Source organism: Bradyrhizobium sp. CCBAU 45384 (assembly GCF_028128665.1).
GTDB lineage: Bacteria > Pseudomonadota > Alphaproteobacteria > Rhizobiales > Xanthobacteraceae > Bradyrhizobium > Bradyrhizobium manausense.
The window spans coordinates 1-57,671 of the sequence record NZ_LBIZ01000109.1; the positions used below are offsets into that span (position 1 = coordinate 1).

Sequence of the window (57,671 nt, forward strand, 5' to 3'; positions counted from 1 at the left end):
AGGGTCTCCCACCCTGCGGGGGCATTGAGTGCGCGTGCCGGATCCCACCCGGCACTCCTGGCGCACGAGAAGTGACATGGCTAACATCGGTTCTTTCAAGAAGGTCGGTAACGATTTCCAGGGCGAGATTGTCACCTTGAGCCTGCAAGCTAAGGGCGTCCGTATCGTCGCCGAGACGAACCGCTCAAACGACAACGCCCCCAGCTACCGCATCTACGTGGGCCGGGCCGAGATCGGGGCCGCTTGGTCGAAGCGCTCCGAGGAGGGCCGGGATTACCTCTCGCTTAAGCTTGACGATCCCTCGTTCAACGCTCCGATCTATGCCAACCTCTTCGAGGACGAAAGCGGCGAAGGCTACACGCTCCTCTGGTCGCGGCCGCGTAAGAACGGGGAGTAAGCTCGCTCAATCAAGCCCCGCCCGGTTCGCCGGGCGGGGCACTTCGCGGCCGGGCTGAGGTGCGGATTACGATTTGCTAAGCCGCGCAGCCCTTTTGAGCGGGTCTCCCGGATCGCCCCCTAATGCTTCAGCAATCTGCCGAGCACGGTAACGCTCGCTGATGCGTCGCCGCGCTCGATGGCGCCGACATAATGGCGATTAAACCCGCACGCTCGGCCAGCTCATCTTGCGGCATTTGTAGATCGTGGCGTTTCCGACGCAGAGTCACAGCCATGATCTCTTAAGATACATGGCGGTAGGGGAAACCGACCGGAACGATCGTTCTTGGAACGATCGTTTCTATTCCTTCCGAACATGCTATAGGATGTGACGACGCTACGTGCGCGACCGAACTCGGCCGTCGTGTCTACCGAAGGAATATCCAGGATTCCAACGGGCAACGGAGACCATGGCGTAGCTTATAGGCGTTCTAAAAGCGGGTATGATGCAGAAGCCATCCCCAAATCCAGACGTAGCTGACAGTGCGCCGAACGAGCCGACATTGACGGCCTATGACGAAGAGCATGTCGCCACGTACGTTCGCCTTCTGCACGGCCGACGGTGAGGGGGCGAGTAGGGCGAAGTGGCTCAAGTGGTCTTGCATCTGGAGCCCGACCGAGAGCCGGACCGTGCGTGGCGCGAATATCAGAGTCATCTTGCTCGTGCCAGATGGGTGGCTGAGCAAGGGCGGCTCTTACGCGGCGCCTGCTCAATAGAAGAACATCGTCGGCTGACGACTTGCAGGAAGAACTATTTCCTTTTGTTAGTCGGTGGTCATTCCGGAGCACCACGTGCTGCCAAAGTGGCGACTTCCTACAACCGCCTCGTTCACTAGCTGCGTGCAATGGGGCGGAAGCAATGCCTGAATTCGACTGGCGGTCGCCGGATTCCTACAAGAGCCTACAAGACGCGGAAGGGCACGACATCGCCTGGGAATGTCTTCGTCGCAAAGCGGACTATCGACGCGACCTTGAGGCGATGATCGCCAACAGTCCCGATGGGAAGGCGACACCAGAATCCAGGCGGAGGTGGCCTCTGCTTCCGCCCATGACCCGCGGAGGTCCTTCGACGAGCAGACGATCTTTGGGCGCCGGAGGTTTAGCGGCGGTCGTTCCGGTCAAAGTCGCAACGGGAAGGACAGCAGGTCGCCGGCTCAGCCACTGCTCGACCTTACAGCTGGCCAAATGCGCCGCGCTGTCAACGGCTGGCATGCCCTGCTTCGCATCGCCGCGGTAGATCACCGTGTCTGGTCCAAAGAGACGCCGATGCTCGGCGGGTCATATGCGGCCGAGCTGCCATTTGACGGCGATATAGAACCGCGCGCCTATGCAGCCCGGCGGCTGTGGCGCTCGATTAATGGACGCGCGCCAGCCTTTCATCAACTATCGAAACGACCGCTTGAGGGCTGCGATCTGCGCTCGAGGCGCACGGCGCGGACGCAAGCTATCGCGTTATCGCCGAAGTACTGTCCGGCAATAGTCGCGTCCCCGATCGCGCTTGGAAGACCCACGATGTGCGCAATCGGACGATCCGCCTGGTGCAAGCCGGCATCGCGTTGATGCGCGGTGGTTACCGCAAAATTCTGCGGCCCGGGCGCAGGGACGAATAGCGCAGTCCCCAAGGGGTGCCGAAAACCGCTCCCTCCATATTCAGCATCCCTCTCCGAAGACTTTCTCCTCCATGATGACCGCACCCACGCCGGCCTAGCCAAGCGTGGTGTGCTGTCCACTTGGAGTTCTCAAATGCCCGATTCGATGGCCGATCTTCCCCCGCGATTCCTGCGTACACCTGAGGCCGCGCGCTATCTTGGCCTGTCCGGTCGCACGCTCGAGAAGCACCGGACCTACGGTACTGGACCGACGTATCGGAAGATTGGCGGCCGTGTTGTCTACGCCGCCGATGACCTGAAAGCTTGGGCTGACCGTGGCGCCAAGACGTCGACGTCAGATCCCGGCAAAGGGACCGTGCTGCCCGCCAAGAAGCATCCGGCCCTGCGTCCCTACGCAGGTCAGGAACGTCGCTGATGTCAGCGTGAGATCAGTGACTATGCGGCGCAAACACCATTCCGAGCGCGACCAGCTTGAGCTCTTCCGGGCGCTGCCCGGCGATCTCGCGCCGCGCGATGCGCAGGATCTAATGGCCTATCCGTTCTTCTCGCTCGCAAAAACGAAGCGGATCGTGCCGATCGATTTCCGCGCCGGCGCGATCTCAATTCGGGTCGAAGCTGTTCCGGAACGCGGCATGGCGACCATTTGGGATGCAGACGTTTTGATTTGGGCTGCGTCCCAGATCGTCGAAGCCCGTGACGCCGGCTTGAAGACGTCGCGTCTGATGGCTGCAACGCCTTACGAGATTCTAACGTTCGTCGGCCGCGGCACCAGCGCGCGCGACTATGACAGGTTGAAGGCGGGTCTCGACAGACTGCAGTCGACGACGGTGCTGACGTCGATCCGCCAGCCAGCAGAACGGCGGCGGCATCGCTTCTCCTGGATCAACGAATGGAAGGAGACGGCCGATGCAAATGGTCGCCCATTTGGGCTCGAGCTGATCTTGCCGGATTGGTTCTACGCCGGCGTCATCGATGACGCGCTCGTGCTGACGATCGATCGCGCCTATTTCGACCTGATGGGCGGGCTCGAGCGCTGGCTTTATCGTCTTGTGCGCAAGCATGGCGGTCGGCAGGACTGTGGCTGGAGTTTTGATCTTGTACACCTTCATGCCAAGTCCGGCATCCTCTCGCCGCTCAAGCATTTTGCGTACGACGTCCGTCAGATCGTCCAGCGCCAGGCATTGCCCGGCTATCAGCTCGTGCTCACGCGCGATCCTCACGGCGCCGAGCGGCTGAACTTCGCGCCTACGCCTGTCGATCTGTCAACGGCACGCCTGCGCCGACGGGGTCTCGTTCCGAATTCGGAGGACAACCTGTGAATCAGCTCGTGCTATCGGGGACCGCAACCCTCGTGCTATCAGGGACCCGATCCTCGTGCTATCAGGGACCGGAGTCGAGCTTAAGAGCTTGTTTCTCCGCGCTTTCCGGCTGCTTTAACTTTACTAACATACTGACACTAACTTCTTGTTGTGAATCAGCACGTTGTGAACAAGTCGGCTGCGCGTGCAACGAGAACGCCTCATGCATCCACTCTCGCACGCGCAAAGCTTCGCTGCAATGCGATTCTTGTCGCCAAGGCACGCGCGCAAACGTGATCGCGCGCAAGTCTTCGCGATCACCAGCACCGGCATCACCGCATCACGTTCGTCGCTTTCCCTTGCGGCCGCTCGCTCGTCGAGGAGAACTCGCTAACATCCGTGGTTGGCACGACGGCCACCACAAGCCGGAATTTGAGGAATGGGCGGTCAGGCTAACCAGCGCCGTGCTTGTTGGCTTCAAACGTCTGCATGAAGCCGCCGGCAAGAAAAGTTGCGATCTCACCCAAATCCCTGTCTCCCCGGGAGACGCCGCTCCGCCGTGGCGGAAGGAAAAGGCGCGCGTGGAAGCGGCCGGGTCGCGGAGGCCCTTACATCGCCGCAGCGACCCGGCCGCGCTTGCCGCCGGCGCCAAACCGGAACGCGGTGCCGTCGGTCCAGATCTTGTGCAGCAGCACGGCGAGCGCGCGCGCCACCGCGGTCGCCGCGCCCTTCAGACCCTTCTTCTTGGCCAGCCGCAGGCCCCACAGCCGCAGCTTAAAGTTCTTATGGATCCGCGTCAGGATCGCGATCGCCGCCTCGTACAGCATCGCCCGCGTCAGCTCGTCGCCGCATTTGGAGATGCTGCCGATGCGAGCGGTTTGTCCCGACTGGTAGCGCCGTGGCGTCAGGCCAAAATGGGCGCCGACATTGGTCGACTTCTTGAAGCGCGCCGGGTCGTCGACCGTTGCGCGGAATGTCAGCGCCACGAGCGCGCCAACACCGGGCACGGTCATCATCCGCCGCACAGCGTTGTCGCTGCGCGCCGCCGCCAGCGCCAGGCGCTGCAGCTTTGCCAGCTGCAGCCGCATTGCGCCGCGGGCGTCCAGGAGCGGCGTGACGATGGCCTCCAAATCCTTCGTCCCGGCCATGATCTCGCGCACCCGCGCGTCGAAGCGGCCCATCGAGATCTCACCGACCTTGAGGCCAAACGGGCGCAACAGGCCGCGGATCATGTTCTCCATATCCAGCACCTTACCGAGCAGCGCCTTGCGTCCGACCAGCAGCGCCCGCAGCGTCTGCGCGCCCTCCGATTTGACATGGACCGCACGGAACCAGCCGGTTCGCATCATTTGCGCGATGCCCTTGGCGTCGTTGCGATCGGTCTTGTTCAGCATCGCGTTCAGTGCCGCCTTGGCATGCCGGGTCTCGATGCAGGTCACAGGGAGGCCCTTTTCGGCGAGCGCCGTGAACAGCCAGGCAGAGTAGGAGAACGCTTCCAGCCCGACGCGCTTCAGGTGGATGCCCCACTCGGCCAGGAACAGCTCGATTGCGTCCGGATCGGTGTTGAGTTTCGCTTCCCGCGCGACCTTGCCGTCGCCGTCCACCACGCAAATATTCGTTGCCTCCAGCGACATGTCGAGCCCTGCATAGAAGTCCATCGTTCGCCTCCACCGCCGACCCCCGGGCCGCACCGCGCTCTCCGTTCGCGAATCGTTGCGAAGCATCATCGCCGCAACGCCGCCGGCGAGGGGACACCGGTCAGTACCCCGGCTAACCAGAAATCCTTCGGATTTCTTCTAACGCACCAAGCCGAAAGCTGCGTTGGAGGCGACCGGCCGCAGGTCGCCAGTCCTGTTTGGCTTTGCAAGCCGCACACGCTCCTCGCCGAATGCCAAGTTCACGGATCCCAGTTCGGGCTTCGGGGAGCGGCGGCATGAGCGACCTGACCGAAGTGGAGGTCCTGTGGCTCGAGAAGCGCATCGAAAACCGCATTCGGTTCGGTCACGTTGTCAAGGAACGGAAGCTAGATAGCCATCGGCGCGTCTTGTCATTCGCACCAGGCAGCATCTTTGCCTTCGTCCGTTGGACGTCCGACGACTTTGGCACGATCATCTCGCGGATCGACATCTTGCGCGCGGTCGCACCGGGACAGCGCTGCTCGACCGTTCCTTATGTGACACCCGGCGGTGAGATTCTGTTGCGGCTGTCAGGCTGGCCGAAGGTCGAGCGAGTGCTGCAAATGACCGATGCCGTTGAGGCACTCGGCATCGATCCGGCGGATGTTGCGCCCGATCATTGGCATCACGTTCATAACCGCCTGTCCGTCAACGAAAACCCACGTTCCTACACGAAGGCACGCCATCAGGCTTGGCTCTATCGCCAAAGGGTGATGCGATGACAGGCCGCTTGAAGATAGTGGCCGCGACGTCTGGGACTGCTGCTGCGCTCATCGCGACGATCGTCCTTGAGCCGCTTCCGCTTTACATTTGGAATGCATCGGCGAGCGTGCCAATCGGTCTCTACAGCTTACGGGCGACGAAGCGGTTCCACGTGACCGAGCTGGTCGCCATTCAGCCTCCAGAGCCGCTCGCGACCTTTCTCGACTTGAACGGTTATCTGCCGGGCGGCGTCCCCATGCTCAAGCGGGTCCTGGCGCTGCCCGGGCAGACGGTCTGCAGAACCGGCCTCACGATTTCGGTCGACGACGTCGCGGTGGGCGAGGCGAAGGATCGCGACAGACGAGGCAGGCCGCTGCCGAAATGGCAAGGCTGCCGCGTCGTCGGTGACGGCGAGTTGTTTCTGATGAACTGGCAGTCGGACGACTCTCTTGATGGCCGGTATTTTGGATTTCTTCCGGCGTCTAGCGTGATCGGGCGTGCGATGCCGGTATGGACTTGGGAGGAGTGATCGTGCGTATTCGACGTGTTCTCCTCGGCATTCCCTTGTTCGATCGGTTGCGGGATCATTCCTCCGTCGCGAGCAATTTTTGCAAGGCTGGCGCGAGCCCGACAGCGTGCTGGGGTCGATTAGGCACGCGCGTTTGTGCTGTGGCGCCCCTGATGTTTCTTCTGATCACGTCCGACACTGCTGCTTCGGCCCAGAGCGCATCAGCTGGACGTCCGGCGATCGGTCAGACCGTTAAATCGTTTGAGGGCTTCATCACTGAAGCCTCACAACGGTTTGCGATTGCGCCGAACTGGATCCGATCAGTCCAAAGCATCGAGAGTGCTGGTGACGTGCACGCCAGATCGCCAAAAGGCGCAATGGGCCTGATGCAAATCATGCCGGCGACTTGGGCGGAACTTCGCGAGCGCTACAATCTCGACAACGACCCCTACGACCCGCACGACAACATTCTGGCCGGCACGGCGTACTTGCGCGAACTGCTCGATCGGTATGGCTCGCCTGGCGTGTTTGCCGCGTACAACGCGGGACCATCTCGCTATGAAGAGCATCTCGCAGGCGGTTCCCTGCCAGACGAGACGCGAGCATACGTCGCAAAGCTTGCAAATCTGCTTGCCATCGAACTGCCGCCGAGATGGACGTCCAGCGGACGGTCAGCAGCAACTGCGACGTTGTTCGTCACGCGATCCGATCTCATGAAGACGCGCGGTCGTTTGCTGGCGCTCATGCCGTCGGGCGGCGTCACGGCCGCAATCTCGGCGCCCGATATTTCGCACATGGTTCCCCAGCCAATTGGCATGTTCGTCCCTCGATCGAACTTGGGAGTATCGCAATGACCAAGTGTGCGGGTTCGCCATCTGATGGCGTATGGGCGATCTATTCGAGCCACATCGCGAGTTGCGCTGGTGTCTGCGTCACCGAGCCACCAGGATCCGCCACGCGCGACCAGAAAAAGTTTCGCCGGTCGATGCGCTTGGTGAACAGGCACAGCGCCGTGCCGTCCTAAAACAGTATCTTCAGGAACGACGCATTCTTGCCATGGAAGACAAAGAGATGGCCCGAGAACGGATCCTTCTTCAGATGTTCCTGGATCAGTGTCGCGAGTCCGTCGAGACCCTTGCGCATGTCGCTGTAGCCGAGCGCCAGATGCACTTTCACGCCCGCCGGGATGACGATCACGATGCTGTCTCCCTACCGGCGATCTGCCGATTCACCGCGGTCGGACTGCTGCCCGCCAGCGCGAACACACGCTGTCCATCTTCCAGTTCGATCGCCATCATGTCGTCCGGCGGTTTTACAAGATCATGCAAGGCCGCGAGCGCCGGCACCTCATTTTCCGCAGCGTCGGCGAGCGTCACCGTCGCCAGTTGCGCTGCCTTGCGAGCGGTCAGGCTGAACTCGCCCCGCCAGCGGAACACCATGCTGGTGGCCACGCCATGGCGGCGGCAAACCTGCGCCACACTGACGCCGGGCCACTCAGTCTCCTGCACGGTCGCCTGCTTCTGCTCGTCGTTGAACCGACGCCGGTTCAACCGCGCGTCCACCGCTTCCGGAGTCAAGCGATATTTGCGTCGCGCGCAATTAGCAGCGCTGCTTAATTGAGCCCGGGCACTCGGATGAAGCAACAATCGCCAGTCCATCTCGTCGCCGGTTTCTTCGAGCCGGTTGCACCAGATCCGCAGCGAATAGAGCGAAAGGCCGAGCGCTGCGGCATACTCCGCATGCCCCATGCCGCTCCAGTTCATCGCCTCAGCATGCATGCTCCAGAACGCTCGAAGGGCGATCGGACCGCAGTCCGTGCTCACGCTGTAGCGATAGCGAGAGGGCTTCTTACGGCGCTTCGGCTCCCCCTTACTGAGCTGACGTTCTGCCGTCTTTCGACACAAATTCCGCTGCTTTTTCCGCGCGTTTGCTTAGGTCTTCCGGACTCACCAGATGGTGCACCTACCGCTCGAACGTTGCCATCGAGAGCTTGCGCCGGCCGCAATATTCCTCAGCATCCTGGTTGCCGCGATACCAGCTCTCAACGTACGACGACCAATAGGGGTTGTTGGCCTTTGACCACGAACGACGAGGCGCCATCGGAAATCCTCCACAGCAGCAGAGAACCCGAAATGGAACGAGAACACACTATGGAAGAGATGTGCAGGACTTTTACGATGGCAGAACGGCGAGATAAAAGGGGCTCGCCGGTCGAACCGCAAGCCATTGGCATGGCTTGGGTTCTGGCGTGCCGGTCGGTCGGGGCGCGTGCCGCGCCTTGCGGTTTTGACAATGCAATCAAGGACCTTTTCGGCATTGTAGGCGCGTTTGCGCTCTTCGAGGCCCGGCCATGACCGTTCGCGACAGCGATCTGCGTATTCGACCCGGGCGCATCCGCACCACCTCTGCGCCAAAGCCAAAGAGCTTCATCAACCAGGTTCTTCGCGCCGCGAAGAAAGCAGGACACACCTCGGGTCGGACCGTAGCCGGCAGGCGTTCGGTAGCCTATGGACGTTCGACGTTTGGTCGCGGCCGGCTGTCTTTTAGCCGTGCCCGATTGTTCAGCCCGACGCGTCGCGTCGTGGTGAAGGCGCGTGTTGTCCGGCACAAAGGACGAGCCTTCCGTTCAGCGCCCCTGAGCGCCCACTTCTCGTATCTGAAGCGCGACGGCGTGACCCGAAGCGGGGAGCGGGCCGAGATGTTCGATGCCGGCAGCGACCGCGCCGATAGCGCGGCCTTCGCGGAGCGGTGCAAGGACGACCGGCATCATTTCAGGTTCATCGTCTCACCGGAGGATGCCGGCGACATGACCGATCTGAAGGCCTTCACCCGCGATCTCGCCAGGCAGATGGAGACCGATCTCGGCACGCGGCTTGATTGGGTGGCGGTCGATCATTGGAACACCGACAACCCTCACGTCCATCTTCTCGTTCGGGGAGTAGATGAGGAAGGGTCGGATCTCGTGATCTCCCGCGACTACATCAGCCAAGGCCTGCGCTCACGCGCCGAGGAACTGGTCGCTATCGAACTGGGCCCTAAACCGGAGCACGAAATCCGCAATTCGCTGGAGAGGGAAGTCACGGCGGAACGATGGACCCGACTCGATCGGGAGATCCGGCTGGCGGCTGATGAGGCCGGCTACATCGATCTTCGGCCGGAGAATCCCGGCAAATCCGATCCCGAGATCAGGCGCCTGATGATCGGCCGCCTTCAGCACTTGGAGAAAATGGGCCTTGCGGCATCCGCTGGGTCGGGGGAGTGGATGATCGGGCTTGAGGCTGAGCGTAGGTTGCGCGACCTCGGCATGCGCGGCGATATCCTCAAGACCATGCACCGGGCCTTTACCGAGCGTGGGGAAGCGCGCGGCGTTGCCGATTTCGTCATCGAGGGCGGACAGCCGACATCCCAGATTGTCGGACGACTGGTCGACCGTGGACTGCATGACGAACTGACCGGCGAGGCCTATGCCCTGATCGACGGGACGGACGGACGGGCGCACCATGTGCGCTTTCGAGGCGTCGAGGCCTTCGAGCGCGCACCGCCGATCGGCGGCATCGTCGAAATCCGACGCTTCGGTCAGGCCGCCGATCCGCGGCCGACCGTGGTGCTGGCGATCCGCTCCGATCTCGATCTTGCCGAGCAGGTCACCGCGAAGGGCGCGACCTGGCTCGACCACCGGCTCGTCGAACGCGACCCCATGCCGCTCGCCATGGGCGGCTTCGGCCGCGAGACTCGCGACGCCATGGAAGCCCGTACCGAGCATCTGATCCAGGAAGGCCTGGCGCGGCGGCAGGGGCAACGCATCATCTTGCAGCGTGATCTGCTGAACACGTTGCGCCGACGTGAACTCGCCGAGGTGGCCGCGAAAGTCTCGGCTGACACCGGCTTGCTTCCCATGAACGTCGTCTCCGGGGAGCATGTGGCCGGCACGTATCGCCAGCGGCTGACGCTCACCTCGGGACGCTTCGCCATGATCGACAACGGGCTCGGCTTCCAGCTCGTGCCCTGGTCGCGTGAGCTCGAGAAAAAGTTTGGCCAACACGTCACCGGCCTAGTGAAGGACGGCGGTGGCATCGAATGGGGCTTTGGTCGCAAGCGCGAGCTCGGCCTCTAGCAATCTCTCCAATTCAAATTGCGAAAGGGCGTTCAGCATGTCCGGAACCAAAATCCTCTGGGGACAGGTGATCGTCGTCGGCCTGATCGTTTTACTGGCGATCTGGGGTGCAACCGAGTGGACGGCTTGGCGGCTCGCTTGGCAGCCGGAGCTCGGGCGGCCCTGGTTCGAACTGTCGGGCTTCAAGGTCTACTACCCGCCCATCTTCTTCTGGTGGTGGTTCGTCTTTGATGCCTATGCGCCTCAGATCTTTGTCGAGGGGGCCTTCATCGCGGCGACCGGGACGTTCGCCTCGATCGCGGCGGCGATCGGGATGTCGGTGTGGCGGGCGCGTGAAGCCAAAAATGTCGAGACCTATGGTTCGGCGCGCTGGGCTGGTCTGGAGGAGGTTCGAGCGGCCGGACTTCTCGGTCCGGACGGCGTCGTGCTGGGCAAGCTTGATCGCGACTACCTCCGCCATGATGGGCCGGAGCACGTGTTGTGTTTTGCTCCCACCCGGTCCGGCAAGGGTGTCGGACTCGTCGTTCCCTCGTTGTTGGCATGGCCGGGCTCGGCCATCGTGCACGACATCAAAGGTGAGAACTGGCAGCTGACCGCGGGTTTCCGCTCGCGGCATGGCCGCGTCCTGTTGTTCGACCCGACCAACCCGAAATCCTCGGCTTACAATCCGCTGCTCGAGGTCCGGCGCGGGGAATGGGAGGTTCGCGACGTCCAGAACGTGGCCGACGTCCTGGTCGACCCCGAAGGCTCCCTCGACAAGCGGAACCATTGGGAGAAGACCAGTCATTCGCTCCTGGTCGGCGCCATCCTCCACGTCCTCTATGCCGAGGCAAACAAGACTTTGGCCGGGGTCGCCGCCTTCTTGTCCGATCCGAAATTGCCGATCGAGGCGACGCTGAGGGCGATGATGACAACGCCGCATCTTGGCGAGCAGGGCGCCCATCCCGTGGTCGCCTCGACGGCGCGCGAACTCCTCAACAAATCCGAGAATGAACGTTCAGGCGTTCTGTCCACGGCGATGTCGTTCCTCGGTCTTTACCGCGATCCTGTTGTCGCCCAGGTGACCCGCAGCTGCGACTGGCGAATTGCCGATCTGACCGCAGATAGCCGCCCGACGACGCTTTATCTCGTGGTGCCACCATCGGATATCTCTCGAACCAAGCCGCTGATCCGCCTGGTGCTGAACCAGATTGGCCGGCGTCTGACCGAGGACTTGCACGCCCGCGACCGCCGGCATCGAGTCCTGATGATGCTCGACGAGTTTCCCGCACTTGGGCGGCTTGATTTCTTCGAGTCCGCGCTCGCCTTCATGGCCGGGTACGGCATCAAGAGTTTTCTGATCGCGCAGTCGCTCAATCAGATCGAGAAGGCCTATGGGCCGAACAACGCAATTCTCGACAATTGTCACGTCCGCGTTAGCTTTGCGACCAACGACGAGCGGACCGCCAAGCGGGTGTCCGACGCGTTGGGCACGGCGACCGAGATGCGGGCGATGAAGAACTATGCCGGGCACCGGTTGAACCCTTGGCTGGGGCACCTGATGGTCTCGCGGCAGGAGACGGCAAGGCCGCTCTTGACCCCCGGTGAGGTCATGCAGCTTCCGCCGATGGATGAAATCGTCATGGTGGCGGGGACGGCTCCGATCCGGGCGAAGAAGGTCCGCTACTACGAGGATCGGCGATTCACAGAGCGGGTACTGTCGCCGCCTGATCCAGCGACGGCTGGCCGGTCATCGCGAACGGACGGATGGTCAACGTTCGGAGCGTCAAAGCCGGCGGGGAGTCCAACTGAAAGAGCCGCGGAGGCCGAGGGAGACACGGCGAACAGCGGACTTCGTCGTGAGCCCGAACTCCCCGATCACGTCGCGATCGCCAAGGAAACGAGCGAGCCAACGCCAGCCGAGGAATTTGCCGCCGTGCTTGACGATGACGAGGACGCGGTCCGCCAGTCCCGGCTCATACGCCAGCAGATGCGCGGTGTCGCGCGCCAAGTCGCCATGGATCCTAATGACGGGATGGAGCTCTGAGCAATATGCGCGACAGGATGAACGTCTACTTCCCGCCAGAGCTGCTAAAGCAGATCTCGGAGCTCGCCGATCGCAAGAGGCTTTCCCGGTCCGCCATCGTGGAAGCTGCGGTCGCCTCTTTTCTTTCACCCGACGGAGCGGATAGGCGGGAGGCAGCGTTCACCCGGCGCCTCGATCGGCTGTCGCGTCAGATGCAGAGGTTGGAGCGCGACGTAGGTTTGACGGCCGAAAGCTTGGCGCTCTTCATACGGTTCTGGCTCACGATCACGCCGCCACTGCCCAATGACGCGCAGGCGGCAGCGCAGGCAAAGGGTCGGGAGCGCTTCGAAGGATTTGTCGAGGCGCTTGGGCGTCGCTTGCAAAAAGGGCAAAGCTTTCTCCGCGAGATTCCAGAAGATATCGGCCGTCAGGAACGGGCCGAAGAAACTTGATTGAACCATGTAGGCATTTCGCCGGTCCTTCTTTTTCTACGCCAGCCCACGATCGCAGCAATTTAGCTAGGCCCTCAAAGAGCTGGACACGCTATCGGCTCGAATGAGCTGAGGAGCAAGAAGGGCCAGCATGCAAGTTCCAGGAGCATGGCGTCTTACCGCGCGCGTATTTCTACCGTTCGCTGCTGGTTACTATCTTTCGTATCTGTTTCGAACGATCAATGCTTTGATCGCCAGTCATCTCAGCTCGGATACCGGGCTTGGGTCTGCCGATCTCGGGTTGCTTACGTCAGTCTATTTCCTTGTTTTCGCGGCGGCTCAGATCCCCGTCGGCATATTGTTGGACCGCTTTGGTCCGCGTCGCGTCGAGAGTGTTTTGCTCTTGATCGCAGCAGTGGGCGCCGGACTGTTCGCAGTATCGACAGGCTTCCTGTCCCTTTTGATCGCTCGTGCAATGATCGGGCTTGGCGTGGCGGCGGCGCTGACGGCAGGACTGAAGTCCATCATCCTATGGTTCCCGAGGGGGCGAGTTGCCTTGCTTAATGGCTACATGATCATGTTGGGCTCGCTTGGAGCAGTCACCGCCACGGCTCCCGTCGAATATCTGCTGACTTGGATGGGCTGGCGGCAGCTCTTTGAGATCCTGGCGGCCGCTACCGGCGCGACGGCCGCTCTCATCTATGTTGTGGTGCCCGAACGAGGCACCGTCTCATCGATGGCGTCAACCCCCGCGACCCTTAGCTCAGTTTTCGGCGATCGGCGCTTTTGGCGAATGGCCCCGTTGTCGGCGACTTGCATTGGATCGGCCTGGTCCCTGCAGGGATTGTGGGCATCGCCGTGGCTGACCGACGTGGAGGGGCTTGATCGCGCAAGTCTCGTCAGACAGCTTTTCATGATGTCGATCGTCTTGAGCTGTGGTGCCTGGTTGTTCGGTATGACGGTCCATTGCATCCAACGAAGGGGAATCAGGGCGGAGACAGTATTGGCGCTGGTTGCAGTGTTATTTATCGCAGCTGAGTTTGCCTTGATCCTGCGAGCGCCTCTGCCATCCATCTTGCCCTGGTCTGTTGTCGCAATTGTCGGAACGGCAACGGTGGTCAGCTTCGCGGTGATAGCGGATTACTTTCCGTCGGAGCTTGCTGGTCGTGCCAACGGCGCTTTGAACGTCTTGCATTTTGGTTGGGCATTTCTGGCACAATACGCGACAGGCCTCATCCTGGAGCAATGGTCTGCATATGATGGCCATAGGACCCTCCAAGCCTATCAGGTCGCGTTCGGCGTCAACATAGCGCTGCAGATCGCGGCGTTGGTCTGGTTCGCGTTGCCTTGGGGCCGATACCTAGCTCTACGGATGAGGCCCATAGCGCTTTTCGTGCCTGCTAATGTTTTCAATGTTGTCGAGTCAGTGAGCTCGTATGAGAATTCGGTGGTCCTCATACCCGCGGATGATGGTGCGGAGTGGTGAGCAGTAACTCGCATTGCGACTGGGTAGGCTTCAGAGATCAGTTCTTAGTCTTTCTTTTTCTACGCAAATCTACGATCACTGAAAGCCATTGTTGCACCAAGTCCGTTGGTGCCTTTCTTAATCATCCCCATCTGAGGGCCGTCTGTGGACGCTCTCACTCGGTGGAGGCGAACAGTGGCAATCCATTCCATTCAATCGGAGGCGAGTTCGCGCGGTGCGCGAATGCTGCGTAGCGCGCTCGGCTCCGCAATTGCCGGCTACCTCGAAGACGAGGCGATCATCGAGGTGATGCTCAATCCGGATGGGCGTCTGTGGATCGACCGGTTGTCGAGCGGCCTGATCGACACAGGCGAAACTCTGTCGGCCGTGGATGGCGAACGCATCGTTCGCCTGGTTGCACATCATGTGGGCGCCGAGGTGCACGCCGGTGCGCCACGGGTTTCGGCCGAACTGCCCGGGACCGGTGAGCGCTTCGAAGGACTCTTGCCTCCGGTCGTTGCAGCACCGGCCTTTGCTATTCGCAAGCCCGCCGTCGCCGTGTTTACGCTCGACGACTACGTCACCAGGCGCATCATGACCTCGGAGCAGGCCAAGACCCTGCAGAACGCGGTCGCCGCACGGAAGAACATCCTAGTCGCTGGCGGGACATCGACGGGCAAGACCACGTTGACGAATGCGCTTCTGGCCGAGGTGGCGAAGACCTCCGATCGGGTCGTGCTGATTGAGGACACCCGCGAGCTACAGTGTAGGGCGCCCAATCTCGTTGCGCTGCGGACCAAGGACGGTGTGGCGACGCTGTCGGATCTCGTCCGCTCGTCCCTCCGACTGCGTCCTGATCGCATCCCGATCGGCGAAGTCCGAGGTGCCGAAGCACTCGACCTCCTCAAGGCCTGGGGCACCGGCCATCCCGGCGGCATCGGTACCATCCATGCTGGGACAGCGCTCGGCGCGCTGCGGAGGCTCGAGCAACTCATCCAGGAAGCCGTCATCACGGTTCCGCGCGCCCTGATCGCCGAGACCATCGACCTCGTCGCCGTGCTGGCGGGACGCGGCGCTGACCGCCGCCTCGCTGAACTCGCCACCGTCTCAGGGCTGGGCGCCACCGGTGACTACAGCCTTTCAACAGCAGGAGACTGACATGCGTCAGCAATTTCGTTTTCTTCGAGGTACATCGTTGGCCGCCTACGGCACCATGCTTTTGGCAGTTCAGCCCGCATGGGCGGCTGGTTCGAACATGCCGTGGGAGCAGCCGCTCAATCAGATCTTGCAGTCGGTCGAGGGGCCGGTCGCAAAGATCATCGCGGTCATCATCATCGTCGTGACCGGGCTCACGCTCGCATTCGGAGATTCCTCCGGCGGCTTCCGCAGACTGATCCAGATCGTGTTCGGTCTTTCGATCGCGTTTGCGGCCTCAAGCTTCTTCCTGTCGTTCTTCTCCTTCGGCGGTGGCGTGGTGATCTGATGGATGAACCTGTCACAGGCTATGTTGTGCCTGTTCATCGCGCACTCACCGAGCCTATCCTGATGGGTGGCGCGCCGCGGTCGGTTGCGATTGTCAACGGCACGCTTGCGGCAACCCTGGGTCTGGGGCTGCGGCTCTGGCTCGCGGGTCTGGTCCTCTGGTTCATCGGCCACGTAGCCGCCGTCTGGGCCGCTAAGCGCGACCCCGCTTTTGTCGATGTAGTGCGCCGACATGTGCGCATCCCCGCTCATCTCACCACCTGAGCTCTCAGTCATGATGAACCTTGCCGAATATCGCCATTCCAGCGCGCGTCTCGCCGACTTCCTGCCCTGGGCAGCCCTCGTCGACGAGGGGATCATCCTGAACAAGGATGGTTCGTTCCAGCGGACGGCAAAATTCCGGGGACCTGACCTAGATAGCGCAGTGCCGGCTGAACTCGTCGCCGTCGCGGGGCGCTTGAATAACGCCTTGCGTCGCTTAGGGTCAGGCTGGGCCGTGTTCGTCGAGGCGCAGCGCCATTTTGCGGGGACCTATCCTCCGAGCACTTTTCCGGATGTCGCATCCGCGCTGGTCGACGCCGAGCGCAGAGCTCAGTTTGAAGAGGCGGGCACCCACTATGAGTCCAGTTATTTTCTGACCTTCCTCTATTTGCCACCGGAGGAGGGGGCTGCCCAGGCAGAACGACTTCTCTATGAGGGCCGGGATCGCACAGTTGGAGCAGACGCGCGCGAAGTTCTCCGCGGATTTATCGACCAAACCAACCACATGCTTCAACTCGTCGAAGGGTTCATGCCGGAATGCGCCTGGCTCGATGACCAGGACACGCTGACCTATCTGCACTCGACGATCTCGACCAAGCGTCATCGCGTTCGAGTACCCGAAATTCCCATGTACATCGATGCGCTGTTGGCCGACCAGCAGCTGACCGGCGGGCTCGAGCCGATGTTGGGCTCAGCCAACTTGAGAGTTCTGACGATCGTCGGCTTTCCGGGAGCGACGACGCCGGGGATTCTGGATGACCTCAATCGCCTGCCGTTTTCTTATCGATGGTCGACCCGCGCCATCATGCTCGACAAGACGGATGCCACCAAGCTGTTGACCAAGATTCGGCGGCAGTGGTTCGCCAAGCGGAAATCCATCGGCGCCATCCTCAAGGAAGTCATGACGAACGAGGCGTCGACGTTGCTCGATACCGACGCCCACAACAAGGCGCTTGATGCCGACGCGGCCTTGCAGGAGCTGGGGTCCGATCAGATCGGACAAGCCTTTGTCACTGCGACCATCGCTGTCTGGGATCTTAATCCCAATGCCGCCGATGAAAAGCTGCGCCTGGTCGAGAAGGTCATTCAAGGACGCGATTTCACCTGCATGATCGAGACGGTGAACGCCGTCGAAGCCTGGCTCGGCAGCCTGCCAGGTCATGTCTACGCGAATGTGAGGCAGCCACCGGTGTCGACACTCAACCTCGCCCATATGATTCCGATGTCGGCCGTGTGGGCGGGCGAAGCGAGGGATCTGCATTTCAAGGGTCCACCGCTTCTGTTCGGCAAGACCGAGGGATCTACTCCGTTCCGGTTTTCGCTCCACATCGGTGACGTCGGCCACACGCTCGTGGTAGGGCCGACAGGTGCCGGCAAGTCGGTCTTGCTGGCTCTGATGGCGCTACAGTTCCGTCGTTACCCGAACGCACAGGTCTTTGCGTTCGATTTCGGTGGTTCGATCCGCGCGGCCGCGCTCGCCATGGGCGGCGACTGGCATGATCTCGGCGGTGCGCTGTCTGACGGGGACGAGAACCCTGTCGCGCTGCAACCTTTGGCCTGGATCGACGATTCCGCCGAGCGCGGATGGGCCACGGAATGGATTGGTGCGATCCTGGCGCGGGAAAAGGTCGAGATCACGCCGGAGGTCAAGGATCATCTGTGGTCGGCGCTCACCTCTCTCGCTTCAGCGCCGAGGGAGGAGCGCACCCTCACGGGCCTCTCCGTCTTGCTACAATCCAATTCCCTGAAAAGGGCCCTCCAACCCTATTGCCTGGGTGGTCCCTCCGGACGCTTGCTCGATGCAGAATTCGAGCGCCTCGGCGAGGCGTCGGTCCAGGCATTTGAGACCGAAGGCTTGATCGGAACGATCGCTGCCCCGGCCGTGCTGGCGTATCTCTTCCATCGAATCGGAGACCGTCTCGATGGTCGGCCGACACTCCTCATTGTCGATGAAGGCTGGCTAGCCCTCGACGACGAGGACTTTGCTGGCCAGCTCCGCGAATGGCTGAAGACGCTTCGGAAGAAGAATGCGTCCGTCATTTTCGCTACCCAGTCGTTGTCGGATATCGACGGCTCCCCGATCGCGCCGGCTATCATCGAAAGCTGCCCAACTCGTTTGTTACTGCCGAACGAACGGGCGATCGAACCGCAGATCACCGCCATCTACCGCCGTTTCGGACTCAACGATCGCCAAATCGAACTTCTAAGCCGGGCGGCGCCAAAGCGCGACTACTACTGTCAGTCGCGCCGGGGCAACCGCATGTTCGAACTTGGGCTTGGTGAAGTCGCGCTCGCCTTTACGGCAGCTTCTTCCAAGACCGAGCAGGCTGTCATCGCGCAACTCTTTGCCGAACATGGACCTGACGGCTTTGTGGCGGCTTGGCTCCAGCACCGTGACGCCGCCTGGGCCCTCGACCTGATCCCCAATCTCGTCAATCTGGAGAAATCGCTATGAGGCGTCTTGGTCTATTGGCGGCTGCTGGCTTGGTCGCGCTGATCCTGGGCGTTGCGGTGCCCGCACGGGCGCTGATCGTCTTCGATCCCAACAACTACGTTCAGAACGTCCTGACAGCTGCGCGGGAGCTCCAGCAGATCAACAATCAGATCACCTCGTTGCAGAACGAGGCGCAGATGTTGATCAACCAGGCGAAGAACCTGGCAAACCTGCCGTACTCGTCGCTACAGCAACTGCAATCCTCGATCCAGCGGACTCAGCAATTGCTGGCCCAAGCCCAGCGTATTGCCTACGACGTCCAGCAGATCGATCATGCCTTCTCGACGAGCTACGCGCCAGCTACCAGCAGCCAGTCGGATCAGTTGCTAATCGCCAATGCTCAATCGCGTTGGCAGAATTCGTATGCCGCAACGCAAGACGCACTTCGTGTCCAGGCCGGCATCGTTGGCAACCTCGACACCAACCGCGTCCAGACCTCCGCGCTCGTTAGCTCAAGCCAAGGCGCTATCGGTGCCTTGCAGGCGACACAGGCCGGCAATCAGATTCTGGCATTGAACGCGCAGCAGCTCGCCGACCTCACGGCTGTCGTGACGGCGCAGGGCAGGGCGCAGAGCCTTGAAGCCGCGCAACGCGCGGCGGCCCAGGCCCAGGGCCGCGAACAGCTCCGACGGTTTCTTACGCCAGGGCAGGGCTATCAATCATCCAACGTGCTGATGTTCCACTGATGACCGACATCCGGGCATTCAGGGCGTTGTCGCTGCTGACGACAATTGGCGTGTTGGTCGTCACCGCCTGCACGATTCAGCTGCGCGGCGGAGACGGTCCTCCGCCGCCGAAAGCGGAGCAGACGACAGACGCAAGCAGCTCAGACCTCGCGCGCTGCCGCAGTGTCACTGCGGAGGACGCAGCGGGATATGAGCGTTGCAAGCAAGTTTGGGCCGAAAACCGCCGTCGCTTCTTTGGCAAGAAGGACAGTGCCGCAGTTCCAGGCCGCGACGATTCCGCCGCCGGTGTGGCGCTCGATCCAAAGGATCAAAGCCGGATCCCGCAGGGATATCCGAACTTGGCAACCCCTGGGGCGAGCAAGCCATGACTGGTACGGGGATCATTGACCAGTTCCTTGCGACATTCACGCGCTACATCGATAACGGCTTCGGGCTGCTGGGTGGCGAAGTCGGATATCTCGCAACTACGCTTGCCGCGATCGACATCATGCTTGCCGCGTTGTTCTGGAGCTGGGGGCCGGACGAGGACATCATCGCACGCCTCGTCAAGAAGACGCTCTTTGTCGGCGTCTTTGCCTACCTGATCAGCAATTGGAACAGCCTGGCGCGCATCGTCTTCGAAAGCTTTGCGGGTCTTGGACTGAAAGCATCCGGCGCAAGCCTGTCTGCGTCGGATTTCCTGCGGCCGGGAAAGATCGCTCAGGTCGGCCTTGACGCCGGCCGACCGTTTCTTGATTCGATCTCAAACCTGATGGGGTACATCAGTTTCTTCGAGAATTTCGTCCAAATCGTCGTTCTCCTGTTCGCGTGGGTCGTGGCGCTACTCGCTTTCTTCATTCTGGCGATCCAGCTCTTCGTCACCCTGATCGAGTTCAAGCTCACGACGCTGGCCGGCTTCGTGCTCATTCCTTTTGGCTTGTTTGGCAAGACCGCCTTCGCGGCGGAGCGGGTTTTGGGCAACGTCATCTCTTCAGGGATCAAGGTCCTGGTACTGGCCGTGATCGTTGGCATCGGTTCAACCCTGTTCTCGCAGTTCACCTCTGGTTTCGGCGGCGCACAGCCGACCATTGAAGACGCAATGACTTTGGTGCTCGCGGCGCTGTCCTTGCTGGGCCTCGGTATCTTTGGTCCGGGTATCGCAAACGGGCTGGTGTCGGGCGGACCTCAACTGGGCGCCGGCGCCGCGATTGGAACAGGCCTTGCTGCTGGCGGCATTGTTGCCGCTGGCGCGGGACTTGCCGTTGGCGGTGCCGGTCTCGCTGGCGGTGCGATTGCAGGCGCCGCGCGCGGTGGCGGCGCTGTCATAAGCGGAGCATCAGCCGCCTATCGAAGCGGCGGCCTTGCTGGCGTCGCGGAGGCGGGCGCTTCGGCTGCGACGAGTCCATTGCGTCGAGCAGCGGCTGCCTTCGGACGTAGCCCGGCGGGCGATCAGGCCGCGAGCGCCGCGGCCGAGGGGCAGCCTGATTGGGCTCGCCGCATGAAGCGAGCCGAGACCATTCGGCATGGTGCCTCGGCCGCTGGCCACGCCGTCCGCTCGGGCGATCATGGTGGCGCCGGCTCCTCCGTCGATTTGTCCGAAGGAGAACGCTGAGACGCACCACTGCACCTCCGCCGCACAGCAGCGCCTCAAATCCACCGATCGCACAACTTGAAACCGATCACTCGATATCAGGGGCAACCATCGATGTTCAAACGACCATCAGTTCACTATGGGCGCATGCCCGAGCCGATTACGCCTTATCAAAAGGCCGCACAGGTTTGGGACGACCGCATTGGATCAGCACGGGTGCAAGCCAAGAACTGGCGCCTAGCGGCGTTCGGCTGCCTCGTGCTGTCGGCCGGTCTCGCTGGCGGCCTTGTCTGGCAGTCGAGCCAAGGCTCGATCACACCCTGGGTTGTCGAAGTCGATCATCTCGGCCAGGCCCAAAGGGTTGCGCCCGCCAACATTGACTATCAGCCTACAGACGCTCAGATCGCATACCATCTGGCGCGCTTCATCGAGGATGTCAGAGGTCTACCAGCCGACGGAATCGTTCTGCGCCAAAACTGGCTCCGGGCCTATGATTTTACAACCGATCGGGGCGCCGCTGCGCTCAACGACTACGCGCGCAACAATGATCCCTTTGCCAAGCTGGGCAAGGCTCAAATCTCCGTGGAGGTCTCGAGTGTCATTCGCGCCTCTTCGGAGAGCTTTCGAGTCGCGTGGACCCAGCGCATTTACGACAACGGCTCGCTGAGCTCGACCGAACGCTGGACAGCAATCCTCACGATCGTGATCGAAACGCCGCGCGATGCCGAACGTCTGCGCAAGAATCCCCTTGGCGTCTACGTCCGGGCCATCAACTGGTCAAAGGAGTTGAGTCAATGACCAAGACACCGTCTGACGTTCATTCGAAGCGTTCCCTCCAGCAAAGCAGGCTCAACTCGGCTTGGCACCAGTTCGTGAGCGCGAAGCGTGCACTTCTATCCGCTCTTCTGCTTGGCGCGTCTATGCTCGGTGGGTGCGCGACCTACATTCCGCCGGAGATCAGCTATGACGCTGAAGTTCCTCCGCTGCCGACGACGCCCGTTGCTCTCGACGACAGATCGCGACCGCTTCACATTCCGCCCCTCTGGAAGCCCTCTCTTGGCGGCAAGTCGGGCGGAAAAGAAGACGCTGAGCCGGTGAGCCGGATTGAGACCGCAAACAGCGCAGCCCGGGTCGAACCGCGCAAGGGGGGGTATTTCAACGCAGCCCAAATCTACGCCTACAGTCCCGGAGCGCTCTATCAGATTTACGCTGCACCGGGGCAGATCACGGATATCGCGCTCGAGGAAGGAGAGCAGCTGCCGGGATCAGGGCCAATCGCTGCCGGAGATACCGTACGCTGGGTCGTGGGTGATACCGAAAGCGGGAGCGGCGACACACGGCGTGTCCATATCCTTGTCAAGCCGACCCGAGCTTCGATTGAGACCAACTTGGTGGTCAATACGGACCGGCGCACCTACCTGATTGAGCTCCGCTCCCGCGAACGGCCATACATGCCGTCTGTTGCCTGGTACTATCCAGAAACTGTCCGGGAACGATCGCGTTCGGTCGCTCTGAAGCCCGTTATTCCGGAACCGGCGCAGCGTATCTCCCGCTATGCCATTGAAGGGGACAGTCCTCCCTGGCGGCCGCTCGCCGCATATGACGATGGCCGCAAGGTCTACATCGAATTCCCGGCGGGAATCGTGCAAGGCGAGATGCCTCCGCTCTTCGTCATTGGTCCAGACGGCAAGACCGAACTCGTCAACTATCGCGCTTACGGCAACGTATTGATCGTCGATCGGCTGTTTTCTGCCGCCGAACTGCGGCTTGGCGGGAGCATCAGCAGAAGGTCAGGATTGTCAGGACTGACGGGAGGCCGTCGTCATGAACACCCGGAATGGAAACGATCAGGAGCAAGCGGCTCCGCCTGAGACACAAGAGGATCAGTCCTGGAGCTTCCGCTTGAGAGCGGAGCACCCGCGCGTGAAACGGTTGTCGCGGAAAGTACTGGCGGGAGGGAGCGCGGTCGCTCTGCTTGTCATCGGTGGAGCCGTGCTGTGGTCGCTGCAGAAGAATGGCCCTCGAGACCAGGCGGCCGATGAGCTTTACAATACCGACCATCACAATGTCGCCGACGGTATTACGGCGCTGCCGAAGGACTACACTGGCATTCCGCGCCAGCCAATCCCGCAACTGGGTCCGCCCCTTCCCGGCGACCTCGGTCGGCCGATCCTCGCGGCCCAGGGCCAGCCGCCGACGATCGGCTCTGATCCGGACCAGCAGCGTCGAGAACAAGAGACCGAAGCTGCGCGTATCAGCCGTTTGTTCGCTTCGACCAATGGAAGAGACGTGCGTCCGCCCGTCGCTGCGGCGGTTGGAAGTGACCGCGTCGTGCCACCGAACGCAACTGGCACTGGCGACGATGGATCTGCGCAGAACGGCCAGGACCGCAAGCTTGCCTTCGTGAACGCCTCGGTCGACCGTCGCACGGTAAGCCCTGACCGTGTCACCAGACCCGCTTCACCATACATCGTGCAGGCTGGGACGATGATTCCAGGGGCGCTCATCACTGGAATCAGATCGGATCTGCCAGGCCAAGTTACAGCGCAAGTAACCGAGAATGTTTTTGATACGCCGACCGGCCGCATTCTTCTTGTGCCTCAGGGAGCGCGCCTGATCGGGATTTACGATAGCCTGGTCACTTTCGGCCAATCCCGTGTGCTGCTTGTCTGGACCCGGCTGATCATGCCGAATGGACGTTCAATCGTTCTGGAGCGGCAGCCTGGCGCTGACACCGCAGGATACGGAGGCCTCGAAGACAGGGTTGACAATCACTGGGGCGAACTCTTTAAGGCTGCGGCACTATCGACGTTTCTGGCGGTCGGGACAGAACTGGGGGCCGGTACGGACTCCAACAGCAACGACAGCGCCATCATCCAGGCATTGCGACACGGCGCCTCCAACTCATTAAACCAAACTGGACAGCAGGTCGTTCGGCAGAGTCTCAACATTCAGCCCACTCTGATCGTGCGACCGGGGTATCCGGTTCGCGTTCTCGTCAATCATGACCTCATACTTACGCCGTATAGAAGGTGATAACATGCCGAAACTCAAAATAGGAGAGCTTCCAGATGACAAGCCCGTCAAAGTGAGCACGGAGCTGCCTGCGGCCGTGCATCGTGATCTCATTGCATATGCAGAAGCGCTTACGCGTCAGGCTGGTCAAGTGGTCGATCCGATTAAACTCATCGCGCTCATGTTGGCGCGCTTTATGGCGACGGATCGAGGATTTTCTAAACTGAAACGTGAAGGCCACGTTTCCTGCCGCTGACGAAGGACAGTGACGCTTAGGCGTTTCCCGAAGCTGTTGGCCGACGCTAAATAGTTCCGTAGTCAACCTAGGCCCGCCGAGTTGGTGCTAACAGCTGGATCCGTATTGGAAAGTGTGTTCCGGCGTTGCCCGGAACAACTCCGATTATCGGGTTTTCTCGGTTTTCAGACGCGAGAGTGCGGTGCCATTCGCTACCTTCAGGCGCGTTACACTACTCCGGCCATCGACGCTGACAGGCACGTCACCCTCGATCGTGGCCCGACGTACGATGCGACGCTGATCCGAGTAATCGTTGACCGCGTAATGCTGCGTTGCGCGGTTATCCCATATTGCAATATCGTCCTCTAACCAGCTCCAGCGCACAGTGTTTTCGGGTGCGGTGATGTGCGACTGGAACAGATCAAATAGCTTTTGTCCGTCGTATTTGGAGACCCCAACAAAGTGCTTCACCAAGGCGCCGAGCACTAGCGTCCGCTCGCCTGTTTCGGGATGGACGCGTACGACGGGATGCTTGGTCTCAAAGATTGTTCTGGTGAACACCTCGTCAAAGTGTTTTTTGTCGATATCGCGGACACGTGCGATCCCGGCGTAATCGAAAACATTGCTGTGAACGGCCCATAGGCCCTCGGCAAGCCGTTGTAGCGGCGGCGGCAGATCAAGATAAGCGGCAGCTGTGTTCGACCACAGGGTGTCGCCTCCGAACGTTGGCATTACAACGGCCCGTAGGACCAAAATCTTGGGATAGGCGCCGGCGAAAGTCCCATCTGCATGCCAAACGTCGGCGCGACCGCCGCCACGAGTGGAGTCCAACTCGAGGAGCGACGCCATCCCCTTGGTAGCACCGAGCATCGGATGTGGCACTAGCTTTCCGAGACGAGCGGCAAAGCGCTCCTGCTCGGCGTCATTGAGATGTCCTTGATTGCGGAAGAAGATCACCTTGTGCTCGAGCAATAAGCTGTTGATTGCGGCGATCGCGTGATCCGGTAGATCGCCTGATAGTTTGATATTTTTGACTTCGACACCGATGCGCGCTGCACGTTTCACAACATCTGTGCTCGGAATGAAGCCACCGATCAAATCCATTGCGCTCATCTTGCTCTTCCGAGTCCTGGCCGTTCTTCGTCGCCTCTTGAAGCGGGTGATCTCTAGCAAGCATCGTACCAAGTCCCCGACAATGCGCACTGAACGAATGGTGGTATTTGGCGCGAGCCATCGAACTGAGCCGATGGTTGGACAGCCAGGCGACGCTGGGAAAGCTATGCCGAATGGACTTTCGAAAATCTCAATGCTTACTATTCGCGCTGTACTGGATCTGACACGAGATTGTGCGTTTGTCAGAATAAGGACAACTGTTTCCTAAACAGTGCGGTAAGTAGTCCGAGCTGACTGTTCCGTTATGCGGAACGCCTTCAGGTTTTGACATTTTGATATTCCTGATAGATGCCGTGGCTTCACGCGCGCTCCAATGATGCGGAAGTTGCGAATGAGATCCGTGGCTACTGTGAACAAGCCAGAAGCTCATCATTGCACTCTCGGGATAAGCCGCCTCATGCTGGGGTCCGGGGGCAAGAGTGGTAGCACAACGGCTCGTTTTCACATCAGTTCTCGTTCGCAAACCAGCTCAACTGACCAAATCTGGTAGGTGCCTTGCGGGACTTTCGACGATAAAAGGCAGGGCGCCCTGGGGCAGCCGCCCAAGGGTGCGAGGTGGCAGCGTTGCAGTACCGTGACGCTGGCGAGCGAAGTTAGTGGCGCAGGTGATAGGGACAGCGCTTTACCAAGGGCCTCTTCGACGAGCGCCGAGTCACATCGTCATTTTGACTTCGCTGGCAGCGCGGAGCCGGTAGTTACAGAGCCGCTTGAACAGCGAGGATGACCGGCTCGCGCTGCCTCCCCTCTAGTTCTGACCGTCCGAACTCGGAACACTTCGAAACAATAACAGGTGAGCAATGCCGGATCCCTGCATATCGATTTCCTCTCAGCGAGAACCTTCAGACGCTGAACAGCCGGCAAGCTCCGCTGCGGTGCGTCACTCTCGCGATCAGGTGCTTAAGTGGGCGGACACGTTCCTTGGCTAGCGTCATCATGAGCCGAGCGGCTGCCCAACGACCGCCGAGCATGGCTGAGATCGCTTTTGTCACCAATAGACGGTGCCTCTGATCTGATTAGCGAAGTCGACTTGCTCCCCTTAGATCCGCTGGGTGATAGCTTCCTTGACGCCGACTAAGCTGCAGAGGAGGCCGAATTATGCTGGTGTCACCAAACGCCCGCCGATTGACTTTTGAGGTCCGGCAGGCGAGCGGACATCTTACTGCGAGCACAAATAGCACAGTTAAGTCGAGATTTTGGCGAGAGCGAAGAGGCAAACGCGTAAATCAAATACTCTACCGGAGCATGCACAGCTACAAGCTCCTTCCCGATCGTCGCCGCCAAATAAGTCGTGGCAGACGATAAGATGGACTACGGCGGCAGCGCACTTCTCTTCCGCGTTTATTTTCGCTGACAATCCCGCACATCTGCACTTTGTGATTTCACCAGTTATTCCGCCGAATCCGGACGAAGCAAAATGTTGGCATGCCGTTGCCGAACCGGCAGACGCGAATTTCAAAGCCATGCGGAGCCCAGACAACATCAAGATTGATCGCCTCGCAGCCTCACAAATCGAGGCCGCGCGAATTCTTGAAATCCATCGCGAAAGATCCTGCGGGAACTTGGGGCGACGCGCTGACTGTACGCACAAGGCCCGGCTGCATTGCGGCACGCATGCCGTCATCGCGTTGCTCGCTTGGCTTCATTTTGGGAAGACAAGCCGTTTGGTCGCCCCAGACGGAAGAAATTGACCGATGCTTAGTGGTAAAGAGAACATGCAGACGCTTACGTCTCGCTACAATTCAAAGGCTCTGCCGGCATCTAGCTGTTCGCCGCGAACTTCGTCGCGCAACTGCGCTCCATAACGGCACGATGCTTGCCGCAGATGCTAGCCCGAGGGACAAACGCCTCGAAGCCAACGCTCGCCGCCGCAAGCGGTGGTTGGGCGCACCTTGGTCTTTCGCAAGGCAGGGGAGGCAGGCTGGGGAACGAAAAGGCCGCCAGAGTCGCGAACAGCGCCAGGAGCTATATCGGCGTGACAACCGCTGCGGTGCAGCGAGGGCTCCAATGCTTGTACGCAAGATGTTCTGCTTAGTGGCGTTACAAAGCGCCTTGTACCGCCGAACCCGGCACACGTTACCGGCGGCGTGTTCGCTGGCGCTCGACGCTGAGACATTGTTTTATGAACGGACGGCAACTAGGAACCCTGCTGAGGTGACGACGAGATCCGATGTCGCGACGCTATGGAGACAGCGTCGCGACATTGTCACGCCTGCTCCGATTGTCAGCCGGGCAGCGGTCGAATCATCGTCTTCCGCGAAGATCGCTACAATCGGAGCCGGCATTACGGCTATATCGTCGATGCGACGCTTCGCGAGGGTTGCGACCGCGAGCTAAACGTCTATTTTGATGAGCGCGATCTCGTCGGCTGCGACGCGAGCGAGATAGACGCGCCGCATACCCGTGTTAGCTTTTGACTATGGCATACAACGTATGGTTCGAAACCTGCGCACGCGGAGGGTTCGGCTTCTGCCAATTCCACAAACGCTCGGCCGAGTCGTCAAGATCAAGCCGAACGGTCGCGGCTACTATGGCTTCCTGCATGCCGATGGCGAGGCGCGCGATTATTATTTTGCCGACAGAACCGTGGTCAATTGTGATGTCCCGCTTCTGGGTGGGGCGCGAGTGCGGTCTGGTATGACAGCGTATGCGCGAATTGGCGAGCACACCGCGTTGAGCCGGTCGAAGAAGGCTAAAAGCTGTGCCCAAACATCGTCGGCCGCTAAGGTCCGGCCGAGCACGCCGAAAAGCCAGGGGCGGCGCTGCTTTGCATTCATCATACCATTTTGCCGCGCGGCTGACACAAGCGCGCTGCGAATGAAGCCGCAGTTTGCATCGCTAAAAACGAAGAACGCTGAATAATCGTGAGCTTATACTTCAAGCTAGGGGCCAATCAGTTCGGTGACTCGCGTCATCGGGACCCGCTAAGGATGCGGACAAGAATTCTTTCGCTTCACAGATCGACGATGCGCGAGCCCGTCATTGCAAGTGGGTGGCGAGTGATCCAGGGTGCGCAAGATCGTCCGCCTAGCTAAGGCTGGGCGTCAACGCAATTAATACCCTCCGCTGATCGTCGAACTGAAGTGATGCTGCCGTTCCTAACTCGGGCGGCTTCACGGCGGCAGGACATACCAGCTCGCGCCATCTGCGTTGTGACGAAATGCTGCGACTAGCTAATGCGTTAGGATGCGCCTGGTCTTTTTTTCTTACGGCAGCTGAAACAGAGATATGGGGGGTTAGCGGCGCCCTGGTGCCGTCTGATCGTTCTGGAGGATTGAGCGGTGTTAACTCGCTCGGTCCAGTTTCTCGATTGGTGTGTATGACTATCAATGCTGGTAGGTCACCCGAGCCCGCACTCTCGCTAAAGTGCCTAAGTACCCTGAGGTGAGGGACCTCACGGGAAAGCCGGGTGGGTCAGCCTTGTGATCCCCGAGGCTGACTACTGAGCCAGCGGCACGTGATAGGGACAGCACCCTCCTGGCTCCAATGAGGGTGCCGAGTCACGTCGCCCCTGGCTGTCCGGCGAAGCGGATGCGGCAGAGATAGCGCATTTGTCGATCCTCCCCGGGTGGACATAGGCGCCGAGCCGCGTCCGCGCTGCTTTCTGGTTGAACTCCACAATTCGGGTCCAGTTTTTACGCCTTACCGGCTGATGCGCCTGATGCACTCGTCTTGGATACGCGAAACTTGCGTGGAGCGCGACCCGGTAAACGGCGCGACGGTTCGAAAGCAACTGATGCACGATCCGAATGGCCAGTCCTATACGGTCCAAGAGCCGCATGAGCCGGGGAACCCGTGAGATCGATCAGTCATAAACGTCCAGTGGATTGGCTGCGCGCCAATCCGGCGCGTAGCCCCGAGCGGCTGCCGCTAATCGCAAGCGCGCCAAATGGCTGTTGTCTGAGACGTAAACGTCGATATTGCTCTTGACGGCAAGCGGCCACATGGGCCGCCTTTCGCTTTGTAAATTGCCGCGCAGGTCCGTCAGCTTTCGGTAAGCCGGCCCCGATAAAGAATCGTTTGCTTAACGGGGGCGTGGCAGGGAGCGCATGAGCTGAAGGACCACCATGTGCCGAGTTGCGCTTCCGTTAAGCTCATTGCCGTTTGGATGCGACAGGGATAGTGCCTCATGATGCCGCCGAGGCCGTCACGCGCCGAGCCGCGTTCGCACAGCTTCCGACTCACGGGTTAGTTCTCATTCCGGCGATTTCGCTCGTGTTGCGAGCAATAAGTTCCTGATCAGTTTCTTGCCACCGCTTAAAGGTGAGCTTGGGGCAGTTTAGTTGGGCGGCAGGGACAATGCGCTGCCCCCCGTATCCGTGGGGTATAAGCGCCGAGTCGAGTTTTTCTAGGTTCGGGCGGGGTAGACAGCGTCTGCTCCAGCGCAACAAACGAAGTCGAGTCGCACCCCGCGCTGCTTCCGATCAACATCGCCAACACTCTGGAAAAGAAAGGGGTTGGATTGCCTAGCTGAATCCCGTCCGCTGCTGCATTGTTGCAACTGGGTCCGGCATCCGTGGCGACGACCACGCCGACAGCGTGGCCGGTTCTTTCAACGAGGTACTCTCCGCGGCCGCAATGGGTGCTTCGCTCCGTCCGAATGTACCTCGCCAACATTCCTGCGTCTCTCATGTGCGTTTGGCTTGTGATTGTTTGTTTTTGCAAGGCGCGCGTGTCTGGTCATGCTGGTCTCCGATTTGTCTATGGCAAAGACTCAGCTTAGAGAGTCGCCGACGAGAATGGGACCGACCGATTTTGGTAGGTGCCATTCGGTACTTCTCGACGATACAACATTGTAGCCCTTGAGAATTTGAGCCTCATGGGAATAAAGGTGGCCAGCCCCGGTCTTCGTGATCGGGGTTGGCCACCAGCTCTTGCGACGCCATGCACACAGAGTAGCTCCAGGCCAACGAATGCATACATTCGAGCGGCATATCACGTTCCTGCAATCGCAAGCGCTTGCGGCGCTTGCAGCCAATCAGGCCCGTGCCGCCGATCCGTCTTCGGGACTATTAGATCGCAAGGCCGCCGCATCTAACATCGAGGAAGTTCAGGCAATGCTAGCCATACTCAATTGCATGAATCCAAACATGCAGCCGAAGGAAGCACGGCAGATCGCTGCGCGCATACGCGCGCTTCTAGAGGGGGCACATGGGGGGGAGCCCGTTCGGGTAGCATGTTTGTGAGACCACAGAGTGTGAGAACGAGGAAGCTGAACTTGTCGAAACTTTAGCCTACGCCTTGAGGATCGAACGGACACCCATAAAGCTCGCTTAGGCCATCGCCAAGTAGTCAAGTGTTCCGCGAGGAAGGCGTGGATGGGACGAGATCGCTCCACAAGACCTCTTTCATTTAAGCCAAATCTGGCCTGCCTCTGCCGACAGCCTCGATCCAAATCCATTTAATATAGAGCTCGACTTGCATACAATCGCGAGCGTCGCTGAACAAGCCGAGCGCAGCTTAGTCAGCTGACAGAAACGTTCAACCATTGTTCGGAGAGGTGTATCGAGCTGGCGGCAGAGGGCGAGCTTCGAGAGGACTTTGTTCGGCGAGTAGCGAAGCGATAGCGCGTGCCTACGGAATATGTAAGGCTGTGAACTGTGTGCCCGGCAACCCGCAAGTCTTGCGACGGTGATCACGGCCAATTCGACAAACCTTGGTATAGTGCTTTGCAGCCCATGCTATATCACCCACTTACCTTTGTAGAGTTGAGGACCTGTCAGATCGTTTGTACTATCGATGTCGAACCTGGATCGTTCAGTCTGCGGGACAGTGCGAAGCCTGAACTAACGTCTTGCTAGAAGTCGTTGCGTTCCAATCATCCGTTTAGATGAACATCTTGATTCGAATCTTTGGCCGAGTGCACGCAAAAAGGGCAGGGACTTCGTAACTGGGCTCTAGGACACACGCCGCATTGCTGATCATTGCCATGGTAAGTTGCTGGCAATTTACATCCCACTCCTGAAATACGAGTCGACATGGCGTTTACCGCGCTTTTCATCAAACGTCCGGTATTGTCAATCGTCGTCAGTTTCCTGATCTTGCTGATCGGCTTGCGCGCCGCCACCCTACTGCCGATCCGGCAATATCCGAAGCTATCCAATACGGTCATCAATATCACGACTGTCTATCCTGGCGCCTCTGCCGACACGATCCAGGGGTTCATCACCGCTCCCCTGGAGCAGGCAGTCGCGTCCGCCGAAGGCGTCGACTACATCAATTCCTCGTCTGTGCTTGGTGTCTCGACGATCCAAGTCTACATCAAGCTGAATTTTGATCCAAACGAAGCGCTCACGGAGGTGCTCTCGAAGGTCAACTCAGTCAGATACCTGATCCCGAAGGAATCAAACGATCCGGTCGTCACGAAGTCGACCGGTCAGACCACTGCTGTCATGTATATCGCCTTCGCCAGCAAGGAGCTAGCCGCCAGCGCGATCACCGACTACCTCTCGCGGGTCGTGCAACCGGTTATCTCGACCGTCGCCGGGGTTGCAGCGGCAGACATCCTAGGCGGCCAGAGTTTTGCGATGCGGCTATGGCTCGATCCTGCGAAAATGGCTGGACATGGCGTGTCGCCGGCTGAGGTTTCGGCCGCAATCGCCGCCAACAACTTCCAGGCCGCGGCGGGCCAGGCCAAGGGCTATTTCACTATCTCCGATGTCACGGCAAATACGGATCTGCGGAGTGTCGATGATTTCAAGCGGATGATCGTCAAAGCCAATGACGGTGGCTTTGTGCGCATGGAAGACATTGCGGTAGTCGAGCTTGCCGCGCAGACGACAGACACTAGCGTTTCGATCAACGGCGAGCACGCGGTCTTCATCGGCGTGCAGGCGAGCCCGCAAGGCAATCCGCTAAACATAGTGCGAGGCGTTCGAGCGCTGCTTCCAGAAATGGAGCGTAACCTGCCGCCGTCGCTGAGGATGAAAGTGGCCTACGACTCCACCCAGTTTATTCAATCATCGATCGATGAAGTAGAGAAAACGCTCATTGAGGCTGTCGTGGTCGTGGTAATCGTGATCTTTCTGTTCCTGGCCTCGCTGCGCTCGGTCATCATTCCTGTAGTCACTATTCCGTTGTCGCTCGTGGGTGTCTGCAGCATGATGCTCGCGCTGGGGTTTTCATTCAATCTCCTGACTCTCCTTGCGATGGTTCTCGCGATCGGTCTCGTGGTCGACGACGCTATCGTGGTGGTGGAGAACATTCATCGCCATTTAGAAGAAGGTGCGACGCCCCTACTGGCTGCTACAAGGGGCGCGCGCGAGATCGTCGGTCCCGTTATCTCCATGACGATCACCTTGGCTGCGGTATATGCCCCGATCGGGTTTCTCGGCGGCCTCAGCGGTGCGCTGTTCCGCGAATTCGCGTTTACGCTGGCGGGAGCTGTGGTTGTGTCGGGCGTGATTGCTTTGACGCTATCGCCCATGATGTGCTCACTCTTCCTGAGGCGCGCCGAGGGAGGACGATTTGCAGGGCTTGTCAACCGCGGGTTCGGCGCCATAACACGATGGTACGGCCGCAAGCTCGACCGCTCGCTCGACTATCGCCCAATTAGCGGCCTATTTGCGCTGACCATGTTAGGCCTTGTCGGCTTTCTCTATATGAACATTTCCAAGGAGCTCGCGCCGGAGGAGGATCAAGGTATCGTATTCGCGCTAACGAAGGCGCCGAAATACGCCAATATCGACTACCTCGACTATTACGGCACCAAACTTGAAAACGCGTTCAAAAAATTTCCAGAGAGCGACTTGAGCTTCGTGCTCAATGGAGTCAGCGGCCAGCAGAGTGGCATGGCCGGCATGTTGCTCAAGCCGTGGGACGAGCGCAAGCGATCATCGATTGTACTAAAGTCCCTTGTTCAAGCCGAGCTGTCCAAAATCGAAGGCATTAACGCGTTTGCCTTTAGCTTGCCTCCGCTTCCGGGCGGTTCGGGTGGCCTACCAGTGCAGATGGTGATTAGTTCGACAGTTGGCTTCCAGTCCGTTTACGAGCAGATGTCGAAGCTGAAGGATGTCGCGCGCAAGAGCGGTCTGTTCATGGTGAGCGACTCCGACCTCGAGTTCAACCAACCGGTGGTACGAATCAAGGTTGATCGGTCCAAGGCCAACGAGCTTGGCATCACCATGCAGACTATCGGTAGCGCGCTCGCCACCCTACTTGGCGGAAACTACATTAATCGCTTTAATTTGCAGGGTCGCTCCTACCAGGTGATCCCGCAGGTCCCGCGTGAGGAACGCCTGGCGCCGCAAGCAATCGGGAGCTATTATGTGAAGACTGCGACGGGCTCGATGCTCCCGCTGTCTACCGTAGTCTCCATCGAGACTGCGACCGATCCGAACGCTCTCACCCACTACAATCAGCTCAACTGCGCGACCTTTCAGGCCGTGCCGATGCCCGGCGTCACGATCGGTCAGGCCGTGGACTTCCTGGAAGTCGAGGCAAAGAAACTGCCCGCAGGCTTCAGCCACGACTTTCTGGCCGACGCCCGCCAATACGTGTACGAGGGTAACCAACTGGCGATTACCTTTGCATTTGCAATCATCATCATATTCTTGGTGCTTGCGGCGCAGTTCGAAAGTCTGCGCGATCCCCTCATCATCATGATCAGCGTGCCGATGGCCATCGTGGGCGCCTTGATCCCGCCATTTTTTGGCTGGGCAACTATGAACATCTACACCCAGGTCGGACTGTTGACACTGGTTGGGTTGATTTCCAAGCACGGCATTCTGATGGTTGGGTTCGCCAATGAGCTGCAGCTCAAGGAGAGACTTGACCGTCGCTCGGCTATAGAGATGGCGGCGCGCGTCCGACTGCGTCCAATCCTGATGACTACGGCGGCAATGGTCACGGGCTTCACACCCTTGTTGACTGCAACGGGAGCTGGCGCCGCGAGCCGCTTCTCGATTGGGCTCGTGCTCGTCGCTGGCATGTCTGTCGGCACGCTGTTCACGCTTTTCGTGCTGCCGGCGGTGTATGTCGTGTTCGCGTCCGACCACCGCGCCGATGCAAGCTCCGGCCGCGCGAAGAACGCCGCCGAGCTCGGCCTCACCGGTGCTGCTGAGTCCCAGCTGGCCAAGCAATGACGATAAATTCAATCCAGGTTCGCTCAGTGGCGAGCGAGGGAGCCTGCGATCGCTTCACGCTCCGTTACGCATTGAGATCTTCACGCCCAAGGTGCCGAGCTTGGCGGCCATCAGGGACTCGGAAGAACACATCGGTGATCCCCGGCTGATCCGCTAAGGTGAATTGCACCGTACATTTCAAGGCAGCGGAATGCCTAAGCTCGACCTCGCCGGGGGGGAAGGGAATTGATCCTCGCCTGACAAAAGGTGCGTTGCCATTTATCCCATGGCTCTTGAAGGAGAATTGTTTGCTTCCGTCTAACCGCATTGCATTTGCTAGCTGAAAAATGATGGCGCTGGACCGCTTAGGAGTCGACACGAGTTCAATTCCGTGGGTACGGCCCCGTGTCCATGACCGACGCACTTACGGCTTTCGACACGAGGACCATTGATCGACAAGCCGAGAAACAAGCCGACACGTTTTTGGCTGAATGATCGTTGTGGGTACCGGGAAGTGCAGCACAGCTTGCGTTGCACGATCGAAGTCGTGAACAAGAGCAACTGCTGAACGCACACAACGGCTGCTGCCATTGTGAAGACGGGCGGAGCTGCTAAGCGAACGATCAGAATCTGCCGCAACCTGACGACCAATGGCCGCGCCGGCTCGCCGACGTGTGACCCGACGCCCTCCGGAGTGGGAAAGTTAAGCAAATGCCTGAGTTTGATGCTGCCATCTGGTTTCTGGCCGCAACGACGTGTTTTGCTGCATTTGTAAATGGAGCCATTGGCTACGGCTTTTCGTCGCTCACTGTGCCCCTTGCGCTAGTTTTCTACACCAATCGTATTCTCAACCCCGCCATTGTCATCATCGAGGTCTTCGTCAACGTTTACGTCCTCCTCATCAATCTGAAGGGCGTGCGGGTGGTTTGGAGACGAGTGTTTCCCATCTTGGTTGGGCTCTTGCCGGGCGCTCGGCGGCTATGCGTTGACCTCGCTTCAGCCGGGCTGGATCAAATACGCTACCTACACGATCATTCTGCCGCTGATCCTGCTGCAAGCTGCGGGTTGGCGCCGCCCTATCGGAGCAAGCTGGCTGATCGGCCTGCCATTCGGGTGGATGCTGGGCGTTCTCTATTCGCTGACGACTATCTCCGGCCCTCCGATAGCGATGCTGTTTAACAACCAGGGCTTGGTCAAACACGAATTTCGCGCCGGCCTAGCGCTGGTTCGCGCGGTGGAATCGAGCGTTACCGCCTTCGTCTACTATCAGCTCGGCTTGTTCATTTACGAAAGCGACAGCTTGCTCTATGTTTTTGTACCGAGTGTCATACTTGGCGTCCCGCTGGGGTCCTACGTCATTCGACGGCTTGATCCGGAGATATTCCGACGCATCTCTATGAGCTTTGATGCTTGGATCGTGGGCTTCGGTTTGTCACGGGTGCTGATTGAGCTCGATCTAGTGCAAAGCGCCTGGGCTTATAGCGTGATGGCGGTGGCGATACCGATCGATCTCTGCCTGCTATTCCTGTTCTTTACAAAGCCTAATCCAATCTGGTCAGAGCAACGGTCTCGGCAAACTGCGGATATAAGCGCTTTAACGATGCCGGCGGGCAACTCGGTATCGAACGCGCGCATCCTGGACCTGATCGACGCCGTCCTCTTCGGCGGCGATAAGATGGCATGCAAATCTGGTCGATTGCGCCAGACCGCCCAGCGCACCCGCGCCGGGAAGCCGGGATCACAGGACAGCCCTGAACCGTTTGAGGCTGATGTTGCCGCCATGCCTCTCAAAATGGCGGCGACACGCTGGCCCAGAACAAACGAACTTAGGCCCAATATCGAAAGCACCGGGCTGACATTGACCGCCTGCGCGTGGTAGCGGGGCTCGTTTTATTGATCTCGCGAGACAGCGCCGTCACTCGTGATGAGAGCTTCCGATTGTGCAAAGCTGTCGGAAAACCTACGGCCGTGTTAGCGCCAACTCCATAGAGGCGTCGGGCGCCGTCGGTTTTGTAGGCGTTGCGACAAGCCATACTGAGCGTTGCGCCTCCGGCCGTCGCAGACAAGCAAGAACAATCGCCCTCGGATGGCCAGCTCATCCGAGAGATTGGCCGAAACACCGCCATCCCCTGGGGCTCGAGGATCACCCTACTTGTCGCTCTCCGTGTGACGCATTTCAGTATTCGTGACGGCATCGCATTTGCAGGCATGAAAAGCGTCAACTTGTGACCATAATCGTCGAGCCGCGCGCCCGTTGCAGCCAACGCACGCAGGATGAGGGGCGCCGCGCCCGCGAGACCGTTCTCTCAGGAGCGTCCGTGATACCATGTGCCAATTTGTCCTCCGGCCTGCTTGGGACGCGCCTGACATTTTTTGTGGCCGGATTCGGGCTCGCGGCCTGGGCGCCTTTGGTGCCACTCGCCAAGGAGCGGCTCGCGGTAGATGACCGCATGCTTGGTCTACTGCTCCTCTGTCTCGGAACGGGATCCGTCGTCGCGATGCTTTTGACCAGCGTGTTGAATTCGCGGTACGGCAGCAGACCCATTATCCTCGCGGGCGGACTTGGACTTGCGATGATCCTGCCTTGCCTTGCAATTGCCGACACACCTGTAAGGCTCGGTGCCACGCTATTTGCTTTCGGCGTTTCACTCGGCTCGATCGATGTAGCCATGAATATTCATGCGATTGAACTGGAGCGCGCCACCGGCCGTCTATTGATGTCCGGCTTCCACGCCCGGTACAGCATTGGGGAAGTCACCGGCTCTGCCGCGGTCACTTCACTCGTCTCGCTGCGGTGTGGCTCGCTTCTCTCGACGTTAGTCTGTTCGGCGTTAGTAACGATCGCGATTGTGACAGCCTGGCCGAGGTTGCTAGCAACGCGTTCGAGACAGCAGGGGCCATTATTTGTCGTGCCCCACCGCAGTGTGTTGCTCATAGCGGTGCTCGCGGGTATCACCTTTCTTGTAGAAGGTGCAATGCTCGATTGGAGCGCTTTGCTTCTCGTTGAACGAGATCTTCTCGCGGAGGCGCACGGGGGCATTGGTTGTATGCTCTTCTCAATCGCCATGGCCGCCGGGCGTCTACGCGGAGATGCCGTGGTGGCGCGAATCGGCGACAGTGCCACATTGATGCTCGGGACTGTACTAATGGTAACAGGCTTCTTGGCCGTGGTGGCCGCGCCCGTTGCGTTCATTGCTCTGGCAGGGTTCCTGCTTGTTGGATTGGGTATTTCAAATGTTGTACCCGTACTGTGTCGACGCGCCGGCAAACAGAATGTGATGCCAGCAGGCATGGCGATCGCGGTCATCACGACAGGCGGCTACGCGGGTATACTCGTCGGGCCAGCCGGCATCGGGCTTATCGCACACATGTTTGGCTTGCCCATGGCGTTCGGGATGTTAGGCGCGCTCATGTCCATCGTGATGCTGTCGGCGAGGATGATGATGACCGGCCATCGCTAAGGCATTGGCCAAGAGGAAGGGAGCGCCGGTACGCTTCCGGCTAGTGATCGTCCGTTGGCGTTTGGGATTTAGAGTCGATGAGCTCACAAGAGCTGGCGGCACGTCTCGATCATGATCATTCTCCTTTCCAGCAAGTCGGCAGGGGTCTTTGGCAGCGAACTGAGGGCAGCTGTTGAAAATGAACGTTCGTCAACTTGCGAAGCAAGATTGATCGTTACGTAAGCAGCGACCCTGCTAGGACGGAAAATCACCGCCGGTTCATCGTAGGATCGGCCCCTTATCCGGGAATGAGCGAATCACTCTGGTGCCGTCCGTCGGTCAGCCCGATACGCCTGGTATGCCAGCTGAATGCCATCCTTTAGCGAAGTCGTGGCGTGCCAGCCGAGCCCGGACAGCCGACGCACGTCGAGCAGCTTGCGCGGCGTGCCGTCCGGGCGCGACGTATCGAAGCTGATCTCGCCGCGAAAACCGACGGCGGCCGCGACCATGAGTGCGAAGTCGGCGATGCTGATGTCCTCGCCGGTACCGATATTGACCAGTTCCGGCGAGGAATAGGCCTTCATCAGATGGATGCAGGCATCGGCGAGATCATCGACATAGAGGAATTCGCGGCGCGGCGTGCCGGTGCCCCACACCACGACGTTGCGGCCGCCCGAAATCTTGGCCTCGTGGAAGCGGCGGATCAGCGCGGCGACGACGTGGCTGTATTCGGGGTGATAATTGTCCCCGGGGCCGTAGAGATTAGTCGGCATCACGCTGATAAAATCGGCGCCGTACTGGCTGCGATAGGCCTGGGCCATCTTGATGCCGGCGATCTTGGCGATGGCATAGGGTTCGTTGGTCGGTTCCAGCGGGCCGGTCAATATCGAATCCTCTCGCAGCGGCTGCGGCGCCAGGCGCGGATAGATGCAGGAGGAGCCGAAGAACATCAGCTTCTCGCACCCATTGGCATGCGCCGCCTGGATCACGTTGCTCGATATCGCCAGATTGTCGTGGAGAAACTCGGCGCGCAGCGCGTTGTTAGCGACGATGCCGCCGACCTTGGCTGCGGCGAGGAATACGGCTTGCGGCCGCTTCGCGGCAAACCAGGCGTTCACCGCGGCCTGATCGCGCAAATCGAGTTCGCTGCGCGGCACCGTCAAGACATCGGCCTGTTCGCGTGCTAGCCGGCGCATCAGCGCCGCGCCGACCATGCCGCGATGGCCCGCAACGAAAACCGTCTTACCCTTCAGTTCAAACGCCGCGCTTGCCATTGGTCGCATCCTGCAAGGCTTCGACGAGATCGCTGGCGACCATTTCCTTCACCAGTTGCGAGAACGGCGTCTTCGGAGCCCAGCCGAGCTTCGCGCGCGCCTTGCTGGCGTCACCGATCAGGAGATCAACCTCGGTCGGACGGAAATAGGTCGGATCGATCTGCACCAGGGTCTTGCCGGAGGCCTTGTCCACGCCGACCTCCTCGACGCCCCTGCCGCGCCATTCGATGCTGCGCCCGACCTCGGCAAACGCCACCTCGACGAACTCGCGGACCGGCCGCGTCTCGCCTGTCGCGAGCACGAAGTCGCCGGGCTCGTCAATCTGCAGGATCCTGTGCATCCCATCGACATAGTCGCGGGCATGGCCCCAGTCGCGCTTGGCGTCGAGATTGCCGAGATAGAGCGTGTTCTCCAGGCCTACCTCGATGCGGGCGACGGCGCGGGTGATCTTGCGCGACACGAAGGTCTCGCCGCGGGTCGGGCTCTCATGGTTGAAAAGGATGCCGTTGCTGGCAAAAATGCCATAGGCCTCACGGTAGTTCACCGTGATCCAGTAGCCATAAAGCTTGGCAACGCCATAGGGCGAACGCGGATAGAATGGCGTGGTTTCCTTCTGCGGCACCTCTTGCACGAGCCCGAAAAGCTCCGAGGTCGAGGCCTGGTAGAACCGCGTCTCCTTTTCCATGCCGAGTATGCGGATCGCTTCCAAAAGGCGCAGAACGCCGATTGCGTCGGCGTTGGCTGTGTATTCCGGGCTCTCGAAACTGACCTGGACGTGGCTCTGGGCGGCCAGGTTATAAATCTCGGTCGGCCGGATCTGCTGCACCAGCCGGATCAGATTGGTCGAATCCGTCATGTCGCCATAGTGCATCAGGAACGGCACGCTGCCGGCATGCGGATCCTGGTAGAGATGATCGACGCGCGCGGTGTTGAACGAGGACGACCGGCGCTTGATCCCGTGCACGTCGTAGCCGAGACCGAGCAAATACTCGGCGAGATATGCTCCGTCCTGCCCGGTGACACCGGTGATCAGCGCAACGCGACGCTTTGAGTACTGAGCCGTCATGGTCTCTCTTAGTTGCGCCGGAAAGAAAGCCCTGTGAAACGCGATTGGGAGCCGTTTCTCGAGAAGTCTAGATGCGCAAGCCCGCTCCACCCGCAATTTGAGGAAAGCGATCGTTAGGTCCAGTCATACACATCAGGTAGGAAAGCACACTATATACATAGATTTAGATTGGACTGGAGTGTGTCAACGCATCAATCTTCAAAACATCAGAGTCAACTAACGCTCGCATCCTGGCTTATATCCGCGATGATCCCTAAGCAGGCGAGATGGATGCGATCGCCGTTGCGAGCACAAGGGCGCGCTTGTTCGGACTAAATCTCCAACGAGATAGAAGTCGACGATCTGTGTTCCTATCTATGCTCAGACGCAAGTACGCATACCCGTGGTCTCGTCACGGCTTGGGAGAGCGACGAGCTGAGGCCGCAGTCATCGATGCATTTGCCGGATGATGGGATGCAAGCAAGCGCACAGTAAAGCCTGCACGTCAATTCGTAGTCTAGAAAGCGCACCCCTACTGTCAACTTCCGTACAGAACCCCCGATCTTGGCGGTCAATTCATTGCCCGTGATTAGCGCTGTTGCCAATATCAAGCTCGCGGCAGGCAGTGGAGCTGTCGACTCAAGACAAGATGAGCAAGAGTAGTAAACGTTGGTATAGATGTTCCAACGTTTCGATATCGAAAGTTTACGCTCGTACAATGGAGCTTCGCTGCCAATTGTCTAATCTCGATGAGCATAACTTGCCTCGGTACGAGTATGATGAGCCTCTTAAACCCGCGCCGGCAAAATGTGTTTCGGTAGCACAGAACAATTCAATCCAGAGCTGCAGCGCAGTTTGTGGTCGATCGGCAATGTAGCCGGGCGAAGCGATGATGGCTGAAGGAGGTCTAACTCACGCTTGCGAATGCGGTGGCGATACAGGCGGCTGCGAAAAAGCCCGAACTGACACCTGTTACCATCGGGCAAGCGAATTTCATGATCGGATTCCTGTAGGGGAACCTCGAACTCCTTGAACTTGGGGCTGCATTGATCGATATGTGTGGAATTGTTGGCATTTTGGGGCGTGGTCCGGTCGTTGGCCAGTTGGTCGCGTCGCTCAAGCGATTGGAATATCGTGGCTATGACTCCGCAGGCCTCGCGACTCTCGAAGGTCTCCGTATCGAGCGCCGGCGCGCTGAAGGTAAGCTGAGAAACCTTGAAGAGCAGCTGCGCTATTGTCCGCCGTTGGGTCATACCGGCATCGGTCATACCCGCTGGGCGACTCATGGAAAACCGACCGAGAGCAATGCTCACCCGCATGCGACGGAAAATGTGGCGGTCGTTCATAACGGGATCATCGAGAATTTTCGCGAGCTGCGAGCCGAACTGGAGCGTAATGGAGCCCAGTTTCACTCAGAGACAGACACGGAGGTGGTGGCGCATCTCGTCGAATCTTATCTCAAGAGAGGCTATTCGCCGCAGGATGCGGTAAAAGCGTCGCTGCCACGGCTGCGCGGTGCCTTCGCGCTCGCGTTCCTTTTCAAAGCCCACGACGATCTTTTGATCGGTGCGCGTAGGGGGTCACCCCTTGCGATCGGACATGGTGACGGCGAAGTGTATTTAGGATCTGACGCGCTCGCGCTCGCGCCTTTGACCGACACCATCACCTATCTTGAAGACGGCGATTGGGCCGTGCTTACGCGCACGATGTGCATCATTTATAGCGCAGGCGGATTTGTCGTCCAGAGGGCAACATCAAAGTCTGGCGTATCGTCACTCCTTGTGGACAAAGCGAATTATCGCCACTTCATGGCCAAGGAAATCCACGAGCAGCCGACAGTAGCCGGCCAGACATTGGCGCATTATGTCGACATGGCGGCCAAGCGCGTCGCCCTGCCGGTCACATTGCCGTTCGACTTTAAATCCATTCAGCGCATCACTATTACCGCGTGCGGCACTGCAAGCTATGCCGGGCACATCGCCAAATACTGGTTCGAGCGGCTGGCGCGCTTGCCTGTCGAGATCGATGTAGCGTCCGAGTTCCGCTACAGGGAGCCGCCTTTGCGCCGGGGTGATCTCGCGATCGTCATCTCGCAGTCGGGCGAGACCGCTGACACGCTAGCTGCGTTGCGATACGCCAAGGACCAGGGCGTGCACACGATATCTGTGGTCAACGTCGCGACGTCGACGATTGCGCGAGAGAGCGAATCCGTTCTGCCGACGCTGGCGGGGCCGGAAATCGGCGTCGCCTCCACCAAGGCATTCATCTGCCAGCTGATGGTATTGGCGGCGCTTGCCGTCGCAGCAGGCAAAGAGCGCGGTAAGCTGTCTGAGATCGATGAAACAAGGCTCGTGCGTGAGCTTATCGAAGTGCCGCGGTTGATTGCTGCGGCGCTGTTGATCGAGCCGCAGATCGAGAAACTCGCGCGCTATATCGCCGATTCAAGGGACGTGCTCTATCTCGGTCGTAGCACATCGGCTCCCCTGGCGTTGGAGGGCGCACTCAAGCTGAAGGAAATTGCCTATATCCATTCAGAAGGTTATGCCGCCGGCGAGCTCAAGCACGGAGCGATCGCACTGATCGATGAAGCCGTGCCTGTGGTGGTGATCGCGCCCTATGACGATGTGTTCGCGAAGACCGTCTCGAATATGCAAGAAGTTGCGGCTCGGGGCGGCAAGATCATCCTGATCACCGATTCGAAAGGTGCTATGGAAGCGGCGGTGGACACACTCATGACCATTGTGCTGCCTGAGATGGTCGCAAGCTTTACGCCGATGCTCTATGCCGTTCCGGTTCAGCTCTTGGCTTACCATACCGCCCTCGTAAGGGGCGCGGACGTGGATCAGCCACGTAATCTAGCAAAATCGGTGACTGTGGAATAAGGCCACAATGTTATAGCGGAGCATTGAGGCCACCAATAGCGTGGGCGAGCTCAGAAAGAAAACGATCCCGGTATTTTGCGGTTCGTTTTGTATACCTCATGACGGCAGTAGCTCATCTCGCGCGTCTGCGCAAGAACGAGCAACAGCGCCAAACTTGCCTACGGCTATGGCGAAACATGGTCGAGCGCCAGATCTATATTACCGGAGCCATCGGCTCGCAAGGTACCGGCGAAGCGTTCAGCAGCGACTACGATTTGCTGAATGATGCCGCGTACGCGGAAGGTTGCGCCTCCATTGGCTTGATAATGTTCGCGCGCCGTATGCTGGAGATGCAACTGGACAGATAAGCCGACGTGATAGAGCGCGCGCTCCAATATCGTTATCGGCAGTATCGCGTTCGACGGGCGTTGCTAATCCCATGTCAGCCCGCTCGAAGTGCATCCCAATACGCCGAGGTCTATGGCATGTACAATCACGTCTCGCCGGTGCGCCGCTGGGCCTAACAAGCCTAATTTAGATGCGGAAATGTATGTCCGACGGGAGCACCAAGACTGCGACTCCGGTTTGGCCCAGCGACGTGAACAGCGTCTCGTTCAGCAATTCGCCTCGGAGACGGCCATCGAAGCTTTCGATGAAGGCATTCTGCGTCGGCTTGCCGGGGGCGATGTAATGCCAGGCGACGCGGCTCTGATCGGCCCATGTCAGGATGGCGTTGCTGGTCAATTCGGTGCCGTTGTCGCTGACCACCATTTTGGGCTTGCCGCGCTCGATGATCAGCCGATCCAGCTCCCGCGCCACCCGGGAGCCAGACAGCGAGGTGTCGGCCACCAGCGCCAGGCACTCGCGGGTGCAATCATCGACGACGGTGAGGTTGCGGAAGCGGCGGCCATCGGTGAGCTGATCCGACACGAAGTCGAGAGACCAGCGGTCATTCGGCGCCATCGCGACCGTCATCGGCGCCCGGATCCCGATCGCCCGCTTGCGGCCGCCACGGCGACGCACCGCAAGCCTCTCTTCCCGGTAGAGCCGGAACAGCTTCTTGTGGTTGATCACGTAGCCCTCCCGCTTGAGCAGAACGTGCAGGCGCCGATAGCCGAAGCGACGGCGCTCCTGGGCGATCGCCCTCATGCGCTGGCGAAGGCCGGCTTCGTCCGCCCGGGTCGTTTGGCATCTCATGGTCATGCGGCAGCAGCCGATGGCTTTACACGCCCGCCGTTCGCTCATCCTGTGAGCAGCCACGAGATGTGCGACAGCCTTCCGCTTGGCCGCGGGCGTCACCACTTCTTTCCCAAGAGGTCCTCGCGGCATTGTCCAGCATGGAGTCGGCCAGCAACCGTTTCAGCCGCGTATTCTCGTCCTCCAGCGTCTTCAGCCGCTTGGCCTCCGACACCTCCAGCCCACCGAACTTGGCCTTCCATTTGTAGATGCTGGCGTCGCTGACGCCATGCTTGCGGAACAGCTCGGCAACCGACACGCCGGCCTCATGCTCCTTCAAAATCCCGATGATCTCTTCCGAAAAGCGGCTGCGCTTCATGCTCTGGTCCTTGTTGTGGCCAGAACGAACTTCAAACTGGATTAAGCCCGTGGGGCAAGGTCACGGGCTCCTCTGTGTTTGTCGCCGTTTCGGCCGAGAGTTCCTCCGGTTCGCTCAGAATACTGCCCCAAGAGTGGTCCTTGGCTTAGCGGTTGCTAATTGTTTGAGCCTTGAAAGTAGGGGCTCACCGCGCGAGGCAATTACGACAATGCTCGCTGATCGAGCACCTGCATATGGGGTGCCGGCAAAGTGCACCCGGCCGCCAAGGGCCGGGCGTGTTGCGCGGAGCACATTGGATGGCTTGGAGACCAGAAGTTTTCTACAGATGGTCTACGAAGTAGTAGGAGCGTAGGCGCCTGCCGTGAGTCAGTTGGCCAGGAAATGCACAGCGAAGCGGCGCCGGATCGATAAGATGGCGGGCATGCGTCGACGGACACAACGACGCCGTGAGCAAGAGCATCGTACAGAGCTCTTTCCAAAAGCGGTAACCAAGACGAAGGGCGGCCTGGGCGAAGCTCCATTTCATCGTCACCGCCGTCGGGCTCAACACAACCAATCTCGTGCTTGCCGAGCGCCTCGGGGCCAACTCTGTTCCAGATGGAGCAAGAAGTGCTGAGAGGCGTCGATGGCTCTGGGGCAGCATTACTTTGAGCGCTGACCTGGAATGAATCAAGCCGGCGTACTCTCCGTCTCTCGCGGAGTTGTTGTTCTGCAGCCGCCCACAGTCAGTAAAGCGTGGGCGTGCAAGTCGCGGTTCCGACTGCGAAGACGTTGCTCGGTGCGTGATCGTCGTTCCGACGAGCATTTAGATCGGACAAGAACTCGCAGGTTGATCGAATCAGATGTCACCTCTCTCGCCACGTGCCTTCAATGCGATGTCGAGGCACTTGAGTAGCTCTTGCCCGCCAAATGGCTTGGCGAGGAAGCCAATCGCCCCGGCGTCCAGGGCTGACGCGCGCACGCGTTCGTTGGGGAAAGCTGTAATGAAAATGAAAGGTGCGTCGTAACCACGCGTCCGCATCTCTGTCAGTAGCTCCAGCCCACTCATAGCCGACATCTGCACATCGGTAATGACACAAGATGTCTCACTCAAGTGCGGCGACCGCAGGAGTGCCTCGGCCGACGCAAATATCTGCACGACGTAGCCACGCGATTTCAACAGGTTTTCTGTCGACGCACGGACGGAGACGTCGTCGTCAACGACGGAAATCAAAGGCGTGGACAAGAAGAGCACTCCCGACGCAGTACAGCGGCAGCCAAAGCGCTAGCCACTTTCGGCGAAAAGTGGCTGAAGTGACGGAATTGTAAAATCATACTTGCGTTTGTTCGGAACGATTGACGCAAATTCCCAGCGTCTCGCTTATTCTGATCAGGTCGGCCAGCGACCGGGCACGCATCTTTTTCATTACGTGACCCCGGTAGATCTTCACCGTAATCTCGGCCAGCCCAAGTTCCGCGGCTACCTGCTTATTCATCAGGCCGGCCGCAACCAGTTTCATCACTGCCTGCTCGCGCGGGCTTAAGGTCTCAAATAAAGACTGCAGGTTCGCGACGATTCGCTGAGCTTCTCGTCTTTTGCGATCCCGTTCGGTCGCCGCAACCACGGCATCAAGCAGTTCCTGATCGCGGAACGGCTTGCTGAGAAAATCGACCGCACCTCCCTTCATGGCCTTGACCGTCATTGGAATGTCGCCATGGCCGGTGATGAAAATGATCGGGATGTGTATGTTCAACCTTGCCAGCTCGGCCTGGTAGTCAAGGCCGCTGAGGCCAGGCAGCCGGACATCAAGAACTAGACAGCTTGTGACGTCCGGAATTGTGCTCTGCAGCATTTCACGGGCCGATCCAAACGCAACGACCTCCAACCCTACCTGTTGAAAAAGGTTCGTAAGCGAGCGGCGCACGGAGATGTCATCCTCAACGACAAAGACGATCGCCTTCGTCGAGGCCTCGGCGTTGCTAGCCTCACCTGGCGAGTTCAATCGTCCTGTCACTGGAGGGCCTCCTTGTGCACGGGCAGGACAAACTGGAAGGTCGCGCCCGGTTCATTTTTCTGGAGAAACGATAGCCGCCCTCCATGAACTTCCACGATGGAACGGCAGATCGAAAGGCCCATTCCAAGGCCACTCGACTTGGTGGTGAAGAAGGGGTCCAAGACGTGGTCAGCGTCCTTCTCGGCGATCCCGACGCCGCAATCGGACACGGCAAGCTGCACGTGCCCCAGATCGTTCTTGGATGATTGAATCAGAAGTTTGCGCGGCCGGTCTGTAACTGCGTCCATCGCCTCTATTCCGTTCATTACCAGATTGATGATCACCTGTTGTAGCTGAATTCGGTCACCGAGGATCCTAGGCAGCGCGGCCGCCAACTCGGTTCGCAATGTCACTCGGTGGCTCACCAGCTCTCGTGTTACCAGCGCAATGACGTCCCTAACGACCTCATTGATGTCGAGTGGCACCATCTCAATCTCGCCCTTCTTCGCGAGCGCGCGAACACTGCGGATCACCTCGCTTGCCCGGATTGCGTCTTCGATGATCCATTCCACCGAAGAGCGCGCGGCGGCAAGATCAGGAGCTTCCCGAGCCATCCAGCCGAGGCACGCATCGGCGTTGTTGAGAATAGCGGCGAGTGGTTGGTTTATCTCGTGAGCGATGGAAGTCGTCAGTTCTCCTAACGTCGTTACACGCGTCACATGTGCAAGCTCCGCTTGTGCCTTTCGCAGCTCTTGTTCGGCCTGATCAGCGCGTATGAGGGCCGTTATATCAGTGCTGACGCCCCGATAGCCCAGAAAAGTTCCGTTGCCGTCGAAGAAGGGCTTGCCACTCGTGCGGACATAGATCGGAGATCCCGTCCGATTCACGGTACGGTAGATGAGATCCCGAAACGGCAGATGCGCCTGCAAAGTCGCCCGATGCTGACGCCACTTCTCGGGTTCCTCTTCCGTGTCGCACGCAATGTCCCAGCGAGGCAGGCCCATCAATCCTGTCGCTAAAATTCCTGCAGCGCTGGTGTGCTCGGACAAGTGAGTGACTCGATGATCTGGCCCGGTCTCCCAGAGCCAGTCGGAAGCTGTCTCGGCGTAGTCGCGAAAGCGCTGCTCGCTTTCGCGCAGCGCGACAAGTGTATTTTCCAGGCGTTCCCTTGCTGCGTGCTGCTCGGTGACATCCATGTGTGTTCCGATCAGCTCGGTGACATTACCGTCGCTGCCGACGACAATGTGTGCAACGGAGTGTATGCGCCTTATCCCGCCATCTGGCAGAAGAATACGAAAATCATACTCGAATCGTTCTTCCACCTGTTCAATCGCCTGCCGCTGCACCTCCTGTAACCGTGGCAAGTCTTCCGGATGGATGCGCGATCGAATAGTCTCTATCGAAACCGGCTCTTGTGGTTTAAAGCCAAATAGGCGATCAACCTCAGCAGAGCGATAAATGAAATCTAGAGCATGGACGTCCCAGGACCAGCTGCCTGTATGGGTGAGATGCTGGGCCTCGGCCAGATAGGCCTCGCTGCGCCGCAGCTGCTGTTCTGCTCGCTTCGTCGCCGTAATATCGGTAGCCGCCCCAACAAACTCGATGTCACCAGAGGCTGTCCTCGTCGCTCGCGCCTGCGCATGAATGTGCTTTACCGAGCCGTCCGGTAGCAGAAGCCGGTACTCGTGCTCGAAATCGCTCGGATCTCGCATCGCGCGATCGAGAGTTTCTCTAACCGAAGGTCTATCATCTGGATGAGTGCGCTCGACGACGAGCTGCGGCCCCGGTGGCATTGTCTGAGGGGCTAATTGGAAAATCCGAAATGTTTCTTTGGACCAGAAGGCCTCGCCCGTAGTGGGGTTCCAGCTGAAGCTCCCTGTGTGACTCAACTCCTGCGCCTGGGCCAAATGTGCTTCGCTCCGCTGCAGGGCAAGTTCGGTCCGCCTTCGCTCCGTGATATCTTCGCAGGCGCAAAGGATAATGGGCTGCTCATCCGCCCAGAGCATGGCTTTGGCGTTTTCACGTACCCACAACACCGAGCCGTCCTTCCTGACTTTCTGGATGTCCCACGTGCGCGTTTGTCCGACATTCTCAAGGCACGTCCGAACGCATTCGCGAACGAACGCGCGATCCTCCTCGAGAAATACGTCCAGCACGGATCGACCGATGAGTTCAGCACGAGCATAGCCGAGTTGTGTCGCGCCGAGGGTATTGACGTTGAGGACAGTGCCGGCTTCATCGACCATAAAGTACATGGCCGGATTATGCTCGAAGATGGTGCGCCACCGTTTTTCTCGGTCCTCCAAATCGGCCGCACTTCGCTGAAGCTTGGCCGCAGCCACACGCGCAGCCTCTCTTTCCTGGCGCAGCTTTCCGATCAGGTGCGCTCCCACAATCGAGGCAATAAAGAATGCAACAATCACGGGCAGATCTTGGGGGGCATCGATCCGCAGACTGAACACCGGCGGCGCAAAGTAATAAGCGAGAGCAGCGATGGCTACGATGCAAAGCGCGGACGACGCGATGAAGCTGCCCATCAACGAAAACAGCAACACCACTAACAAATAGGCGAACGCCGTCGCGGCGAAATGCGCCTGAAGGTACAAGCAAGACACTGTTACCACCGCCAGCGTTATGCTGCCGAAGGTAAACTGAGGGGCTGAGCGTCTTAAGCTACTGATATGGCTATGCATTTTGGTACCGTCCGGCCCGTTCTCCGGCGGAGAGCTATAACATTTTAGGCAAAAATGGGGCAATACTGGGGAACCAGCACCCGTTGTGAGCGGTTCCGAGATCGATTGCTTGCTGAACTGAGCACGCGCGAAGAAAAAACGCATCACAAACATACGTATAGTTGTCCTAAACCTTTCAATAGGGCGCACTGCCATAGAATCGAAGCTGAGATGTCTGCTTTCCTCCGCTGCCGATAACTTCCGGGCAGGCGCTTAAGGCTGCAGCGAGGACAACCCCTCACGCCAGCCGGACGAGGACAGCGGCTGAAGTTCGCTCAACAGGTTGAGCCGGAACAATCAGGTGCGCCTCGCCGAACCGGAAAGAACAAGGACAAGCTGCCGGACGATTCATCTCGCCTTTACGGTCGGCATGCGGAAGAAAGCGCAATCGTCACGTGCCGAGATACGAAGGCGAAGTTACGCGACTGCTTATTATGCCCTAGGGCCATCACGCCTAGGTGAGAAGATTTGCCTCCGGTTACCCGGCCAGCGCGCGCCAACGACGCCGAACCGACACACTAGCCGTGTGCGAGCCGCCACCGCTCCGTCGAGGTACCATCTAATCCGTGATTCGAACTACGAGAATGTAGCTGCGATTGCATTCAATGCGTCCTCGAATGCGGCGGTTAAGATCCAGAACCTACCTCATTGTGCTGGTAGTGTCGACAGTGGTGGAAACGGTGGGCTGGTTGAGCCGATTCTTCAGCGTCGCGTGCTCGAGCTCGTCTTCCCACCAGGATATGAACACGGCGGCGATGCCGTTGCCCGTGATGTTGGTAAGGGCGCGCACCTCGCTCATGAACTTATCGATTGAAAACACGATTGCCATGCCCGGCACGAGCGCTGGGTTGACAACCGACAACGTCGCGGCGAGCGTGATGAAGCCCGCGCCAGTGACGCCGCTTGCTCCCTTCGACGTTAGCATCGCCACGAGCAGGATCGTGAGCTGCTGGCTAAAGGTGAGCTCGACCCCGAGTGCCTGGGCAATAAACAATGTCGCAAGCGTCATATAGATATTGGTGCCGTCGAGGTTGAAGGAGTAGCCAGTTGGCACCACCAAGCCGACCACGGGCTTGGAGCAGCCCAGCCGCTCGAGTTTCTCCATGAGTTGCGGCAGCGCGCTTTCAGAGGACGAAGTGCCGAGCACGATCAGAATTTCGTCCTTGATATAGATAATGAACTTGAAGATTGAAAAGCCGACGAGGCGCGCGATCAAACCGAGCACCACTACGACAAATAGCGCCGCAGTCGCGTAAAACAGCGCGATCAGGCCGATCAAATTACCGAGTGCTGCCGGCCCGAACTTGCCGACAGTGAAGGCCATGGCGGCGAAGGCGCCGATCGGGGCCGCTTTCATGATGATAGCGATTACGCCGAACACCGCGTGTGCGACGTCGTCGATAATGCCGCGCAGCCGCTCCCCACGGTTTCCCAGCGCCATCAGCGAAAAGCCGAATAGAATCGCGAACAAGAGAACCTGCAGAACATCGCCGCGAGCGAAGGCGCCGACCACGGTATCAGGAATGATGTTGAGAAAGAAATCGACGGTCTTCGAGGCTTCCGCCTGCTTCACGTAATTGGCGACGGCCGCAGCATCCGGCTTGACCGCAAGGCCATGGCCGATTTGGACCAGATTGCCCATAACAAGGCCCAACAGCAAGGCAAAGCTGGAGACGATCTCGAAATAGACCAGCGCCTTGACGCCGACGCGCCCGACTTTCTTCGCATCCTGAATATGCGCAATACCAGATGTGACAGTGCAGAAAATAATCGGCGCGATCACCATCTTGATGAGCTTGATGAACCCGTCACCAAGCGCCTTGACCCAGTCGTTGGTGGCGACAGATGGCCATAGGCAGCCAACCATGACGCCAATTAAGATCGCGATTAGCACCTGGACGTAGAGGATCTTATACCAAGCTTGCGACGCGCGTACAGGCAACGCAGTTGCCCTGGTGGTCATGACGCTTCCTTCCCGAATATACTCGAATGTGAGCCGCCGCTGTTGAGAGGCGACAGCGTCATACGAGACCAATCATTTTAGCCTTGCCCTGATTGAAGACGGTTCCGAGAGCCGTCGCGTCCTTGCAAGGCAGGCGTTTAGTTGCGTTGTTCGCTAAGCAAGATATGCACCAGATCCCAAACTGCGGCCGATCAACAAGTCGCGGACAACTAGCCTGTGTTCGGCGGCAACGGCTTGAATGCTCGTACCGCGTTCGCCCAAGGAAACAAAAAGTTGCACCGTAGCGCGCATTAGCGGTGTTACGTCTCGGCTCGAGTGCTGAGATCGATGCAACAGTATGTGGCATTGGTGAAATTGATATTTTGGATTGTACGCATTTGCCGGATGGAAGGCCGGTTTAGGAACTCCATTGCGCGGACAAGATCTTTGAGGGATGAACTGCGTTGCCGGGAGCGGCGAAGCTCGTTGGTGCCGGAGCGCGCGTCTCCACGCCTTTGCTGGCGGACCCCTCGCGCCTTTACCGCGTCACAGAATCAGTCTTACGGCGATTTCTCAGCTAGATCGTTCGCGTTGCTGCCGAGCGGCAGACTTCCTGCGAGCCGTCCAGGACCCCGGCGAGGGCGGCGTTTAAGCCGCCGACAAACGCAACAGGCATCTGTCGAGGTTTGTAGAAATCTGCCGTTTTCGTTGCGCGGCTGTCGCTGTCTGCTCGGGAACAAAGATGCCTGAAATCTGACAGAGCGTTGGGTCCACTCCATAGTGACATCAGCGTCTGCGCAATTTTCCCCATTGAGCATAGAGCCGCCACAGCTCGCACGCGGCACAGGAATTGCTGATGACAAGGAGAAGCTGCCACCGTCGGGTGGATCGAGGCGTACTTGTCACAGGAATTGTCGATGAGCCTTGTGATGCTGCTCTTGCTCGCAGAAGCGAGGCGCGTGAATTCGGCGGCCCCAACGAGTTGCCGCGCTACCAAATGGCTATTCGCGCCGCATCTCTGGATGAGCCGTACATGCAGGCGACCACCGTCACGATACGGCGACCTGCGCTCACCGGCGGGCCGACGCACGTGAATATCGATTCGTCAGAAATTTCGCAATCCATTGCGCTCACGATCGAGCTCGCTAGCGTGACGACCGTGATCCTCCTCGTGATTGGTGTGCCCCTCGCTTGGTGGCTAGCCCGCTCAAAGACTTTTTTGAGCGAGGCGGTGGCCGCGATGATCGCACTTCCGCTGGTGCTACCTCCAGCGGCTCTCGGCTTCTGCGTACTCGTTTTGCTCGGCCCCGACGGACCGGGTGGCGTTCTCGCCTCTTTCTGGGGCGGGCGCACGCTCGCTTTTACCTTCGCGGGTATCGTGGTCGGATCGGTGCTCTCGGCGCTGCCATTGGTCGTGCAGCCGATACGTAGCGCCTTTGTTGCGGTCGGCGATCACCCGTTGGAAATGACAGGGCGTGTCTCGCCATTGTATGCCTTCATTGCCATCAGCGCGCCGCTAGCGCGACTGGAGCTTGTCAAAGCAGCCGTGCTCGGATTTTCGCATACCATCGGCACATTCGGCGTCGTGATGATGATCGGCGGCAATATTCCTGGCCGCACCAAGGTGTTATCGGCTTACGTCGTAGACTACGTCCAAGCGTCGCGTTGGCACGAGGCAAGTGTGGTTGCCGCTGGTATGGTGCTGTTCGCCCTTGCGACAATCTTCACCTTAGCCATCATCGACAGACATAGTGCTAGGCGAGGCACCGAATCATCCGAGGCTTGCTAGCCACATATATCCGACAGCGCCGGGCCGCAATATTACAAAACCGGATCCATCCGTCCTTTCGGGGCTACAATGAACAACCTTGTTATGGTCGCAGCGGCAGCCGCAATCGGCTTCAATTGAGTGCAGTCCGCGCCTCTGCCCCAAAGCGAAGGCCGATGACGTCGGCGTTTCTCGGCAGCGCCTTGCAAAGCTAGACCAGTTCTAAGCTCGGGAGATCGCGAGTAAACGCGTGCCGGCGCGGTTGCTCTCGCCAGAGACGGCAAGCTGATTAACTACAAGGCGACCGGACAACTCAATCCGGCAAAAGGAAGGTCGATGCGGCTCGACGCGAAATTCGCGCTTGCTTCTATGACCAAGCCGATGGTGGCCGTTGCGGGTCTTATCCTCATGGAGCAGGTCGCCTGCCTTTGCAGGCAAGGCATACGGATTACTATCCGGAATTCGCAGGCATGAAGGTGGGGGTGCCACAGCATGACGGTTCATTGAAATTTCAAACGCAGAATTCTTCGATCTTGATCCACGATCTTTACCGCTACACATCTGGGCTCACCGATGGCGCGCCCCCCAATAGCTCAGACCAGGTGGCGCGTCTCTATCCCGATTTCGCTGCTCCGCCACTAAGGGATGGTAAGCAGGCTTTCATCGAAACCATTGCCAAGCTGCCGCTAGCACATCAACCGGAGACAGAATTCGCAAGGCTTCTCTAGACCGATGTGCTGGGAGCTGTCGTGGAACAAGTCAGCAGACAGCCATTGGGCGACTATCTTGCGAGCAACTTGTGGAAGCCAATCGAAATGCAAGATGCCACTTTCCATTTGTCGGAATCGCAACGCGCGCCTGGCGCATCCATTTCCACACGACCCGCTGACGGGAAAACCACAAGAGATTGAGCTCCTCGAAATTCCAACGAATTTTGACAGCGCGGGAGCCTGCGGATTTGCGACAGTCGGTGACTTGGTGCGCATTTGGACAAATGCTGCTCAACGGCGGCGAGCTCAATGGGCGGCGCATTCTTGGTCCGAGGACGGTGCGTCACATGACTCCCGGCCACCCCGAGCCAGGATCAAAAATAAGGTCGCCAATGTGGAGACGCACCGTGCCGGCTTCGGCTTCGGGCTCGGGGTGGCTGGAACGCTTAACGAGGGCTCTCGGCGGTTCCGGCAATCCAGGTGAGGTCACATGGACTGGCGCCTACGGGACACAATTTTTCTGCGATGCAAAAGAGCGTCTGGTCGCGGTGGTCGGAACGGCGGCGCCCGGAGAAATCCGGAAGTATTACCGCGAACAAGTCCAGTATATCGTCTATGCTCCGATAACCCGATAATTCGCTTTCAGCCGAAAGGCGCGATGAACCATTTGGTGTAGTCGGCGGACAGTATTGCTAGCACGGGTCGATGCCGACTGAAAGTAGGCGACGTGGCTTTCTATCGGCGTCAGACGAATCGCAGCATGCTTCAAAAACGCAATTGCCTCCGCATTGCGAAGAAGCTCCCTCAAGCAAGGTGGGTGTCGCGATGCGCCAAGACGTCGCGCCTTGCTAACGATTGGCTTGCGCGATGAAGGCTCCGAGGTGATAGCTGTAAACGTCAAGTCTGTCGCCGCACACGGCGCCGTCGCGAAGCCGCGCGACGAAGCGCGGTGAAACCAAGGGGCAGATCAGATCGAAGCAGACCTAAAGCGAATCAGCGGGCGCACCACAGCTCAGCCCATTGCGGGTTCTCTTCCTCGCTCGACAGTCACTTTGGTACGGGCTCCCTGCATAGTTGCGACTATGACCGCTTCAATGCATCCTTGTAATCGGCAAGTCTGATTGAGGCGGGGGGCAACGCGGCGCCGTCAACTGAACCAATTCTATTCAACGATCGGCATGACAAATGTCGCGGTTGTGCAGGAGCGTGTCCCCTGCAAGGGTGAACTATAGTGCTGATTTTTTGAAGTGCTCACATCAACTCTCAAAAACTAGACAACATGAGCTGACAGATCAATCCTCCAGCTTCGGGGGCGCTGGTGGGGTTCGACAATCCGAAGACCTCGAAGCGGCGGCTTGGTATCTTTCAAGTGTTTCGCTTCGCTGGCCTGTTTCTTGCTGAGCGTCATCAATTCGTAACGGCGGGCGACAACTCGCATGGACGGTTTCATGGGTGACGGAAGGGAAACGTTCTACAGCGTGATCAGACGCCAGGGTATCACGCGTCGTAGCTTCCACAAATTCTGCAGTTTGACGGCCGCGAGCTTGGGACTTGGTCCGCTCACCGCAAGCAAAATTGCGCACGCCCTGGAAACAAAACCGCGTGTGCCCGTCATCTGGCTGCACGGGCTCGAGTGTACCTGCTGCTCGGAAAGCTTTATCCGCTCGGCCCATCCCTTGATCAAAGACGCGCTGCTGTCGATGATTTCGCTCGACTATGACCATATGATCATGGCGGCGGCAGGACACCAGGCTGAGGCCATCCTGGAGGAAACCCGTGCCAAGTACAAAGGCGGGTATGTGCTCGCCGTTGAAGGCAATCCCCCGTTGAACGAAGATGGCATGTTTTGCATTGACGGCGGCAAGCCGTTCGTTGAAAAGCTCACGTCGATGGCGGAAGAGGCAATGGCCATCGTCGCTTGGGGCACGTGTGCGTCCTGGGGATGCGTGCAAGCGGCCCAGCCAAATCCGACTGGCGCAGTGCCGATCGATAAGGTGATCACCAATAGGCAGATCATCAAGGTGCCTGGGTGCCCTCCTGTCGCAGAGGTCATGAGTAGCCTCGTGACTTTCATCACCACGTTCGGAAAGCTTCCGGAGCTTGATCGCCAAGGGCGCCCAAGTATGTTTTATTCCGAGCGCATTCACGATAAGTGCTATCGGCGATCCCATTTCGACGCAGGCCAATTCGTCGAAGAGTGGGACGACACCAATGCACGCAAGGGCTATTGCCTGTACAAGATGGGCTGCAAGGGGCCGACCACCTACAACGCCTGTTCGGCACTTCGATGGAACGGCGGTGTTTCATTTCCCATTCAATCCGGCCACGGCTGCCTCGGCTGCTCCGAGGACAGCTTCTGGGATAAAGGGTCATTTTACGACCGACTTACAACTATCAAGCAGTTCGGCATTGAAGAGAACGCCGACGAGATCGGCATGGCCGCTGCCGGCGTGGTGGGGCTAACCGTCGCTGCCCATGCGGCGGTCACCGCCCTGAACCGGTTGACCCACCGGCCGGATCTCCGAGCCGACAAAGGCAAGCCAAGTTGAGGAGGCGACGACGGTGGCCGTTCAGACGCCGAATGGGTTCAATCTCGATCGTTCCGGCAGGCGTATCGTTATCGATCCGCTGACGCGGATCGAAGGCCATCTCCGCATCGAAGCCAATCTCAATTCCGAGAATGTGATCTGCAATGCGGTCTCAAGCGGGACGATGTGGCGTGGCATCGAAGTCATCCTGCGCGGGCGCGATCCGCGTGACGCCTGGGCGTTCACCGAGCGGATTTGCGGGGTCTGCACCGGCACCCATGCGCTCACCTCCGTGCGCGCGGTTGAAAATGCACTAGGAATTACGATTCCGGAGAATGCCAATTCAATCCGAAACATCATGCAGCTGTGCCTGCTCGTGCACGATCATCTCGTACATTTCTATCACCTCCATGCGTTGGATTGGGTCGACGTGGTCTCCGCGCTCAAGGCCGATCCCAGTTCGACCTCTACACTGGCGCAGTCTATCTCGCCCTGGCCGCTGTCATCTCCGGGCTATTTTAAGGATTTGCAGATCCGGCTGACCAAATTCTTCGGATCAGGTCAGCTCGGTCCGTTCAAGAATGGCTATTGGGGGCATCCGGCCTACAAACTGCCACCGGAAGCGAACCTAATGGCGGTCGCCCATTATCTGGAAGCGCTCGACTTTCAGAAGGAGATCGTCAAGATCCAAGCTATTTATGGTGGCAAGAACCCGCATCCAAACTGGCTGGTGGGCGGCGTGCCGTGCGCGATCAACGTCGAGGGAATCGGTGCGGTGGGCGCGATCAACATGGAGCGACTAAACATTGTGTCCTCGATCATCGACCGCTCGATCGAGTTCGTCGAGCAGGTCTACCTGCCCGACGTTACCGCGATCTGCTCGTTCTATAGGGACTGGCTCCACGGCGGTGGTCTTTCGAGCAAAAGCGTGATGTCCTATGGCGACATCCCTGAAAAGGCAAATGACTGTTCCGCCGAGAGTCTTAAGCTGCCGCGCGGGGTCATTCTTGATGGCAATCTCAAGGAGATACTGCCGATCGACCATGGTGACCCCGAACAGATCCAGGAGTTCGTCGCGCATTCGTGGTATAAATACCCCAGCGATTGCTGTGGACTGCATCCGTGGGATGGTATTACCGAGCCGAGTTTTGAACTTGGGCCAAGACTCAAAGGCAGCAAGACAGATATTAAGGAACTCGACGAAGGCGGCAAATATTCCTGGATCAAAGCGCCGCGCTGGCGCGGCCGCGCCGTGGAGGTCGGGCCGTTGGCGCGATACATCCTCGGCTATGCGCAAGGCAAAGCCGAGTTCAAGGACCCAGCCGAGAGACTGCTAAAGGGGCTCAATCTTCCTGTGACTGCGCTGTTCTCGACGCTTGGCCGTACTGCGGCGCGGGCGCTCGAATGCCAGTGGGCGGCCCATCAGATGCGCTATTTCCAGGATAAGCTCGTAATCCACATCAAGGCGGGCGATACGGCAACTGCCAATATCAGCAGGTGGAGCCCGGAAAGCTGGCGCAAGGAAGCCAAAGGCTACGGGTTCACTGAAGCGCCTCGCGGTGCGCTCGGGCACTGGATTAAGATCAAGGACGGTAAGATCGACAATTATCAATGTGTCGTGCCG

The 57,671-nt window shown here is 59.2% G+C and carries 44 protein-coding genes and 4 pseudogenes (1 of these 48 running past the window's edge); 36 read left to right on the plus strand and 12 right to left on the minus strand.

The annotated features are described in order from the left end of the window. The first annotated feature begins 76 nt into the window (after nt 1–76). The 6 genes and pseudogenes from XH80_RS19680 to XH80_RS19705 all read left to right on the plus strand — a co-directional run bounded on the left by XH80_RS19680 (nt 77) and on the right by XH80_RS19705 (nt 3,364). Complete coding sequence (locus XH80_RS19680; protein WP_271599985.1) at nt 77–397, plus strand: DUF736 domain-containing protein; 321 nt, start codon at nt 77–79, stop codon at nt 395–397. A gap of 484 nt (nt 398–881) precedes the next feature. After that, nucleotides 882–1,139: pseudogene (locus tag XH80_RS19685) on the plus strand (DUF2285 domain-containing protein); the annotation flags it as partial. Between the two features lie 155 nt (nt 1,140–1,294). Then, a complete protein-coding gene (locus XH80_RS19690) occupies nt 1,295–1,672 on the plus strand; it encodes a transcriptional regulator domain-containing protein (protein WP_271599986.1) in 378 nt (125 codons plus the stop codon). Between the two features lie 229 nt (nt 1,673–1,901). Continuing rightward, nucleotides 1,902–2,045, plus strand: coding sequence for a DNA -binding domain-containing protein (locus XH80_RS19695; RefSeq protein ID WP_271600167.1), 144 nt, complete (start codon nt 1,902–1,904; stop codon nt 2,043–2,045). A gap of 133 nt (nt 2,046–2,178) precedes the next feature. Further along, entirely contained in the window at nt 2,179–2,460 is a 282-nt protein-coding gene (locus XH80_RS19700) for a helix-turn-helix transcriptional regulator (protein WP_271599987.1), read from the plus strand. A gap of 22 nt (nt 2,461–2,482) precedes the next feature. Further along, entirely contained in the window at nt 2,483–3,364 is an 882-nt protein-coding gene (locus XH80_RS19705; protein WP_271599988.1) for a replication initiator protein A, read from the plus strand. Nucleotides 3,365–3,951: 587 nt separating this feature from the next. On the opposite strand, the gene XH80_RS19710 is transcribed toward XH80_RS19705, so the two are convergent. After that, nucleotides 3,952–5,001, minus strand: coding sequence for an IS110 family transposase (locus XH80_RS19710; RefSeq protein ID WP_271599989.1), 1,050 nt, complete (start codon nt 4,999–5,001; stop codon nt 3,952–3,954). Nucleotides 5,002–5,276: 275 nt separating this feature from the next. Between XH80_RS19710 and XH80_RS19715 the strand changes: the two genes are divergently transcribed. The 3 genes from XH80_RS19715 to XH80_RS19725 all read left to right on the plus strand — a co-directional run bounded on the left by XH80_RS19715 (nt 5,277) and on the right by XH80_RS19725 (nt 7,083). Continuing rightward, a complete protein-coding gene (locus XH80_RS19715) occupies nt 5,277–5,741 on the plus strand; it encodes a DUF2840 domain-containing protein (protein WP_271599990.1) in 465 nt (154 codons plus the stop codon). Continuing rightward, complete coding sequence (locus tag XH80_RS19720; protein ID WP_271599991.1) at nt 5,738–6,250, plus strand: S26 family signal peptidase; 513 nt, start codon at nt 5,738–5,740, stop codon at nt 6,248–6,250. Before XH80_RS19715 ends, XH80_RS19720 begins: the two co-directional genes overlap by 4 nt. Nucleotides 6,251–6,402: 152 nt before the next feature. Further along, a complete protein-coding gene (locus tag XH80_RS19725; RefSeq protein WP_271599992.1) occupies nt 6,403–7,083 on the plus strand; it encodes a lytic transglycosylase domain-containing protein in 681 nt (226 codons plus the stop codon). A 166-nt stretch (nt 7,084–7,249) separates the two neighbouring features. Here the strand turns inward: XH80_RS19725 and tnpB are convergent, their stop codons facing one another. The 3 genes from tnpB to XH80_RS19740 all read right to left on the minus strand — a co-directional run bounded on the left by tnpB (nt 7,250) and on the right by XH80_RS19740 (nt 8,329). Further along, a complete protein-coding gene (gene tnpB, locus XH80_RS44025; RefSeq protein WP_442868656.1) occupies nt 7,250–7,426 on the minus strand; it encodes an IS66 family insertion sequence element accessory protein TnpB in 177 nt (58 codons plus the stop codon). Continuing rightward, nucleotides 7,423–8,007: a transposase gene (locus tag XH80_RS19735; RefSeq protein WP_271599993.1), complete on the minus strand. Its 585-nt coding sequence runs from the start codon at nt 8,005–8,007 to the stop codon at nt 7,423–7,425. The genes tnpB and XH80_RS19735 overlap by 4 nt, the downstream gene beginning before the upstream one ends. 184 nt (nt 8,008–8,191) lie before the next feature. After that, nucleotides 8,192–8,329 carry a hypothetical protein gene (locus XH80_RS19740; protein ID WP_271599994.1) on the minus strand — a complete coding sequence of 46 codons (138 nt, stop codon included), beginning with the start codon at nt 8,327–8,329 and terminating at the stop codon, nt 8,192–8,194. Between the two features lie 250 nt (nt 8,330–8,579). Between XH80_RS19740 and XH80_RS19745 the strand changes: the two genes are divergently transcribed. From XH80_RS19745 to XH80_RS19815, 15 genes and pseudogenes are all read left to right on the plus strand, one after another. Continuing rightward, the gene (locus XH80_RS19745; RefSeq protein ID WP_271599995.1) at nt 8,580–10,343 is read left to right on the plus strand and encodes a relaxase/mobilization nuclease domain-containing protein; all 1,764 of its coding nucleotides are present in this window, start codon (nt 8,580–8,582) and stop codon (nt 10,341–10,343) included. 37 nt (nt 10,344–10,380) lie between these two features. After that, nucleotides 10,381–12,369: a conjugal transfer protein TraG gene (locus XH80_RS19750; protein ID WP_271599996.1), complete on the plus strand. Its 1,989-nt coding sequence runs from the start codon at nt 10,381–10,383 to the stop codon at nt 12,367–12,369. Nucleotides 12,370–12,374: 5 nt separating this feature from the next. Further along, nucleotides 12,375–12,800, plus strand: coding sequence for a CopG family transcriptional regulator (locus XH80_RS19755; RefSeq protein WP_271599997.1), 426 nt, complete (start codon nt 12,375–12,377; stop codon nt 12,798–12,800). Nucleotides 12,801–12,930: 130 nt separating this feature from the next. After that, nucleotides 12,931–14,265, plus strand: coding sequence for an MFS transporter (locus XH80_RS19760; protein ID WP_271599998.1), 1,335 nt, complete (start codon nt 12,931–12,933; stop codon nt 14,263–14,265). A 222-nt stretch (nt 14,266–14,487) separates the two neighbouring features. Continuing rightward, nucleotides 14,488–15,402: a P-type conjugative transfer ATPase TrbB gene (trbB, locus tag XH80_RS19765; RefSeq protein WP_271600168.1), complete on the plus strand. Its 915-nt coding sequence runs from the start codon at nt 14,488–14,490 to the stop codon at nt 15,400–15,402. A gap of 1 nt (nt 15,403) precedes the next feature. After that, the gene (locus tag XH80_RS19770; protein WP_271599999.1) at nt 15,404–15,727 is read left to right on the plus strand and encodes a TrbC/VirB2 family protein; all 324 of its coding nucleotides are present in this window, start codon (nt 15,404–15,406) and stop codon (nt 15,725–15,727) included. Then, nucleotides 15,727–15,990 carry a VirB3 family type IV secretion system protein gene (locus XH80_RS19775; RefSeq protein WP_271600000.1) on the plus strand — a complete coding sequence of 88 codons (264 nt, stop codon included), beginning with the start codon at nt 15,727–15,729 and terminating at the stop codon, nt 15,988–15,990. The genes XH80_RS19770 and XH80_RS19775 overlap by 1 nt, the downstream gene beginning before the upstream one ends. 10 nt (nt 15,991–16,000) lie before the next feature. Further along, a complete protein-coding gene (gene trbE, locus XH80_RS19780; protein WP_271600001.1) occupies nt 16,001–18,442 on the plus strand; it encodes a conjugal transfer protein TrbE in 2,442 nt (813 codons plus the stop codon). Then, on the plus strand, nt 18,439–19,167 hold the full coding sequence (trbJ, locus tag XH80_RS19785; protein WP_271600002.1) for a P-type conjugative transfer protein TrbJ: 729 nt from the start codon (nt 18,439–18,441) through the stop codon (nt 19,165–19,167). The genes trbE and trbJ overlap by 4 nt, the downstream gene beginning before the upstream one ends. Further along, nucleotides 19,167–19,535 carry a putative entry exclusion protein TrbK-alt gene (trbK-alt, locus tag XH80_RS19790; protein ID WP_271600003.1) on the plus strand — a complete coding sequence of 123 codons (369 nt, stop codon included), beginning with the start codon at nt 19,167–19,169 and terminating at the stop codon, nt 19,533–19,535. The genes trbJ and trbK-alt overlap by 1 nt, the downstream gene beginning before the upstream one ends. Next, nucleotides 19,532–20,758, plus strand: a complete 1,227-nt coding sequence (gene trbL / locus XH80_RS19795) for a P-type conjugative transfer protein TrbL (RefSeq protein WP_271600004.1) — start codon at nt 19,532–19,534, stop codon at nt 20,756–20,758. The genes trbK-alt and trbL overlap by 4 nt, the downstream gene beginning before the upstream one ends. Nucleotides 20,759–20,851: 93 nt before the next feature. Continuing rightward, the gene (trbF, locus tag XH80_RS19800; protein ID WP_271600005.1) at nt 20,852–21,535 is read left to right on the plus strand and encodes a conjugal transfer protein TrbF; all 684 of its coding nucleotides are present in this window, start codon (nt 20,852–20,854) and stop codon (nt 21,533–21,535) included. After that, nucleotides 21,532–22,565: pseudogene (trbG, locus tag XH80_RS19805) on the plus strand (P-type conjugative transfer protein TrbG). Before trbF ends, trbG begins: the two are co-directional and overlap by 4 nt. After that, nucleotides 22,562–23,773, plus strand: coding sequence for a TrbI/VirB10 family protein (locus XH80_RS19810; protein WP_271600006.1), 1,212 nt, complete (start codon nt 22,562–22,564; stop codon nt 23,771–23,773). The pseudogene trbG and the gene XH80_RS19810 overlap by 4 nt, the downstream one beginning before the upstream one ends. A gap of 4 nt (nt 23,774–23,777) precedes the next feature. After that, nucleotides 23,778–24,008 carry a DUF2274 domain-containing protein gene (locus XH80_RS19815; protein ID WP_271600007.1) on the plus strand — a complete coding sequence of 77 codons (231 nt, stop codon included), beginning with the start codon at nt 23,778–23,780 and terminating at the stop codon, nt 24,006–24,008. 144 nt (nt 24,009–24,152) lie between these two features. Here the strand turns inward: XH80_RS19815 and XH80_RS19820 are convergent, their stop codons facing one another. Then, nucleotides 24,153–25,100, minus strand: a complete 948-nt coding sequence (locus XH80_RS19820; protein WP_271600008.1) for a TauD/TfdA dioxygenase family protein — start codon at nt 25,098–25,100, stop codon at nt 24,153–24,155. A gap of 2,490 nt (nt 25,101–27,590) precedes the next feature. Between XH80_RS19820 and XH80_RS19825 the strand changes: the two genes are divergently transcribed. From XH80_RS19825 to XH80_RS19840, 4 genes and pseudogenes are all read left to right on the plus strand, one after another. Continuing rightward, nucleotides 27,591–28,019 carry a hypothetical protein gene (locus tag XH80_RS19825; protein WP_271600009.1) on the plus strand — a complete coding sequence of 143 codons (429 nt, stop codon included), beginning with the start codon at nt 27,591–27,593 and terminating at the stop codon, nt 28,017–28,019. A gap of 3,116 nt (nt 28,020–31,135) precedes the next feature. Further along, entirely contained in the window at nt 31,136–34,240 is a 3,105-nt protein-coding gene (locus tag XH80_RS19830; protein ID WP_271600010.1) for an efflux RND transporter permease subunit, read from the plus strand. A 690-nt stretch (nt 34,241–34,930) separates the two neighbouring features. Further along, nucleotides 34,931–36,098: pseudogene (locus tag XH80_RS19835) on the plus strand (sulfite exporter TauE/SafE family protein). 439 nt (nt 36,099–36,537) lie between these two features. Continuing rightward, entirely contained in the window at nt 36,538–37,680 is a 1,143-nt protein-coding gene (locus tag XH80_RS19840; RefSeq protein ID WP_333968838.1) for an MFS transporter, read from the plus strand. Nucleotides 37,681–37,976: 296 nt separating this feature from the next. Here the strand turns inward: XH80_RS19840 and XH80_RS19845 are convergent, their stop codons facing one another. Together XH80_RS19845 and gmd are read right to left on the minus strand one after the other, a co-directional pair. Further along, a complete protein-coding gene (locus XH80_RS19845) occupies nt 37,977–38,933 on the minus strand; it encodes a GDP-L-fucose synthase family protein (protein ID WP_271600013.1) in 957 nt (318 codons plus the stop codon). Next, complete coding sequence (gene gmd / locus XH80_RS19850) at nt 38,914–39,999, minus strand: GDP-mannose 4,6-dehydratase (RefSeq protein ID WP_271600014.1); 1,086 nt, start codon at nt 39,997–39,999, stop codon at nt 38,914–38,916. Before gmd ends, XH80_RS19845 begins: the two co-directional genes overlap by 20 nt. A gap of 1,034 nt (nt 40,000–41,033) precedes the next feature. On the opposite strand from gmd, the gene glmS reads away from it, so the two are divergent. Further along, on the plus strand, nt 41,034–42,860 hold the full coding sequence (gene glmS / locus XH80_RS19855; protein ID WP_271600169.1) for a glutamine--fructose-6-phosphate transaminase (isomerizing): 1,827 nt from the start codon (nt 41,034–41,036) through the stop codon (nt 42,858–42,860). A 23-nt stretch (nt 42,861–42,883) separates the two neighbouring features. Beyond that, nucleotides 42,884–43,207, plus strand: coding sequence for a beta-L-arabinofuranosidase domain-containing protein (locus tag XH80_RS19860; protein WP_271600015.1), 324 nt, complete (start codon nt 42,884–42,886; stop codon nt 43,205–43,207). 202 nt (nt 43,208–43,409) lie between these two features. Here the strand turns inward: XH80_RS19860 and XH80_RS19865 are convergent. From XH80_RS19865 to dctA, 5 genes and pseudogenes are all read right to left on the minus strand, one after another. Further along, nucleotides 43,410–44,394 (minus strand): annotated as a pseudogene (locus tag XH80_RS19865) (IS3 family transposase); the annotation flags it as partial. An 838-nt stretch (nt 44,395–45,232) separates the two neighbouring features. Beyond that, nucleotides 45,233–45,619 carry a response regulator transcription factor gene (locus XH80_RS19870; RefSeq protein WP_271600016.1) on the minus strand — a complete coding sequence of 129 codons (387 nt, stop codon included), beginning with the start codon at nt 45,617–45,619 and terminating at the stop codon, nt 45,233–45,235. Nucleotides 45,620–45,704: 85 nt separating this feature from the next. Continuing rightward, complete coding sequence (locus XH80_RS19875) at nt 45,705–46,388, minus strand: response regulator transcription factor (protein WP_271600017.1); 684 nt, start codon at nt 46,386–46,388, stop codon at nt 45,705–45,707. Beyond that, entirely contained in the window at nt 46,385–49,060 is a 2,676-nt protein-coding gene (locus XH80_RS19880) for a PAS domain S-box protein (protein ID WP_271600018.1), read from the minus strand. Before XH80_RS19880 ends, XH80_RS19875 begins: the two co-directional genes overlap by 4 nt. A gap of 679 nt (nt 49,061–49,739) precedes the next feature. Continuing rightward, nucleotides 49,740–51,062, minus strand: coding sequence for a C4-dicarboxylate transporter DctA (dctA, locus tag XH80_RS19885; RefSeq protein ID WP_271600019.1), 1,323 nt, complete (start codon nt 51,060–51,062; stop codon nt 49,740–49,742). Between the two features lie 1,069 nt (nt 51,063–52,131). Here dctA and XH80_RS19890 point away from each other — a divergent pair. The 6 genes from XH80_RS19890 to XH80_RS19905 form a co-directional block, all read left to right on the plus strand. Further along, a complete protein-coding gene (locus tag XH80_RS19890) occupies nt 52,132–52,830 on the plus strand; it encodes a molybdate ABC transporter permease subunit (protein WP_271600170.1) in 699 nt (232 codons plus the stop codon). Nucleotides 52,831–53,097: 267 nt separating this feature from the next. Further along, nucleotides 53,098–53,283, plus strand: a complete 186-nt coding sequence (locus XH80_RS44030; RefSeq protein ID WP_442869163.1) for a hypothetical protein — start codon at nt 53,098–53,100, stop codon at nt 53,281–53,283. After that, complete coding sequence (locus XH80_RS44035; RefSeq protein ID WP_442869156.1) at nt 53,280–53,537, plus strand: hypothetical protein; 258 nt, start codon at nt 53,280–53,282, stop codon at nt 53,535–53,537. Before XH80_RS44030 ends, XH80_RS44035 begins: the two co-directional genes overlap by 4 nt. A 21-nt stretch (nt 53,538–53,558) precedes the next feature. Beyond that, nucleotides 53,559–53,720, plus strand: coding sequence for a hypothetical protein (locus XH80_RS44040; protein WP_442869157.1), 162 nt, complete (start codon nt 53,559–53,561; stop codon nt 53,718–53,720). A gap of 1,247 nt (nt 53,721–54,967) precedes the next feature. Beyond that, entirely contained in the window at nt 54,968–56,068 is a 1,101-nt protein-coding gene (locus tag XH80_RS19900; protein ID WP_271600171.1) for a hydrogenase small subunit, read from the plus strand. A gap of 13 nt (nt 56,069–56,081) precedes the next feature. After that, on the plus strand, nt 56,082–57,671 hold the 5' portion of the coding sequence (locus XH80_RS19905) for a nickel-dependent hydrogenase large subunit (protein WP_271600020.1). The gene runs 201 nt beyond the window's last position; the window shows 1,590 of its 1,791 coding nt (coding positions 1–1,590); its start codon is at nt 56,082–56,084; the stop codon falls past the right edge of the window.

Excerpts from the sequence above, each read along its gene's own strand:
- XH80_RS19680 (WP_271599985.1), top strand. The coding sequence starts at position 77 with ATGGCTAACATCGGTTCTTTCAAGAAGGTCGGTAACGATTTCCAGGGC.
- XH80_RS19690 (WP_271599986.1), top strand. The coding sequence starts at position 1,295 with ATGCCTGAATTCGACTGGCGGTCGCCGGATTCCTACAAGAGCCTACAA.
- XH80_RS19700 (WP_271599987.1), top strand. The coding sequence starts at position 2,179 with ATGCCCGATTCGATGGCCGATCTTCCCCCGCGATTCCTGCGTACACCT.
- XH80_RS19705 (WP_271599988.1), top strand. The coding sequence starts at position 2,483 with ATGCGGCGCAAACACCATTCCGAGCGCGACCAGCTTGAGCTCTTCCGG.
- XH80_RS19710 (WP_271599989.1), bottom strand. The coding sequence starts at position 5,001 with ATGGACTTCTATGCAGGGCTCGACATGTCGCTGGAGGCAACGAATATT.
- XH80_RS19715 (WP_271599990.1), top strand. The coding sequence starts at position 5,277 with ATGAGCGACCTGACCGAAGTGGAGGTCCTGTGGCTCGAGAAGCGCATC.
- XH80_RS19720 (WP_271599991.1), top strand. The coding sequence starts at position 5,738 with ATGACAGGCCGCTTGAAGATAGTGGCCGCGACGTCTGGGACTGCTGCT.
- XH80_RS19725 (WP_271599992.1), top strand. The coding sequence starts at position 6,403 with ATGTTTCTTCTGATCACGTCCGACACTGCTGCTTCGGCCCAGAGCGCA.
- XH80_RS19735 (WP_271599993.1), bottom strand. The coding sequence starts at position 8,007 with ATGCATGCTGAGGCGATGAACTGGAGCGGCATGGGGCATGCGGAGTAT.
- XH80_RS19740 (WP_271599994.1), bottom strand. The coding sequence starts at position 8,329 with ATGGCGCCTCGTCGTTCGTGGTCAAAGGCCAACAACCCCTATTGGTCG.
- XH80_RS19745 (WP_271599995.1), top strand. The coding sequence starts at position 8,580 with ATGACCGTTCGCGACAGCGATCTGCGTATTCGACCCGGGCGCATCCGC.
- XH80_RS19750 (WP_271599996.1), top strand. The coding sequence starts at position 10,381 with ATGTCCGGAACCAAAATCCTCTGGGGACAGGTGATCGTCGTCGGCCTG.
- XH80_RS19755 (WP_271599997.1), top strand. The coding sequence starts at position 12,375 with ATGCGCGACAGGATGAACGTCTACTTCCCGCCAGAGCTGCTAAAGCAG.
- XH80_RS19760 (WP_271599998.1), top strand. The coding sequence starts at position 12,931 with ATGCAAGTTCCAGGAGCATGGCGTCTTACCGCGCGCGTATTTCTACCG.
- trbB (WP_271600168.1), top strand. The coding sequence starts at position 14,488 with ATGCTGCGTAGCGCGCTCGGCTCCGCAATTGCCGGCTACCTCGAAGAC.
- XH80_RS19770 (WP_271599999.1), top strand. The coding sequence starts at position 15,404 with ATGCGTCAGCAATTTCGTTTTCTTCGAGGTACATCGTTGGCCGCCTAC.
- XH80_RS19775 (WP_271600000.1), top strand. The coding sequence starts at position 15,727 with ATGGATGAACCTGTCACAGGCTATGTTGTGCCTGTTCATCGCGCACTC.
- trbE (WP_271600001.1), top strand. The coding sequence starts at position 16,001 with ATGATGAACCTTGCCGAATATCGCCATTCCAGCGCGCGTCTCGCCGAC.
- trbJ (WP_271600002.1), top strand. The coding sequence starts at position 18,439 with ATGAGGCGTCTTGGTCTATTGGCGGCTGCTGGCTTGGTCGCGCTGATC.
- trbK-alt (WP_271600003.1), top strand. The coding sequence starts at position 19,167 with ATGACCGACATCCGGGCATTCAGGGCGTTGTCGCTGCTGACGACAATT.
- trbL (WP_271600004.1), top strand. The coding sequence starts at position 19,532 with ATGACTGGTACGGGGATCATTGACCAGTTCCTTGCGACATTCACGCGC.
- trbF (WP_271600005.1), top strand. The coding sequence starts at position 20,852 with ATGTTCAAACGACCATCAGTTCACTATGGGCGCATGCCCGAGCCGATT.
- XH80_RS19810 (WP_271600006.1), top strand. The coding sequence starts at position 22,562 with ATGAACACCCGGAATGGAAACGATCAGGAGCAAGCGGCTCCGCCTGAG.
- XH80_RS19815 (WP_271600007.1), top strand. The coding sequence starts at position 23,778 with ATGCCGAAACTCAAAATAGGAGAGCTTCCAGATGACAAGCCCGTCAAA.
- XH80_RS19820 (WP_271600008.1), bottom strand. The coding sequence starts at position 25,100 with ATGAGCGCAATGGATTTGATCGGTGGCTTCATTCCGAGCACAGATGTT.
- XH80_RS19825 (WP_271600009.1), top strand. The coding sequence starts at position 27,591 with ATGGTTCGAAACCTGCGCACGCGGAGGGTTCGGCTTCTGCCAATTCCA.
- XH80_RS19830 (WP_271600010.1), top strand. The coding sequence starts at position 31,136 with ATGGCGTTTACCGCGCTTTTCATCAAACGTCCGGTATTGTCAATCGTC.
- XH80_RS19845 (WP_271600013.1), bottom strand. The coding sequence starts at position 38,933 with ATGGCAAGCGCGGCGTTTGAACTGAAGGGTAAGACGGTTTTCGTTGCG.
- gmd (WP_271600014.1), bottom strand. The coding sequence starts at position 39,999 with ATGACGGCTCAGTACTCAAAGCGTCGCGTTGCGCTGATCACCGGTGTC.
- glmS (WP_271600169.1), top strand. The coding sequence starts at position 41,034 with ATGTGTGGAATTGTTGGCATTTTGGGGCGTGGTCCGGTCGTTGGCCAG.
- XH80_RS19880 (WP_271600018.1), bottom strand. The coding sequence starts at position 49,060 with ATGCATAGCCATATCAGTAGCTTAAGACGCTCAGCCCCTCAGTTTACC.
- dctA (WP_271600019.1), bottom strand. The coding sequence starts at position 51,062 with ATGACCACCAGGGCAACTGCGTTGCCTGTACGCGCGTCGCAAGCTTGG.
- XH80_RS44035 (WP_442869156.1), top strand. The coding sequence starts at position 53,280 with ATGAAGGTGGGGGTGCCACAGCATGACGGTTCATTGAAATTTCAAACG.
- XH80_RS19900 (WP_271600171.1), top strand. The coding sequence starts at position 54,968 with ATGGGTGACGGAAGGGAAACGTTCTACAGCGTGATCAGACGCCAGGGT.